A 53,670-nucleotide genomic window follows, 5' to 3' on the forward strand; every position below is an offset into this window, starting at 1 on the left:
GTTGTTGAGCGAGGTGGAATCCTTGATGAAAGGTTTCGGAACTGCATTCACAATAAATTTCGTCTGACTACTTAGCATGACGCCGTTCGCTTCTGTGGTGGTCCAAGCTCTATCGAAAGCTTGTACAGGGGAAGCTCCCTCATCGCGGTGCTTAGCAGCTAATTTGCCTAGCGAAGACAGATAGCTTAGTGATCCAGAACTAAAAATTCTGCTTTTGCCAAGCGTGATCCAGAATTCGCCTTCTTGATCATGCGAATGGCGATATCGAGTTTGGTGCATATCGATGCCTCCCGAAATGGACTCTGCCATGCGAGTTTGAAGTTGCTTTTTAAGTTGTGACCACTGCATACGGTTCTTTCCTTCTGATCTTGAGGCTGCAGCATTTACCGCGAACGTCGGCTTGTGGCCGAACCCGGGCATTCATCACAGAATATCAGATTGCCAACGCAAGAAGTTGAGGGTTTGCTCAACCGGCCGCCCCGAACCAAAGCAGAAGTTCGGTCTAATCTGCAAAGTAACGGGTTAACGGAGTACGAACTCAGAATCCTGAAGCTCGTTCCAAACACAGGTGATCGAAGCGAGATGCGTCCGCGCTAAGCAATTGCTCAGAAACGATTCTTTCGAGATCACTGGAGAAGTTTTCGACATCAAAGCTTGTGAATCTGTATTTCTTGACGATGCGAGGTATTTCGTATATCAAACTCTTGGCAACCACCTCACGCCTCTGAGCGTGAGTCGCTGATACGAAAAATGGAAAATCCAGCATCACATCCATCGAAAGCGATTGCTCCTTCTTTGAGAGACGAATACGCTGCTTGAAGTCAAGAGCCGGGTCGCGACACATTAAGACAACACCAATTCCGCCTGACAAATCTTCGCCATACTTGCGCTCGGCGAAGAAATCTCGCAGTTCCAAGTTTTTTATTGCGTGGTCAAGCTTTGACTCCCAGTTGTAGTCTGTCGTTAGGAAAAAGCGCATGAAAAATATCTATTGGTTAACGATGCTTTATGAAAAACTAATTCTGCCGCTAAGCTGCAAGCAAGTCCCGGATATTAAATTCGACGACCGGCTGCTTCTAGCCGGTAGCAGGCTGCGACGTAATCTAGCTTAATATCAGGCTTCCACAGGCCTTCCATCGATAAGTAGGTGAAACCGTTCACCTGAAAACCCCGCCAGGTGGCTGCCGTAAATGGCCTTCCCGATAGATTCATACCATTTGGAATCTGTAGCGTCGACAGAAACTGTGATATCCGGGTGTTCGGCGGAGATTTTCTCAAGAGCTTCCGCGACTTCAGTTATTGAATGTAGTTTGACGCCATTAAAATCTATGCCGTCATTATCGGAAATTCGCAAAATAATCATCTTGTCCACAACGATACTCCAGAAAGAAGGATGCTTCAGTTTTTTGCATTGGCGAATAGCGGCTCCTGCCCGATACCGGTAACTTATCATATCTTAGTCCAATTTTCCCTACCGTCGAAATTGTAAATTAGACCAGAAGAGATAGGGCTATCACCCGTAATGACTGGCCAGTCCAACCTGAACTGATAAATGTATTCTGGGAGAAGATAATGGCTCTTGGTACTCAAATCGACAACTGCTGTGCGTCGCTCATATTTGGTTGGCATCGCACTAAAAGAAAAATACCGCGAGCATAGCGAAAAACCAAACATGCAGCCCCACGCATATCCTGGGTACGGATTTCCATCAATTGCGAGCAAATGATATGAGTCTCCATGCGGCGGCTCGCCTTCATATAGAAGCTCTATCTCATGCTCTTTGTCCGGGGAAATCAGAAGAAAATCCCCCATGCCAAGGAGCTTGTGGCGGTCCTTGCTCGAAAATTCAACACGTTGCATTCATTTCCTTAGCTTGCGAATGGCTGCTCTTGGCCGTGCGGCGACATTGCGCACGGCTCATGAGACGGGGTCCTGTGATGTTTTAAATTCCGACGAATAAAAAATCCGCCTCCAGGCAACAATACTAATGGCGGCGATTGTCGACGGTATCCATATCCACTGTAGCTCGGACAGAAGAACCCGGACGCCGGTGGCACTGAAAAACCGTCGAATACCAATAGGACTTACTTCTATTATGCGTAGCGGGAAAAATAGTCGTTCATCTGAAAACGGCCAGATCAAGGCGACACCGAGTCCACCGTTTGTCAGCATATCAAGTAACGGGTGCGAAGCGGTGGCAAAAAACATGAACCAAAATGCGTGCTTCCGCGATGAAGCCAGCTGCCTGGCAAAAATCCAGGCAAGCATGGCGAGCAGAAGCGCAAATGCCAGGGAGTGCGTGATTCCCCGGTGTCCCAACTGGTGGGCATAGGGAACGCCGAAGTGAAATGCGAGGACGTCTGCGTCAGGAAGCATCGCGGCAGTCATGCCGATCACAAGCAGGCGCCACGGAATCGCTTTGCTGCCCAAGGCAAGGCCGACTGCGAGTGGGACAACAGCATGCGAAATTATTGATGGCATAAAATTTCCGTAGACTGAACAAGCAAAATGACACCCTAGCTCCTCTTCCGGTCGCTACCAGCCCGGTCATTTTGGCCGAACCCGGCCGTTCTGCCCAGCATAGCAGGCGGCCAGGGTGCAAATCTATCTGCTGCATCGGAAGGCTGGATTCGCCCCAGAGTAGTCGTTGGGAAAGTTGGGCAAAAACTTAATTGTTGAGCTTGTAAATTCGCCGCACCTCTGCAGGAGACATGCTCGATAAGCTCGCCTCAATAACTTCAGGAGTGACACCGAGCGGAAAAAACATGGTGATAACTTCTCCGCCGGGACGCTCCCTGGTGGTTCGGTACTCGTATGACAAATCGCCCTTATCACCAAGGAAGTCCTCGACGAAGTCGAAAAGTTCATAATCCTCGACGACGACAATGCACCGGTTTCCTTCGTCTAGCCCAACGCTGATGTACGGAAGAATTTGCTTCACGAATGTCCTCTAAGAACGAAAACTCTGAATGTCAGGTTCTTGCCAACAATCGACAGAACCTTTCACATCCTGTCAGCCGGCATCAGCGCGGTGGCAGACGGCTTCAATGCGGTTGCCGTCGGGATCGAACAAGAAGGCAGCATAATAGTTTGCGTGATAGTCGCGCAGGCCGGGCGCGCCCAAGTCGAGGCCGCCGTGGGCCAGACCGGCTCGCCAAAATGCCTGCACGGCTGCGCGCGACGGCGCCTTGAAGCAGTAGTGGCGGCGCGGCGCATCGTCCGGAGCGGGGCCGAGACGCACGGAAAAATAGCTGCGTTCGGGATAATCGGCATCGCTGCGCTCGCCATAGCCTATCCATGCATCGGCATGGTCGCTGCCCACTTTGGGCACATCCAGTGCGGCGAAGATGGCGTCATAGAAGCGTTCCGCGCGTTCCAGGTCAACAACGGTCAGAGAAACGTGGTCGAGCATATTAAGTCCATTTGCATTTGTAATCAGACACGCTGGCAGCATGTTGCTGCAATGAGAACTACAAGCTTCGGCGGCGTCTCATTCTTTATTATAACGATCGGCCACATGCAAAGAATGGAATGAGACGAGATCGCCATATCTGGCCGCTGGATGATATGGGTGGTTGTCGATTCTGCCGATGTAACCATTATTTTGCTCGTCGATCGCCGTAACCTCTACCCACAATCGCTCACACTGGTTATCACCTCGATCAGCGTCTTCAGGGGCGAATCGAAAAACGATTTTCACGTGGGATGCGATAGCAAGATTCTCCCGCACTTCGGCAGGTGGCGGCTGTATGTCCGTCAGATACGCGGCAAGCCACACGGCATCCTCCAGATAATAGCCATGGTCTGCAAATGAAGGAAACGGATTGTCCTTGAACCGATCCCAATGTCTCGCGCCTTCGTTCCACTGCGCTCGCCATCCGTATGGCAAGTCGTGCAGGTCCGTGAGCAAGTCGTGATGGTTGATCATCTCCGCCAGACAGACTATCTGCAATGAACTCGCCGTTTCTTCATGGGACGCGCCATGAAATTGCCAGTCTCCATCGTAATCATGGTACACATGCTTGACCGGCGAACCGTTCAATATATCCGTCGTCGCGTAGCAGGCGGTATTGGGAGCGTCAGGAAATTTCCAGGCAGTGGTCATCTTGTGTTCGGATCAAGTCGAGTTGATCATTTTTATGGGTGCTGCATGAATAACGAAGACATAAAAAAAGCGGCGCCGGTGTTGACCGGGGCCGCTTTGTTGTAGCTGATGCCTCAAACTTACGGGGCTGCAGGTGCTGCCGCTGCCGTCACAGGGCGGTTCAGCCAGAAGATCCAGTAGCGGGCCAGGTCGCTCACGCCTTCGCCGCCTTGGACTGTTTCCAGTACCTTGATGGCTTCGTCTTTCTTGCCAGCCATGGCCAGCGAGGAACCGAGGCGCAGCTTGGCGTCTTCGGGGCGCTTCAGGCCGCCCTTGGCGATGCCTTTCTGGATCAGGTCGATACCTTTGTCGAACTGGTCCATCGTCACATAGGCGTAGCCCAGGTTGATCAGGCCGGTGCCGTCCTTGCTCTTGTTGGCGGCCGCTTCACCGGTGGCGATGCTTTTCGCATCGTCGGCTGCGCCTTTGTTGGCCTGGTCGCGCAGACGCTTGTGCTTGGCGGCGTTCGCGCCCGTGCCCAGCAGGCCTTTGGCGTAGCCGGCGTCGAGGACTTTTTTCGCTTCGGTCGGGAAGGCGTTGGCCAGGGCGATTTCCGCCATGTCGCTGTAGTCGCGTTCCGGCATGGTGCCGACGGCCTTGAATTGCAGGCGCAGCACGTCCAGCGCAAAGCGGTCCGAATAGCCGGCCTTGCTTTGCACGCGGCCCAGCAGGTCGGTCCAGTAGTCATCCGACGGGTAGTAGCGCACCAGGTTTTCCATGGCGATCAGGTAGGTCGCCGGTTCCTTGCTTTTCGAACCTGTGTTGGCCAGCAGTTGCAGCTCTTCCAGGGTCGGCGTCTGGCCGGCCTGCTGCTTGGCGGTGAGGTCGGCCATCAGTTCCTGCTTGGCGCGCGCGAAGTCGTTGCCGAAATAATAGGCGCGGATAATGTACGGGCGCACGCTGGCAACGTCGCCGGTTTCCGTCTGGTAGCGCGTAAACCATTTGATCGCGTTCGGATAATCCTTGGCGTTGTAGTGGTAGTTGGCCAGCGCCTGGATGAAGTCGCCTTGCGATTTTTTGTCCAGTTTGCCCGACTCGATCACCGCTTCCAGCGCAGGCATGGCCATCGCGGCATTATTGGTGGTCGAACCCAGCGCCACGCGCAGGCGATTGATGACGAAGGTTTCATATGGTGTCAGGGCCGGCGTGGCGGCGGCCTGGTCGATGCGGCTTTGCACATCGGCGTAGTTCTTGGCATCCATCGACGCCTTGACGGCGGCCGGATCGAGCAGCTTGAAGATTTCAGGGCGTACCGTGTCGGCCGGCGCGGCGGCAGGCGCACCTGCCGCGGCTGGCTTGGCGTCCTGGGCGTGCGACAGGGCAGGCAGGACATTGAGACCGATGGCGGCCAGGAGCAGGCTGATACGGGCAAGACGGAATTGGGACATGGGTTATCCTTCAATCAATAACAAAAAGACGCTCCGGCACGCTCTGCCGCGGATCGCGCGGCGGCCATGCATGGAGCAGGGATTCTTGGAAAACAGGCATTCTGCCACTCCGCAAGCACAAGGCCAAGAGCGGCAGCATGGTCAACATGGGCTATTGTCACATAAACGGGGCGGGCGGGGCGCCTGGCGTGCGCGGCAAGGCCTTGCCCTGGGCATCGAACAGCAGGCAATGGTGGGCCGGAAAATGCAGGCGCAGGGCCTGGCCGGCCTGCGGCAAGCCGCCTTCCACGGCGTGCCTGATGGACAGCGTTTGCGTCACGCCCGGCACGCTGGCGTGCACGATGGCCATGTCGCCCAGGTATTCCACATGGCTGACGGTGGCCTCGACCAGGTTGTCGCCGCTGCTGCCGGTACTGCCGGCGGTGGCGATATGCTCGGCGCGCACGCCCAGGCTCAGGCTGTCTCCGGCCGTCACGCCGCCGCCATCGGCGGCCACCGCCAGCAGGGCGCCGCCAGGCAGGCGTACCGTCACCGTGGCGGCATCGGTGGCATGTGCCACGCAGGCCAGCAAATTCATTTTGGGTGCGCCGAGAAAGCCGGCCACGAACAAGGTGGCGGGGTGGTTGTACAACGCATGCGGCGTGCCGACCTGCTCGATGCGCCCGCCGTTGAAGACGACGATGCGCTGGCCCAGGGTCATCGCTTCGACCTGGTCGTGCGTGACATAGATCATGGTCGTTTGCAGTGCCTGGTGCAGGCGCGACAGTTCCATGCGCATCTGCACGCGCAGCGAGGCGTCCAGGTTCGACAGCGGTTCGTCAAACAAAAACAGCTGCGGTTTGCGCACGATGGCGCGGCCGATCGCCACGCGCTGGCGCTGGCCGCCGGACAGGTCTTTTGGTTTACGCTGCAGCAGCGGCGTGATCTGCAAGATGTCGGCGGCGCGCCCGACGGCCGCGCGCACCTCGGCCTTCTTGTGGCCGGCCAGGCTCAAGGCAAACGCCATGTTCTCGTACACCGTCATGTGCGGATACAGGGCGTAGCTCTGGAATACCATCGCCAGGCCCCGCTCGGCGGGCGCGATATCGTTGGCCAGCTTGCCGGCGATATGCAGCTCGCCGCCGCTGATGTCTTCCAGGCCGGCGATCATGCGCAGCAGGGTCGACTTGCCGCAGCCGGACGGCCCCACGAAGACGATGAATTCGCCGTCGCGTATCTCCAGGTCGATGCCGTGGATGACGGCGTGATCGCCGTAGCGCTTGACGATATGGTTGAGGGTGACCGTTGCCATGCTATGCCTTTGCTCCATCATCTTTTGGCGCGATGCGCATAAAGCGTGACATCACCAGCACGGGAAGCGCCGACACCAGCACCCACAGGAAAAACGTCTTGTAGCCGAGCGCCGTCTGGATGTCGCCGCTGACCATCTTGAACAGCACGAAGCCCAGCTGCATCACGCCGGTGGCGAATGCGTAATGGGCGGTCTGGTATTTGCCGACCGAGACCACCTGCATCATGAACAGGATCAGGCCGACAAAGCCGAAGCCGTAGCCGAACATTTCGGCGCTGAGCGCGGCCGTGATCAGCGCCAGGTCGGTCGGCATGCTGTGGCTCAGGTAATAAAACACCAGGTTGGGCAGATTCATCGCCAGGATCAGCAAGGGCATGGCGCGCTTGAGGCCCAGCGCCGACGTGAAATAGCCGCCGCCTATGCTGCCCAGCAAAAATGCCACCGTGCCGGCCGTGCCGTAGACGGCGCCCACTTCGGTGGTTGACAGGCCCAGGCCGCCCAGTTCGCGCGCTTCGCGCAGGAACAGCGGGCCGATGGTCTGCACCTGCGCTTCGCCGGCGCGAAACAAAATGATAAAGGCGATCATGCCCCAGATACCGGGCTTCTTCAGGAAGTCGATGAACACGTCCCACAGCGTGCCGCCTATGCCGGCCATGCTCCTGTCGGCCACGACAACGTTACGTACCTGCGGCAGCGACCAGCTGTGGTACAGGGCCAGCGCCAGCATCATGGCGCCGATGATCAGGAAGATCGCCGACCATGCCGGCTTGACGCCGATATGTTTTTCCAGGTAGCCGGCCACGATCACCAGGCCGCCCAGCGAAATGAATTTGCCGGCATTGAAAAACGCCCCCTGCCAGCCGGCATAGGCGGCCTGCTGTTTTGGCGACAGGCTGGCGATATACAGGCCGTCGCAGACGATATCGTGGGTCGACGAGGCCAGCGCGGCCACCGCCAGCACGGCCACGCAGGCGGCAAACCAGACCGGTGTCTGCAGCGCCAGCGCAATCATGCCCAGGCTCAGGCCACCGAGGCACTGGAACAGTACCACCATGGTCTTCTTGCTGGCGGCCAGTTCCAGGAACGGACTCCATAGCGGCTTGAAGACCCAGGCCAGGCCGATCGCCCCGGTCCAGCGCGCGATCTGGTCGTTCGGCACGCCCAGGCTCTTGAACATCAGGCCGGCCACCAGCGCCACCGCATAGAACGGCAGTCCCTGGGCAAAGTACAGCGTGGGTACCCAGCTGATCGGACTGCGTGCGGCGTTGTCGTTCATGGAGTCGTGCCTTTCGAGGGAGGTGGTATGCAAGGGGTTCATTTGACGGCGCCGTCCATGCCGCGCATGAAGAAGCGCTGGGTGAACAGGAATGCCAGCAGGGTCGGCACGATGGTGATCAGGGTGCCGGCTGCGATCACGCGCGTGCTGCTGCCGAAGGTGCCGCGCAAATACAGCACGCCCACCGACAGCGGGAATTCGTCGGGCTTGCTCATCACGATCGACGGCCAGATATAGTCGTTCCACGATTCAACCGCCGTCAGGATGCCAACCGTCGCCAGCCACGGCGTGATCAAGGGCAGCATGATGCGGCTGAAGATGATCCACTCGGACGCGCCATCGACCCTGGCCGCGTCGATCAGGTCTTGCGGCACTTCCTCGAAGGCCTGCTTGAGCAGCAGGATGGCCACCGCCGTGACCACATTGGGCAGGATCACGCCGGTGTAGGTATCGACCAGATTCAAACGTGTGATGGTGATGAAGTTGACCAGGAAATTGACCTCGGACGGCAGCACCAGGGTGGCCAGGATCAGGCCGAACACCAGCTTGCGGCCACGAAATTTCAGCCGCGCCAGCGGATAGGCGGCCATCGAACACAGCGCCAGCTTCCAGAACACCGTGAACGCCGCGATCAGCACCGAATTCCTGAAGAAGGACCAGACCGGAATCGCCCGGAACACCTCGACAAAATTATCCAGCGACGGCGATTGCGGCCAGAAGGTCGGTGGAAACGCGAAGATATTGCCCTCGGTGGAAATGGCGGTCACCAGGGTCCACCAGAACGGAAACACGCAGATGACGGCGATCGCGCACAGCACGCCGTAGTGGCCCAACAGTTGCAGACGTTTTTTCAAGATCGCTCCCATTTCAGCGGTGCTTCGGTTTCAGATAGCGCAGGCAGACCAGCGCGATGCCGATGCACAGCAGCGACACGACAAAGCTGGCCGCCAGCGCGCGCGGCAGCTTCAGGTGTTTCAAGCCCTGGTCGTAGGCGTAGTACAGCGCTGTAAACGTCGAATTCATCGGCCCGCCCTGGGTCAGCACATCGACTTCCTGGTAGGCCTTCAATGCCGCCAGCACCGACAATATCGTGCACAGCATGATGGTGGGGCGCAGCATGGGCACGGTGATCTTCCAGAAGCGCTGCCAGCGGTTGGCGCCATCGAGGATGGCCGCTTCCTGCATCTCCGACGGGATAGCCTGCAGGGCCGCCAGGTACATCACCATATACCAGCCCAGGCCGCGCCACAGCGTGACGAACATGACGGCAAACAGCGCCAGGCTGTCGTTGCTGAGCCAGCCCACCGGCGCGTTCACCAGCCTTAACGTCATCATCACGTAGTTGAGCGCGCCCTGTTCGTGGAACATGAAGCCCCACATGATGCCGACCACCGAGACGGTGGTCACCACCGGCACGTAGAAGGCGGCGCGGAACAGGCGGATGCCGGGCAGGCGGTTGTTCACCAGCACGGCGAGCACCATGGCGCCCACCTGCACGAAGGGCACCATCAGCAAAAACACCACCGAGTTCTGCAGGCCGGTGACGAACATCTCGTTGTTGAAGATGTAGCGGAAGTTGTCGAGGCCCACAAAGCGTGTTTCGCGGATCAGGCTGTAGTCGGTAAACGCCAGCACCGAACCGTAGCCGACCGGCCAGAAGGAGAAGGCGGCCAGCAGCAGCAGGGCGGGCGCGAGAAACAGCCAGGCTTGCAGCGTGCGGCGGTGGCTTGGCGTCATCGCGGCTCCCCGTGGCGGGGCATGGTGGCCAGCTTGCGGTTCCAGATGGCGACCGCCTGGTCCAGCGCCTGCCGTACATCCTGCTTGCCGGTGACGCCGGCTTCCACGGCTTTTACCAGCGAGCGGCGCAATTCGTCGTAGTCGTCGATGCCGGCCACGTACAGGGTGCGCGAGTGGCGCATCGACAGGGCGCCGGCGGCCACCGCCTTTTCGGCCGCGCCGGCGTTGGCCGGGGTGGCCAGGAAAAACGGATCGCTTGCCGCTTTCACGGTGGTGGGAAACACGCCGGCCTGGCGCGCGAAGGCCAGCTGCTTGTCGTCATTGGTGAGGAAGCGGGCGAACTTGCCGACCGCCGGCAGCAGGCGCGCGGGCACGCCTTTCGGAATCGCGAAGTGCACCAGCCAGCCGCCGTCGGCGATGCCGGTCGGACCCAGGGGCGCTGGCGCCACGTCGGTGATGGCGTAGATGTCTTTCGCGTCGCTGCGGATGCGCTGCATGGCCGTCGGCGGCGCCAGCAGCATGCCCAGGCGGCCACCTTTATACGCGTCGATCACGGCCGGGAAGTTATCTTCGGCGAACAGGCTTTCTTTCAGCAGGCCGCCCACTTTATAAGTATCGGCCAGTTTTTGGACCAGCGCCACATGCAGCGGCGAGTTGAACACGGCACGGTGATTGTCGATCACGGCCAGGCCCTGCTGCATGAACAGGCCGTCGATTTTCGACAGCGCCGGCGCCAGGCCCGCCTTGCCCGTCTTTTGCGCGATCTGGCGCGCAAAGGCCAGCTGTTCGTCCAGGCTGGCGGGGCCGCGCGTGAGTCCTGCCTGTTTGAAGATGGCGGTATTGAAGGCGATTACCGCCACATTGCTGTACAGCGGAAAACCATAGGTGTGGCCATTGAAACGCAGGTCGGCCAGGGAGGACGGCAAGTAGCCGGCGCGCGCCTCCGCCATCAGGGCGTCGACCGGGAGCAGCAGGCCATCGCGCGCATACTCATCGGCCCAGGGCACGTTCAGGCTGACCAGCGCCGGCGGCGTGCCGGCCACGATGCGCGTGACCAGCTTGGTCTGGATCACGTCCCATGGAAAATCGATCCACTCGATCTTCACGCCAGGGTTCTGCGCCTCGTAGCGCGCCACGGCATCCGTGAAATACGGTGTGAACCTGGGCTTCATGCTGAAGGTCCAGAATTCGATGTTTTCCACGGCGTGGACGCACGGCATCAGGGCCGCGCATGCGAGTGCCGCCAGCAGTCTCTTGATCATTTTTATTATCCCGCGCTGTGCGCTGCCCATGGCCCGGCTCTGCGTCCGGGTCCATGAAAGGTATGGCTTAGTTGGTCTTGGTGACTTTGCTCAAATGCCGTGGCGCATCCGGATCCATGCCGCGCGCGGCCGCCAGCTGGGCCGCCATCACGTAGAAGGACTGGATGGCGACGATGGGATCGAGATCCGGCGTGGCCGATACCGGCAGGGTCAGGTCGCGTTCAAGCACATCGTCGGGCGCCGCCAGCAGCACTTTCGCGCCGCGGCCACGCATCTCTGTCGCCAGCTGCAGCAGGCCTGCCTGGGTCGGGCCGCGCGTGGCGAAGATCAGCAGTGGATAGCCGTCCTCGATCAGCGCCATCGGGCCGTGCTTGATCTCGGCGCCGCTGAACGCTTCGGCCTGCAGGGCCGAGGTTTCTTTGAATTTCAGCGCCGATTCCAGTGCCACCGGGAAGCTGATGCCGCGTCCGACCACCATGATGTTGCGGGCCGGCGCCAGCACGTCCACGGCCGGCGACCAGTCGATGCGGGTGGCGCCCAGCAGGGCTTCGGGCAGTGCTTCGAGGCCCGCCAGCAGTTCCGGGTCGTTCTGCCACTGCGCCACCATGCGCGCGCCGGCCACCAGGCTGGTGATGAAGCTCTTGGTGGCGGCCACGCTTTTCTCCTTGCCGGCGCGCAGCGGCATCGCCCATTCGGCGGCGTGCGCCAGCGGCGAGTCGATATCGTTGACCAGCGCCACGGTGGTGGCGCCGCCGTCGCGGAAGTACTTGATCGGTTCGACCACGTCCGGGCTCTGGCCCGATTGCGAGATCGAGATGGCCAGCGTGTCGCGCGTCTTCAATGGCGATTTATTGAGCGTCACCAGCGACATCGGCAGCGAGGCCACCACGCGGCCCAGGCGCGCCATGATCAGGTAGGCGAGGTAGCTGCAGGCGTGGTCGGAGCTGCCGCGCGCGATCGTCAGCGTGGTGGAAAACTGCGTGCTCCTCAATTTGCGGCCCAGTTCCGCGTAGCGGTCGCCGTCGCTGGCCAGTTGCAGGGCGACGCATTCGGCGGCGGAAACGGCTTCTTCAAGCATCATTGAGGTCACAGAGTTCTCCTTCTATATAAACAGCTTTGAGGTTGAGATCGCGGTCGAGCACGACCAGATCGGCGTAAGTGCCGGGGGCCAGCCGGCCGCGTTCTTGCAGGCCCAGGTAATCGGCGGCATTGGTGGAGACGCGGCGCGAGGCGTCGGCCAGGTCCAGTCCCAGCCCCACCAGGTTGCGCAGCGCCTGGTCGAGCGTCAGGGTGCTGCCCGCCAGGGTGCCGTCGGGCAGGCGCACGCCGCCCATGCACTTTTGCACGGCGTGGCGGCCCAGCATGTATTCGCCGTCCGGCATGCCGGTGGCGGCGGTCGAATCGGTGACGCAGTACAAATGGGGAATCGCGCGCAGCGCCGTCTTGATGGCGCCCGGGTGCACGTGCAGCAGGTCGGGGATCAGTTCCGCGTACTGCGCATGGGCCAGGGCGGCGCCCACCATGCCCGGTTCGCGGTGATGCAGGCCGCTCATGGCGTTGAACAGGTGGGTAAAACCCGACGCGCCGTGCTCGAGCGCGGCCACGCCGTCTTCATACGAGCCCAGGGTGTGGCCGATCTGCACGCGCACGCCACGGTCGGCCAGTTGGCGCACCAGGTCCAGGTGGCCGGCGATTTCCGGCGCCACCGTGATCACGCGCAGCTGCGCCAGCGTTTCCAGCCGTTCGATTTCGGCCAGGGTGGCGGCGCGCGCGTAGTTCGGCTGCGCGCCCAGCTTGCCCGAATTGATATAGGGGCCTTCCAGGTGGGCGCCCAGCACGCGCGCCGCGTTGGGACGGCGCTGTCTGGCCGCCGCGCCGATGGCGGTCAATGCCATGTCGATGTCTTCGGGCGGCGCCGTCATGGTGGTGGCCAACAGGCTGGTGGTGCCGTGGCGCGCATGGATGGCGGCGATCGCATGCACGGCGTCGCCGCCTTCCATGATGTCGTGGCCGCCGCCGCCATGCACGTGCAGGTCGATAAAGCCGGGCAGGATATAGTCGTCGCCGTTCTGCGACGGGTGGCTGGAGGCGCCGTTGACTGCGGTCACGCGTTCGCCGAAGGCGATGGCGCCGTGGACCCAGCCGGCCGGGGTCAGGATATTGCCTTGGATAGTAGTACTGCTCATCTGCGTGACTCCGCTACGAATTCATAATAATCACTGCGGCAATAAGAGTGGGTCAGTTCCACCGCCGCGCCATTGTCGAGATAACTGACACGGGTGATGTGCAGCATGGCCTCACCCTCCTTGATTTGCGCCAGCCTGGCCTGTTCCGCGCTGGCGTTGACGGCGCGGATATGCTGCAGCGCGCGCATCGGGATCGCGCCGCGCGCTTCCAGGTAGCCGTACAGGCTGTCGTTCACCTGCTGCGGATCGGGCATGTACTGCAGCGGGATGGTGGTCGTTTCGATCGCCATCACCACGTCGTCGGCCGTGCGCAAACGGCGCAGGCGCGCCACCGGCATATGCGGCGACAGGCCCAGCGATAGCAGTTCCAGCGGCGCGGCCGCGCCGATGTCGCGCTGCAGCCAGCGCGAACCGGCCGTGAAGCCGCGCTGGCGCAGCTCTTCCGAAAAACTGGTCAGGCGCGACAGCGGCTGTTCCAGCTTGGGCGTGATATAGGTGCCCGAGCCGCGCTTCCTGGTCAGCATGCCGCGCTCGCACAGCATGTCGATCGCCTTGCGCGCCGTGACGCGCGACACGGCCACCATGTCCGACAGCACGCGTTCGGAAGGCAGCGCCTGGTTGGCGCGCCACTCGCCGCCGGCGATGCCGTCCGACAGCATGTTCGCCAGCTGCAGATACAGCGGCGTATCGCTGTCCGGTTCCGGCTTGAAGGCCGCCAGGCTGCTCATCATGATGGTAGGCCTTCCAGGCGCTGGCGCACCAGGCGCAAGGCGCCGGCCGCCGAATCGCCCTGCGCCGGCACCACTTTTTGCAGCAGCGCGTCGGGCAGCCAGGCGCGCAAGGGCGCGGCCAGGCCGCCGCACAGTGCCACCGGCAAGCCGCCGTGCGGGTCGAGCGCGCTGGCGATCAGCGCGACCTGGCGGCCCGCTTCCGTCAGCAGGCCATGCGCCATGGCGTCGCTGGCGGCGTGGTCGAGCACCACGCGCGCCAGTTGCGCATAGGTGGTTTGCGTGGCCGCCGCCAGCCAGGCCTGCATGGCGTCGCGATCACCGCCGCAGGCATTGACGATGGCCGTGGAAAAGCCGCTGGCGGGTACGCGGCCGTCGACCGCTTGCTGCGCATGGTTGACGGCGCGCATGCCGATCCAGGCGCCGCCCGCTTCGTCGCCGGAAGGAAAGCCCCAGCCGCCCACTTCCCGGCGGCTGCCGTCGGCATGCCGCACTTCGCCCACGCTGCCGGTGCCGATCGCCACGATGGCGCCCGCCTGGCCGCCATGGGCGCCCAGCAGGGTGGTCAGGGCGTCCGATTCCAGCGCCACGTGGGCATAGCCGGGATGGTGTTCGATAAAGCTGGCGGCCCACTGTTTGTTGTGCACGCCGGCCAGGCCCAGGCCGATGGCCATGCGTTGCAGGGGCGGCTGCGCCAGGCCCGCCTCGACAAACGCCAGTTCAACGGCCTGCGCCACCGCCGTCCATGCGTGGGCGATGCCGTGCGCCAGGCCGGACGGCCCGCTGTGTCCCTGCGCCAGTTCTTGCCCGTCGGGCCGCGCCAGGCGTACCCGGGTACCGCTGCCGCCGCCGTCGACGCCGATTATGTATTCGATCATGTGTGGTCCAGCCATGGTGGATGGCGCCGGCCCCTGTTGTTTTGCGGGCGGCGAAAAAGCTGAAAGCACTATAGGGTTGGCGCGCGGCGCTGTCAACAGGTATTTAAGTGGTATTGTATGTGGTGGCTGGGACTTTCTGGTTATTCGATATAAGTCATTGTTTATAAAAGGATTGTGGTGTGGCGAAAAATGGTATTGATGTGGACTTGTTCAAGTCCAATTTCCAGCACGGCAAGCCAGCTGCCGCCCGCGCCGTACAAATACCTGCTTGGCAGCGCGGGCTGTCCGGAGTACAGTCCGCCTTTTACACCTGAAGCTGGAATAGCACATGAACGACAAGGCAGCAAAAAGCGATTATTGGGATGACTGGCAGCAAGCGGCGCTGGCCGCCGGCGTCTCGAAGCCCCTGGCGGCGCTGGGCATGGAACTGATGCGCACGCATCGCAAGAACCGCTGGCCCAAGGATTTCCTGGGCCGCGAAAGCGATGGCGAAGTGATGATCGCGATGTGCCTGGAAGACGAGGCGGAAACGGAACTGTTCTTTATCGAAAACCTGTATCCCTACGATACGGCGCTGATCGAAAAGACCAAGCGCCGCCTCTGCCTGCACTGATCGAACCGGCCGCCTTGCGCGGCCGCTTGTTTTTTACACGGCGATTTCCGCGGCGCGGTGTCATAATGCCCGAGGCATCCCCGCCCACGTACGGAGCACACCATGAGCAAGGCACAGGACAGCAAGAAGGAAGCCAAGAAGGAACCGGCTAAATCCATGAAGGAAAAAAAGGAAGCGAAGAAGGTCAAGAAAGAAGAGCGCAAGCGCTGACCATGCGCGCGCACCGCCTGCTCTGTGCCTGGCGGCCGCTGGCCGTGCTGGCGCTGCTGTTGCCGGCCATGCTGGCGCAGGCGCAGCCCAAGCCGCCGCCATCGACCTTCGGGCAGGTGGTGGGCAACGCCGTGCTGTGCCTGGACCAGATCGACAACAAGTCGTTTTATGCATATCTGCTGACGGCCTTCGGCCCGGCCTACAAGCACGAGGGCGGCGCCTACTGGTTCCGCACCGACGCCGTGCTGTGGGGCGCGCCGGTGACCGACGTGATCGTCAGCGACGACACCAGCCCGCTGGTCTTCATGGGCGTGGTGGCCGATACCACGCCGGAAAAGCTCGAACCGGCCATCCGCGCCGCGTCGGGCCTGCGCTTCGACAAACTCGATTATTCCGCTTTTCCTGTCCGTGGCGCCATGCCTGGCAGTAAAATCGTCTACTTTCGCACCAAGGCCAAAGTCTATTGCGCCAAGTACAAGCCATTGCCGCCGGCACAAACCCGCTAGGCATGGCCGTGTGCAATCGTTTTGGCGCGTTTTGATCGTCCCACCGCAGGGTCTCCATGTACACGCAATATTTCCAGCTCAAGCAATCGCCGTTTTCGATCGCCCCCGATCCCCGCTACCTGTTCATGAGCGAGCGCCACCGCGAAGCGCTGGCCCACCTGCTGTATGGCGTGGGCAGCGGCGGCGGCTTTGTGTTGCTGACGGGCGAGATCGGCGCCGGCAAGACCACCGTCTGCCGCTGCTTCATGGAGCAGATTCCCGAGAATTGCCAGCTGGCCTATATCTTCAATCCCAAGCTGTCGGTCGAGGAATTGCTGCTGTCGATCTGCGAGGAATTCCGCATCGCGCCGCCGGCCGGTGCGGGCAGCGTGAAAAGCTATGTCGACGCCATCAATGTGCATCTGCTGGCCAGCCACGCGCAGGGCAAGAACAATGTGCTGATCATCGACGAGGCGCAAAACTTGTCGGCCGCCGTGCTGGAGCAGCTGCGCCTGCTGACCAACCTGGAAACGAGCGAACGCAAGCTGCTGCAGATCATCCTGATCGGCCAGCCCGAACTGCGCGCCATGCTGGCCCGGCCCGAGCTGGAGCAGCTGGCGCAGCGCGTGATCGCGCGTTATCACCTGGGTTCGCTGTCGGAACCGGAAACGGCCAGCTATATCCACCATCGCCTGGCCGTGGCCGGCAGCACGGCGCGCGCGCCGTTCGGGCCGCGCCTGATGGCGCAGATCCACAAGCTCAGCCATGGCGTGCCGCGCCGCATCAACCTGCTGTGCGACCGCGCGCTGCTGGGCGCCTATGTGGAAAACCAGCCGCAGGTGACGCGCCAGATCCTGCGCCGCGCGGCCGCCGAAGTGTTTGCCGAAGCGGGCGGCGCCGCGCCAGCCGCCGGCAGCGGATTGCGCTGGCAGCAGCTGGCCGGCGGCGTGCTGGCCGGCGCTGTGATAACGGGGGCGCTGGCCTGGTATTTCATGCCCTTGAACAAGGTGGTCGCGCCGGTAGCGGCCTTGGCCCCGGTCAAGCCGGTTGTTGCGAGTGCATCGACGCCGGCCCCGGTCCCGGTTCCGGCCGCCGTAACATTGGACCGTGATGCCGTGCTGCGCCAGTTGGCCGCCCTGTGGGGCGAGCATTTGCCCGCCGGTGACGCTTGCCAGGCTGCCGCCCGCGCCGGCCTGCGCTGCCTGCAAAGCCGGGGCGGCGTGGCCGAATTGCGTGTGCTGGACCGTCCCGCCATGCTGGTCTTGCGCGGCAAGGACGGCGCCGGCGAACAGCTGGCGCTGCTGTCCGGCGTGCAGGGCGATACCGCCAGCGTGCAGATCGATGGCAAGCCCGTCACCATGCCCGTGCCGGAGCTGGCGCAGCGCGGCGATGGCGATTTCGTCACCTTCTGGCGCGCGCCACGCAACTGGCGCGATGAAGTGCCGGTGGGCGCGCGCGGCCCGGACGTGGACTGGCTGGCGGCGCGCCTGGCGCAGCTGCATGGCATGCCTCTGCCTTCCGGCAACCTGCCGCTGGACGCGGACATGCAGCGTTTGCTGCGCGAGTTCCAGCGCAGCCAGAACCTGAAGGCCGATGGCCTGGCGGGACCGAAAACATTCATGCGCCTGATGCAGCTGGGCGACAACACGGAGCCGCGCCTGTCGCGCGCCGCTCTAGCCGTGGCCCTGCCTGTTGTTGCGGCCACCGTGGCGGGGAAATAAATGTCGTATATTCTTGAAGCACTGAAAAAATCGCAAGCCGAACGCCAGCTCGGTGAATTGCCGTCCATCCATGCGCCGCAAGTGCAGCTGCAGCCGGCGCCGGATACCAGCGGCAAGCGGCGCTTGCCGTTGTGGCTCGGCGTGGGCGCCGCCTGCGCCGTGGCCGCCGCCTGGTGGTGGTGGCCGGCGCAGACCAGCGTGGCGCCGGCGCCGGTAGCGGCTGCTCCGGTCCCTGTTCAGGCCCCTGCGCCGGTCATCGCGCCAGCGCCAGCACCCATGCCGGTGCCGGTGGCCGTCAAGGCCGCGCCGCCTGCCCCTGCACCAGCACCTGCACCGGTGATCAAGGCCGTCACGCCGGTCCCGGTCCCGGTTCCGGCCCCCGTACCGGTCCCGGCGCCGTCCGAAGAAGTCACGCCCGGCTTGCGCGACCTGCCCGAACCGATACAGCGGCAGATTCCGCCGGTTGCCCTGGGCGGCTATATTTATTCAAAGGATCCGGCCGACCGCCTGCTGCTGATCGACAAGGTGCTGCGCCACGAGGGCGAGGAAGTGGCGCCGGGGCTGGTGCTGGAAAAACTGCAGCCCAAGGCGGCCATCTTCAGTTTCAAGGGCTACCGCTACCGCGTGCCGTACTGAGGACCAGCCGCTGATTGTTGCATGTCAAGCAATGCCGTGAGCGCCTGAACCCGCTGGCATGGTGCCGGTCGAAACTGGGAGGCGCCAGGGTGGCCGCCAGCCGGAGGATGCATGACAATTAACAAGCTCGACCGCATCGACCATATCGTCGTGCTGATGATGGAAAACCGTTCCTTCGACCATATGCTCGGCTATCTGAGTCTGGAAGGCGGGCGCGGCGATATCGACGGCTTGCGCAGCGAGCATGTCAACCTGCATGCGGGCAAGGCCTATTTTGCTCACCATCTGCAGTCCACCGCCTTGCACCCCGGACAGAATCCCGGCCATACGGGCGCTTCGGTGGCGCGCCAGTTGCAGGATAATAACGGCGGTTTTGTCGGCGATTATGCGCTGACGCATCCCGGCGATGCCGATCCCGGCCTGGTGATGGGCTATTACAACGGCGCCGACCTGCCCATGTATGATTTCCTGGCGCGCCAGTTCTGCGTCTGCGACCGTTGTCACAGTTCGGTGCCGGGCGCCACCTGGCCGAACCGGCTGTACGCCGTCAGCGGGCGCGCGGCCGGCAGCAAGGACAGCAAGCGCGTGCCCCTGTATGCCAACAAATCGTTCGTGCGCCACCTTGAGCGCAATATGGTCAGCTGGAAATTCTATTCTTTCTGGAAGCCATGGACCCTGGCCCTGACGGACGAGCATTACCGTTCGTCCGAATTCTACGAACCGTTCGGCGCCCAAGGGCGGCGCTATGGCTTTGTCGGCGATGCGCTGGCCGGCGCCCTGCCGTCGGTCAGCTGGATCGACCCGCACTTCTTTGCCAACGACGATCATCCGCCGGCCGATGTGCGCGCCGGCCAGGCGCTGGTGGCCCAGGTCTACCAGGCGCTGTCGCGCGGGCCGGCCTGGGAGCGCACCTTGCTCGTGATCAGCTATGACGAGCATGGCGGCTTTTTCGACCATGTGCCGCCACCGGCCGCCGTCGACGATGACGCCGCTTTTCGCCAGTATGGGGTGCGCGTGCCGATGCTGCTGGTGTCGCCGCTGGTCGGCCCCGGCAGTGTCTGCCACCAGCTGTTCGACCACACCTCGATCCTGAAGACCATCCTGCAGCGCTTTTGCCGTGGCGCCGACGGCGCCTTGCCCGCCATGGGCGCGCGCGTGGCCGCCGCCAGCGGATTGGGCGTGGCGCTGGACCTGGCCCAGCTGCGGCCGGCGCCCGCGCTGCCGGCCAGCGTGCACGAGCAGCGCAGGCGCTGGGAAGACGAATTGCGCGCCCTCGACAGCGCGGCGGCGGCAGGGCCGGCCATGGCCATGCCGGACGAGGAGGCCGGCGCGGTGGCCGCGCACCGCCACCTGGCCCGCAGCGCCCGCAATGCGCTGGCGACCCATGGCAGCAAGGCGCCGCAATCGATCTCGCGCCGCAGGCGCAAGGATCACCATCCCGATCACCATGCCTGGCCGATGGACGCGGGCGACGGCCTGCGCGACGGTTGAGGGGCTTTGCCTGCATCAAGCAGGTCGTCATCGTTGCCTGGTTGCACGTGGGATGGCCGGTATAATGCGGCTATCTCACGGAAGAAAGCCCACGATGGACCATGCGACATCCGCGTTCGCGCCTGCCCACCCGGTACTGGGCGTAGTCGGCCGTTCCGGCAGCGGCAAGACCACCTTGCTGGAATATGTGGTGCAACAAATGGCGGCGCGCGGCCTGCGCGTCAACCTGATCAAGCACAGCCACCATGACCTGGCGCTGGAGCCGCCACAAAAGGACAGCGCCCGCCTGCGCATGGCCGGCGCGGCCGAAGTGCTGGTGGCGTCGCCGTATCGTTTTGCCATCGTCCATGAGTTGCGCGGCGCGCCCGAACCGACCTTGTCGCAGCAACTGGCGCGCATGGGCCCGGCCGACCTGACCCTGGTGGAAGGCTTCAAGACCGATCCCATCGCCAAGCTGGAAGTGTTTCGCCCGGAAGTGGGGCAAGCGCCGTTGTACCCGCATGACGTGACCGTGATCGCCGTGGCGTCGGACGCGCCGGCGCCGCCCGATTTGCGCGCCGGCGTGGCCTGGCTGGACTTGAATGATCGCGCAGGCGTGCTAAGCTGGTTGCTGCAGCGGCTGGCAAAGCGGCTTGAAAAATAGCGCTAAAGTATTGCGCCGGCCGGCCGTTAATCCTGGTAGACCTTTAATGGATGGAGAGACTTATGGACGTCGGAAGCATCGCACAACTGTCAACCACGATGGCCGAGACCGGCAATCGTCAAGCCGTGGGCATGGCCGTCCTGAAGAAAGCCCAGGACATCCAGAGCTCGACCGCGACCGCCCTGATCGAGGCCTTGCCGCCCGTGCCGGCCGCGCCCAACCTGCCTTCGCACCTGGGCAACCGCATCAATACGACGGCCTGATTCCTGCCAGGCCGGGCCTGCTCACGCCGCCGCCGATCTGGCCGCGGCGTTCGTTTGCATGAAGGGTCTTCCCTTCTTTTTCCGCGACAGCGTAAAATCGGCTACCGCTTATTTTACGAAAGACTTCCATGAACCAACGTCACGCTCTCGTTGCCGCCGCCCTGGCCGGCCTTTGCGCCACTTCGGCCGCCAGCGCCGCAGACCATGCTGCAGCCACTGCCGGCGACAAGGAAAAATGCTATGGCGTCGCCAAGGCAGGCCAGAATGACTGCGCCTCGTCCGATGGCGCGCATTCCTGCGCCGGCCAGGCCGCCAGCGACAATCTGCCGACCGAATGGACGTATGTTGCCAAGGGCACGTGCGAACAGGCGGGCGGCACCTTGAAGCCTGTCAAGGCAGGCAAGCAAGCCGCGCCAGCCAAGCAGTCATAAACCGGCGAGCTATGGCGCAGCCCGCCCATGCGCTGGCCGGCGTGGGCGTCGGCCTGCGCGCCGCGCATTACCGCGATTTCCTTGAAGGCCGGCCCCGCGTCGACTGGCTGGAAGTGCACACCGAAAATTATCTGGCCTGCTCGGGCCGCGACTGGCAGGTGCTGCGGGCCGTGCGCCAGGATTATCCCCTGAGCCTGCACGGCGTGGGCCTGGGCCTGGGGTCGGCGCGCGGTTTTTCCGAATCGCACCTGGAGCGGGTGCGGCTGCTGGCCGGGCGCATCGAACCGGCGCTGATATCCGAGCATCTGTGCTGGAGCGCGGTGGCGGGGCGGCAGCTCAACGATCTGCTGCCGCTGACGCTGGACCAGGCCGCGCTGGACTTGCTGTGCGCCAGGGTGGCAAGGGTGCAGGATGCCTTGCGCCGGCCCATTCTGTTGGAAAATGTGTCGACCACCCTGCGTTTTCACGCGGACGCCATGAGCGAAGCGCAGTTCCTGGCCGAACTGGCGCGCCGCAGCGGCTGCGGCCTGCTGCTCGACGTCAATAATCTGTATGTGAACCAGTGCAACCATGGCGAAGACGCGCTGGCCGCCTTGCTGGACATTCCCGTCGGTATCGTTGGCGAACTGCACCTGGGCGGCCATCTGGTCACGCCGCGCGCGGTGATCGACCACCACGGCGCTTCCGTGGCCGAGCCCGTCTGGGCTTTGTATGAAACGGCCTTGCAACGCTTTGGCCAGGTAGCAACCCTGGTCGAATGGGATACCGACGTGCCGGAACTGGCTGTGTTGCTGGGCGAGGCCGACCGGGCCCGCGCCATGCAGCGGCGTCATCATCAAGCTGCGCCATGGCGCGGTGCCATCCACCCTGTTTTGGCCTCGCCGCCGGGCCGGCAACTGGCGCGTACCCAGCAGGCATTTGCCGACGCGCTGGTCGACATGGAGCAGGCGGCCGGCGTTGTGAATCTGTTTCGGGGCGCGCTGGCCGAGGAGCGGCTGGGTTTGTACCGCGGCAATCTGAGCGCCACCTGGCGCCGCGTGCTGGGCCAGGCGTATCCGGTAGTGCTGGCGCTGGTGGGCGAGGAATTTTTTGCGGGCCTGGCGCGTGAATACGGCCGTCGGCATCCTTCGCAGGATGCCGACCTGAACCAGTTCGGTGACGGCTTTGCCGCCTTCCTCGCCACTTTTCCGCCTGCGGCGCAATTGCCTTACCTGCCGGACATGGCGCGCCTGGAATGGGCGCTGCACCTGGCCCATTACGCGCCGGATGCGGCAGGTTTGGCGGCGGACGCCCTGGCCAGCCTGGCGCCGGAACAGCTGGAAGCATGCCGCTTCACCCTGCATCCGGCGTGCGCGCTGATCCATTCCGACTGGCAGGTGGTGGCGCTATGGCAGGCGCACCAGCAAGAACATGCGGTATTTCCACAGCAGATGGCCGCCGCCAGTCATGCCCTCGTGTGCCGGCCGCAGTGGCAGGCGCAGGTGCTGGCGTTGGATGCGGCCGCCCATGCGGCGCTGCAGCTGCTGGTGCAAGGGGAAAATTTTGGCGCGGCGCTCGATGCCGCCTTCGGGATCGACGCGCAGTTCGATCTCGGCGGGCAGCTGCGCCGGTGGCTGGAGCATGCCGTGCTGACGGCCATGCTCGTCGAATAAAACGCTATTGAAACGCGCGCAGGATGCGCGCTTCGCCGGTCTGGTCGCGGCACACGGCGTTGGCCGCCAGGGTCGCTTCCATCATGCGCGCCAGTTGTTCGTCTTCGAAATGCGCCAGTTCGGCGGTGGCCGCCACCAGGGCCACCTCCAGCTTGGCGCGCGCGCCCTGGTACAAGGTGCTGGTGTATTTATCGGTGGTGCGCAGCAGGTCTTCCGCATTCTCGATGACCTGGCGCAAGTCGGCGATCAATCGCTCCTGGCTGCGCGTGCCGTGTTCGGCATTGTCCATGGCTATCCTTTCCGCTTGTTGATGAATATATGGCAATAATATAAACATAGGCAAACCAGCCGGGCGGGTTTTGATCTGACACAGGAGCGCGTTAAAGCGGCCTCAGGCGGGTGCCACCACGGTAATGCGGATATCGGCCACGCTGACCACCTGGCCGGCACGGATCTTGGCCGTCTTGCGCAATTCCTTCTTGCCGTCGACCTTGACCACGCCGCTGTCGACCATGACCTTGCCCGCGCCGCCGCTGTCGCACAAGCCGACCAGCTTGAGCAGCTGGTTCAGCTCGACGAACTCGGATGTCAAATCAAAGCTTACTTTTTGCATTCTATCCTCAATCGCAATAATGTGTTTTCAACACTGTGCAGCCCGGTTTGCCGAGCCAAACAGCTAGTTTACATGGTTGCAAGCGGGCATGCGGAAGTGGCCTTAACTTTTGTTCGGGCGCGTCATGTCCAGTGGCACGATCCACTCGGCAAATTGCTCTTCCGTTACGAAACCCAGGCCCAGTGCCGCTTCCTTCAGCGTCGTACCTTCGTGCTGCGCCTGCTTGGCGATCTGCGCCGCGCGGTCGTAGCCGATATGCGGCGCCAGCGCCGTGACCAGCATCAGCGAACGTTCCATCAGTTCGGCGATGCGTTCGCGGTTCGGTTCGATGCCGTGCGCACAATGCTCGTCAAAGCTGCGCATGCCGTCGCCGAGCAGGCGCGCGCTTTGCAGGAAATTGTGCGCGATCAGCGGCTTGAACACGTTCAGCTCGAAATTGCCCGAGGCGCCGCCCACCGTGATGGCCACGTCGTTGCCGAACACCTGGCAGCACAGCATGGTCAGCGCTTCGCACTGGGTCGGATTGACCTTGCCCGGCATGATGGAGCTGCCCGGTTCGTTTTCGGGGATCGTGATTTCACCGAGGCCCGAGCGGGGGCCGGACGCCATCCAGCGCACGTCGTTGGCGATCTTCATCAGCGCCGTGGCCAGGGTTTTCAGCGCGCCATGGGCGGCCACCAGCGCGTCGTGGGCGGCCAGGGCGGCAAACTTGTTGCCGGCGCTGGCAAATGGCTGGCCCGTCAGCTGCGCCAGCTCGGCGGCGATGCGGTCGGCAAATTCGGCATGGGCGTTCAGGCCCGTGCCCACCGCCGTGCCGCCGGCCGCCAGTTGCAGCAGCGGCGGCAGCGACGCCTCGATGATGTGTTCGGCAAACTCCAGCTGAGCCGCGTAGCCCGAGAATTCCTGGCCCAGGGTCAATGGCGTGGCGTCCTGCAAGTGCGTACGGCCGATCTTGACGATGTCGGCAAAGGCGGCGGATTTGGCTTCCAATGTCGCGCGCAGCTGGCGCAGCGGCGGCAATACCGTGTTGGCGACTGCCAGCGCGGCGGCCACGTGGATGGCGGTGGGGAAGATATCGTTCGAGGACTGGCCCAGGTTGACGTCGTCGTTCGGGTGCAGCAGGCGCTCGGCGCCACGCAGTCCGCCCATCAGTTCGGAACCCCGGTTGGCCAGCACTTCATTCATGTTCATATTGCTTTGCGTGCCAGAGCCCGTCTGCCAGACGGCCAGCGGAAATTCGGTCGCATGCTGGCCGGCCAGTACTTCGTCGGCCGCCTGGGTGATGGCGACGGCCTTGTCGCCGCCGAGCAAGCCGAGGCCCAGGTTGACGTGGGCGGCCGCGCGCTTGACGGTGGCCAGCGCGGCGATCAGTTCGGGCGGCATCTTTTCCGTGGAAATATGGAAGTGCTCGAGCGAGCGCTGGGTCTGCGCTCCCCATAATTGACCGGCGGGTACGTCGATCGGGCCGAAACTGTCGCGTTCGATTCTGCTGCTCATGGCATCCCTTTCATCTGTGTTGGTGGACCGAGTGTACTCCAGGCGCCGAAAACGCACAGCGCACCTGCTGGCGCCTATATTTTTTCAATTTCCTGCCGTTAACAAGATACGTTATCCCTTGTTCCTGTTGTCAAAGCGATTATTTCATGCCGAGCATAGTCTTTTCCCGCTGGACCGCGACCCTGTGCGCCACCGCCTGCCTGGCCATGCCGGCCGCGTTTGCGGCCGAACTGGGCGACATCAGCGTGCAGTCGCACGTGGGCCAGCCCTTGTCGGCCGATATCGAATTGACGGCGCTGGCGCCCGATGAGCTGCAGGGCCTGCCTGTGCGCCTGGCCTCAAGCAATGTCTACGAAGGCGGCGGCATCAGCATGGACGCCGCCCTGCAAACCCTGGCCATCAGCCAGGTGGAACGCGACGGCCGGCGCTTTGTCCACCTCAGCACGCGGCAAGCCATCAATGCCGGCCATGTGCATGTGTATTTGGTGCTGGGCAATGGCAATCGCGGCGTGGTGCGCCTGGCCACCGTCTGGCTGACGCCGACGCCGCCCGTGCCGACGGTGCCAGTGGTCGTTCCAGCACCCGTGCCCAAGGTCGTGCCGCAAGCCCCCGTGCCGGTTCTTGTCTCGAAGCCGATCGCGGTACCGGACGCCGCCGCCTTGGCGGCGCGCGCCCGCGCCGAAGGCATGCTGCGCCCGCCGGCCGTGTTTGTCGCGCCGCCGGTGGCGTCCAAGCCGGCCTTCGTGCCGGTCTCGCCGCCACCGCTGCGCCGCGCGCCGGCGCCGGTGGCAGCCTGCGCGCCGCAAGCGGCCGGCGTGCCGGCCGCGGCATGCGTGGCGCTGGACCGGCAAAACACGGCCTTGAATGAGAAGATTGGTGTGCTGGAAGGCAAGGTCTCGGCGCTGCAGCAGGCGCTGGCCGCACCTGCCGCCCTTGCTCCCACTGCTCCAGCCGCCGCCGTGGCGCCGCATGTTAAGGCCAAGGCAGCGGTGGCGGAAAAGAAAAGCGGCGGCAATGGCCTGTGGTGGCTGGGCCTGGGCACCGTGCTGTTCCTGCTGGCGACGGCCGTCATCGTGTATATCCTGCGCAAGCGCAAGGGACGCGCGGAGGCGGGGCCCAGGCCGCCATCGAAATACTGGGTCTTGCTGCGCAAGCCGTTTCGCCGCAAGCCGGCGCCGGTGGCACCGCCTGGCGATACCGTGCCTGAGCGCGATGAGCCGGCTTTGGCGCCGGAGCCCGAGCCTTTTTCGCGCTGAGCGGGGCAAGGTCGCCTGCGCCGGACGTAAAAAAAGCGCCCGCAGGCGCCGTCGTCTTCTCTTCTGATCAAACTGCTTATCTGTGCGCGCGCGGCGCCGGCATGGTCTTGGACAGCTGCGCCATCCAGGGTTCGGTGATATTGCGGATTGCGCGGTCATTGGCCAGGATCTGCTTGATCAGGTCGAACTTGCGTGCTCGCGGTGAACCGGACAGGGCCGGCACGGCGCCCACCAGGGTGGCGCTCGCTGCGCTGGCGCATTGATTTTCCAGCGCGCTCAAGTCTTCCCAGTCCTCCGAACGTGTGGCCACGACCATCTGATTGGTCAAACCGGCAATATTTTCATACATCGAAAGCACGTCGTTGGAGTTCATGAGCACACCTGTATTTTTATCAATGGTTTTACGCTTGTCTAGATTAACGGCGGCCTCAGCCAGAACTTGAGGGTTTTTTTGAAAATAATTCAAAATAATTTTCAGGTTCCCTCGAACCGCCCGCAAACCCGCATGCATGCTCGCTTGCGTCTAAAATGGCGGCATCTTTTACGGAAGCGCCACCATGACCGACACCCCGCAAGACCCCCTGCATGCCATTACCCGCCGCACCCTGGATCATTACGACGCCAGCGCCGAACAGTTTTTCGAAGGCACGCGCGAGCACGACGTGCGCCAGAACATGGCCGCGCTGCTGTCCGCCATCGGTGGTGCCGTACCGCTCGAGATCCTCGACCTGGGCTGCGGGCCGGGGCGCGACCTGAAGGCTTTCACGGAGCTGGGCCACCATGCCACCGGTGTCGACGGTTCGGCCCGCTTTGTCGAGATGGCGCGCGCCTGGAGCGGCTGCACCGTCTGGCAGCAGGATTTTCTCGATCTCGATTTGCCCGCCAGCGCGTTTGACGGCGTATTTGCCAATGCCGTGCTGTTCCATGTGCCCAGCAGCGCCTTGGCCGGCGTGCTGCGCGCCCTGCATGGCTGCCTGAAAGAGGGAGGGGTGCTGTTCAGCTCGAATCCGCGCGGCCAGAACCAGGAAGGCTGGAGCGGCGCCCGCTATGGCAGTTATTACGACCTCGACACCTGGACCGCGCACGTACAGGCGGCCGGTTTTACCTTGCTCGACCACTACTACCGCCCGCCCGGTCTGCCGCGCGAGCAGCAGCCGTGGCTGGCCACTGTCTGGCGCAAGGATGGTGAAAGATAGCAATATTTTCCCATGTGTTAGGAACCGTACATAGTTTTTGCCGCTCCAGGCGTAGTATGAACTCATCGACACGCAGCAAGCCAAACAGCAGCGTGTGAGCCGCAGTACCGGCCCCTGGGCTGGCTAATCAACTACATCGAGGAGCTATCATGAACAAAGATCAAGTCGAAGGTAAACTGAAAGAAGTTGGCGGTAAAATCCAGGAAACAGCTGGCAAAGTCGTCGGCAGCGAAGAACAGCAAGCCAAGGGCCTGGCAAACCAGGTCGAAGGCCAAGTGCAGAAGAAAGTTGGCGACGTCAAAGACGCCGTTGAAACTGTTACTCGCAAACCGTAAGGTTTTGCTATTCGCCGCCCAGCGCGGCGATCCAGCATAAAAAAACCGCCGCCTGTCGCAAGACAGGCGGCGGTTTTCATTTGTGCGGCGAAATATTATTTCGCGTCGTCCACTTTCAGGTTCTTCTTGAAGAAGGCGGCGATCTTCGCGTACACATGACGCTGGCCGGCACGCGACGAGATGCCGTGCTTGGCGCCCGGATACGTCATCAGGTCGAACTGCACGCCACGGTTGACCAGCGCGTCGATCAGGCGCGTGCTGTTCGAGAACAGGACGTTATCGTCGGCCATGCCATGCACCAGCAGCAGCGGCGACTTCAGGCCGTCGATGTGCGCAAACACGGTGCTGTCCTGGTAGCCTTCCACGTTTTCCTTCGGCATGCCGAGGAATTGCTCCGTGTAGTGGGTGTCGTACAGCGACCAGTCGGTCACGGGCGCCACCGAGACGCCGGCGGCGATCTTGTCGGACGCGGCCGACAGCAGGCGCAAGCTCATGAAACCGCCATAGCTCCAGCCGAACACGCCGATGCGCTTGGCGTCGACAAAGCTCTGCTGGCCCAGCCAGGCGATGCCGGCCAGCTGGTCGGCCACTTCGGCCTTGCCCAGGTTATGGTAGATGGCGTCGGTAAACGCGCGTTCGCGGCGCGACGAACCACGATTGTCCAGACGGAACACCACGAAGCCCTGCTGCGCCATGTACTGGTCGAAGTTGTTGCCCCAGCGGCGAGCCACGTGCTGCGAGTGCGGGCCGCCATAGGTCGACAGGAAGACCGGATAGCGTTTCGCCGCATCGAAGTTCGACGGCTTGACCAGCGAGTAATAAAGCGTCTGGCCGTCGTCGGACTTGATGGTGCCGTATTCGGTCGGCAAATGATCGGCCTTGAACTTGCCATACGGGTGGCTGGCGTTCAGGGCGTTTTCTTCCAGCCAGCCCACCATCGCGCCATCGGGGCGGCGGATGCTGACCTGCGGCGGCGTGGCCGGGTCGGAATACGTGTCGACAAACACGGCGCCATTGCGGGCGAACGTGGTGTCGTGCCAGCCGTCGGCTTTCGTCACGCGCTGCGGCTTGTCGGCGGTGCTGCCGTCCAGTGCCAGCGCGTAGGTCTGCTTGTCGATCACGGCGTCGCGGTTCGACGACACATATACCTTGCCGGTTTTTTCATTCACGGCCAGCAGGCTGTCGATGCCCCACTCGCCGGACGTGACAGGATGCAGCAGCTTGCCGCTCATGTCGTACAGGTACAGATGGTTGCGGCCGGTGCGCTCGGACGACCATAAAAACGATTTGCCGTCGGCCAGGAAGCGCAGGTCGTCGTGGATGCTGACCCAGGTTTTCGATGTTTCGGTCAGCACCGTGCGCTGCGCCAGGGTGGCGGCATCGACGGCGATCAGTTCCAGGGTTTTCTGGTCGCGCGACTGGCGCTGGTACAGCAAGGCTTTACTGTCCGCGCTCCAGTCGGCGCGCACCAGGTAGATATCCGGGTTGGCGCCCAGGTCGACCTGGCGCTGCACGCCGGTTTCCGGCGAGACGATCTTCAGCTGCACCAGCACGTTGGCGTCGCCGGCGGCCGGGTAGCGCTGCTCGACCACGTCGGTGCGGTCGGCGAAGATCTCGAAGCGGCGCACCACCGGCACCGGCGCTTCATCGTAGCGCTTGTAGGCGATGGCGCTGTCGTCCGGCGCCCAGTAGTAGCCGGTGCGCTGTTTCATTTCTTCCTGCGCCACGAATTCGGCTTCGCCGTTATGGATGGTGTCCTTGCCGTCGCTGGTCAGCTGGCGTTCCTGGCCCGTCTTCAGGTCGATCACATACAGGTTCTGCTCGCGCACGAAGGACAGGTAACGGCCTTTCGGCGAAATTTTCGGATCGAGCACATTGCCCTTGGCGACCAGGCGCGCCTTGTCCGGATGGGCCGCGTCGACCAGGTACAGATTGCCGGCCAGCGGCACCAGCAGCTGTTTGCCGTCCGGCGACCAGCTGTAACTGAGGATGCCGGCCAGGCTGGCCGTGCGTTCGCGTTCGCGGCGCGCCTGTTCGGCCGGCGAAATGGTTTCATTCGGCACCAGCGCCTTGGAATCGACCAGGCGGTGCGTGCTCTTGTCTTTCAGCTTGAATTCCCACAGGTCGAGCTGGAACTGGTTGTCGGCGCGACCGCGCAGGAACGTGACGCGCTCGCCGTCGGGCGATACCTTCAGGTTGCGCACGCCGGGGCCGGCCAGCGCCGGATCGGCGTGGATGCGCTCGAGCGTCAGCTTTTCGGCCGATGCGGGAACGCTGGCCATGGCGGCCAGAAAACAGAGAATAAAACGCATGGATGTCTCGGTGATGTGAAAGAGGTCAAGTGAATTCTTGACGGCAAACAATACCAGAGCGTGACAAGCAATGCGATAGGGTCGGCCACGGAATACGCCACGGATTGCCGGCTTTCCTTCGGCATATCCCGGGAAAACTCCGTGTTTTATATGGCTGCGCGCAGCCTTTCCAGCGACAGCCGGTTCAGATACCAGGTCAGCAGCACGGCGGCCACCGTCAGGCCCGTCACCAGGCCGATCCAGAAACCGGCGGCCGCCATCGGCGCGTCTGGTGACCAGATGAAGCCCTGCGGCGCCAGGCCCAGCACATAACCGATGGGCAGCGAAAAGCCCCAGAACGCCAGCAACTGGATCAGCATCGGCTGGCGCGTCACCTTGTAGCCGCGGATCGCGCACGAGGTGGCGACCTGGGTCGCGTCGGACAGCTGGAACAGGGCGGCAAACAGCAGCAGCTGCGCACACAGCGCCTGCACCTGCGGGTCCGACGTATAGGCTTGCGCGATCTGGTGGCGGAAGATGGTGATGCCGGCGGCCGAGACGATGGCCGCCGTCAGCGACATCGCCACGCCGACCCAGGAAATGAAGCGCGCGCGCCGCAAATTGGCTTCGCCCACCGCATGGCCGACGCGCGTGACCAGCGCGATGCCGAAGGTGAGCGGTACCATGAACACGACGGACGAGAAATTGAGGGCGATCTGGTGCGCCGATACCTGCACCACGCCAAAGCGCGCCACCAGCAGGCTGATCACGCCAAAGGCGCTGACCTCGGCGAAATAGGTCACGCCGATCGGCAGGCCCAGGCGCAGCATGGGGCCGATGGCCGACGCTTGCGGCCACTCCCAGTGCGTGAACGGATAAGTGGCGCGGTAGGCCGGCGCATACTTGATCCAGGCCAGCATCGCCAGCAGCATCATCCACACGCAGCAGGTGGTGGCCACCGCGCAGCCGATGCCGCCCAGCTTGGGCATGCCCCAGTGGCCGTAGATCAGCAGGTAGTTGACGAAGATATTGAGCGCCAGCGCGGCCAGCGCGATCACCATCACCGGCTTGGTCTGGTTGATGCTGGTGCTGTAGCCGTACAGCGCGCGGTAGGCGGCAAACGCCGGCAGCGCGCAGCTGATGATGTGCACGAACAGCTTGGCCCTGGCCGCCACATGGGGTTCGAGCATCAGGTGGTCGAACACCAGCGCCGCCATATTCGTCAGCAAACACGCCACCAGGCCGACGGCCAGCGCCTTCCACAGCGACTGGCGCACGATATGCGGCACCCTGTCGTGACGCGCGGCGCCGATTTCATGCGCCACCAGCGTATTGATCGCCATCATGATGCCGCTGACGGTGACCAGCACGATCGACCAGATGGCCGCGCCCAGCGACACTGCCGCCAGCTCATCGGGCGTGGTATGGCCCGTCATCGCCACGTCAGCCGCGCCCATGCCGACCGTGGCCAGCTGGCCGATCAGGATGGGCCAGGCCAGCTTCCAGAGGGAGGAAACTTCCTGGCGGATGGCGGGGGCGGTAAACGAAGTGGTGTGGGGCATGGGGTAAAAGCGGATGCTGGCTGGGTCGAAGCTGCGATTCTACTGATAATTCGGCGGATTGTCCGGGCGGCTTGTCTCGATGTCTATTTCCTTTGGTAACAATTTATTGTGTTTTTCTCATACTTTGTTACACCGTTTTTTCGCCGGGCGGCTACACTGGTGAATAGTCGCATTGACAACCACTGGAGACACCCCCATGAACCGCCCGCTTACCCACGCCCTGCTGTGTGCAGCCGCCTTGTTGACCCACCTCGGCGCGCATGCCGGCGAACTGACTCTGTTCGAAGACGATAACTTCCGTGGCCGCGCCTTGACCGTGCGCGAGACCACCGACGATCTGTCGCGCATGGGCTTCAATGACAAGGTGTCGAGCATCATGGTGCGTTCGGGTACGTGGGACGTGTGTACCGACTCCGGCTTTCGCGGTAACTGCAAGACCTTGACGCCGGGCGAATACCGCTCGATGCCGGGCATGAACGACGCCATTTCCTCGGTGCGCGAAGTTGGACGCTACGACGGCCGTGGCGACGGCCACCGCCCGGACCGCGACTGGGGTCATGGCAATGACGGCCGGCGCGCGTCGCTGGAAGTGTATTCCGGCGCCGGCCAGAACGGCGGTTCGGCACGCCTGGACCGCGACAATGATAACTTCGCCACCATCGGCTTCAACGACCGTACCACCAGCATCGTGATCGGCAACGGTTACTGGCAGCTGTGCAGCGACGCCAACTACCAGGGCACCTGCCGCATCTTCGGGCCGGGCCGCCATGACGACCTGGGGCGCGGCCTCGATGGAAAAGTGTCGTCGGCGCGCATGGTCGACGAGCGCGAAGCGCGGCGCCAGCAGCAGTATGAACAGCAGCAGTACCAGCAGAACCAGTATCAGCAATATCCGCAGAACCAGTACCCGCAATATCCGCAGCAGCAGTACCAGCAGCGCGGCGCCATCCTGCTGTTCCCCGATGCGGACATGCGCGGCGAACCTTTGGCGCTGGACCGCAATACCGAAGACCTGGTACGCCAGAACTTCAACGACCGCGCCGGCTCCATCGTCGTCAACGAAGGACAGTGGGAAGTGTGCAGCGATTCGAATTTTCGCGGCCGCTGCGAAGTGATCGGGCCGGGACAATACGCGCGCCTGAACGCGCTCGATAACAAGATTTCGTCGCTGCGCCGCGTGCGCTGATCGCAGGCGCGACGCTTGCACGTGAAGCCGCCTGCCAGGCGGCTTTTTCTTGTGCCAGCCGTGCGCTGACATTTGCTTGCCATTTGTTACACTCGCCGCCGCTGTGCCAGACTACACTGGTGCTCATGCAATCAAGGGAGTCAGACATGTCACATACGATAAAAATGAAAACGATCCAGTACGCGCTGCTGTGCGCCACCACCGTATTGGCCCACGCCGCCGTGCAGGCTGGCGAAATGACCCTGTTCCAGGATGATCATTTCCGCGGCCGCTCGGTCAATGTGCGCAACGATGTCAACGACCTGTCGCGCCTGGACTTCAACGACAAGGCCTCGAGCATCGTCGTGCGCTCGGGCAGTTGGGAGGTGTGCAAGGACTCCAATTTCCGCAACAGCTGCCGCGTGCTGCAGCCGGGCCGCTACGCCAGCCTGCCGGGCATGAACGATTCCATCTCGTCGGTGCGCGAAGTGCGCCGCGGCGGCGGTGGCCACGATGGTGGCCATGGCGGCAACCGTCCTGGCCGTCCCGACAACAATGGCGCCGTGCTGCTGTTCCCCGACGCCGGCATGCGCGGCCAGCCGGTGCGCCTCGATAACGAAGTCAATGACCTGAACCGCTACCGCTTCAATGACCGCGCCCAGTCCATCGTCATCAACTACGGCCGCTGGGAATTCTGCGCCGATGCCAACTTCCGCGGCCGCTGCGTGGTGATGGGGCCGGGCAGCTACAACCGCATCGACGGTGGCCTGGACCGTCGTATTTCCTCGATCCGCCGCGCACGTTAACTATTCTTGACTTGCCACTGTTCCGGGCATGCAGGCGTACTGCATGCCCGGAACAATTCGTGTAATCTTCCCAGCAGACGGTCAACCATGGGGAGCAGGCACGGTGGATTACAAGGACTACTACAAGGAACTCGGGGTCGAGAAATCGGCCAGCGAGGCCGACATCAAGAAGGCGTACCGCAAGCTGGTGCGCAAATACCACCCCGACGTCAGCAAGGAAGCCGATGCGGACCAGCGCACCAAGGCCCTGAACGAGGCCTATGGCGTGCTCGGTGACGCGGAAAAACGCGCCGCCTATGACGACCTGGGACGCCAGCACAGCGCCCAAGGCGGCGGCTTCCGTCCACCGCCCGACTGGGGCGCCGGCTTCGAATCCTCAAGCACCGACGACAACGATTTCTTTGCCGACCTGTTCGCCCACGTGGGCGGGCGGCGCCGCGCCAACAGCAACTTCCAGATGCAGGGCGACGACAGCCATGCGGCCATCACCATCGCGCTGCGCGACAGCTACCATGGCGCCACGCGCACCATCGTCATGCGCGTGCCCGAAGCCGATGCGCAGGGCCGCGTCGTCACGCGCGAGCGAACCCTGGAAGTGACGATCCCGAAAGGCGTGACGGAAGGCCAGCAGCTGCGCATGAAAGGCCAGGGCAATCCCGGCAGCGGCGGCGCGCCGGCCGGCGACCTGTACCTCGAAATCCGTTTCGAGCAGGACGCGCGCTACCGCGTGGAAGGGCGCGACGTCTTTGAAACCGTGCCGGTGGCGCCCTGGGAGGCGGCGCTCGGCGGCGCCATCGACGTGGCCACGCCATCGGGCACGGTGTCGGTGACGGTGCCGCCCGGTTCGCAAACGGGGCGCAAGCTGCGCCTGAAAGGACGCGGCATTCCCGCCGCCCAGGCGGGCGATTTGTATCTGCTGCTGGAAGTGGTGCTGCCGCCCGCGCATGACGACAAGGCGCGCGCACTGTATGAAACCATGGCGCGCGAGATGGCCTTCAATCCGCGCCAGAAGCTGGGAGCATAAGCATGGCGAACCTCATGACAAACAATGTGATCGGCGTACTGCTGGAAGACTCGGCCCTGAGCCTGGAAGAACTGGCGCGCGCCTGCGCCGTGGAACCCGAGTGGGTGGTGCAGCGCGTGCAGACGGGGGTGCTGCTGCATGGCGGCCCGCCGCCCGTGCAGGCCACCGGCTGGCGCTTTACCAGCATCGACCTGGCGCGTGCGCGCCATCTGCGCGAAATCGAATCGGTATTCGACGCCAATGCCGACCTGGCGGCGCTGGTGGTCGACCTGTCGGAAGAAGTGGCGCGCCTGCGGCGGCGCCTGCATGTGCTGGGCGTCGAATAGCTATTCGTCGGTTTCGCCGTGCCGCTGCACGGTGACGCGCGCGATATAGAACTGGCCGTCGATCACCACGCGGTGCGGGATGCCGGCGATATCGAAGCCGGGCCCGCCGTCTTCCATCCATTCCTGCGCCACGCTGTCGAACTGCCGCGGCGTCATGCGCAGCATCGGCGCCGTGATGACAAAGCGCGCCCCGGGTTTTTGCTTGTTGACGAAATCGTCGATGCCGGCCATGGTGATTCCTTGTTGAGGTGAGTGCCGCATCATACCGCTGGCTGCGCCGTCTTAAAACCCCCGTTCCAGCAACAGCGGCAACTGCTCCGCAAACCGCTCCATCAGCCACTTGCCCGCCTGTCCCGGCGGCGTGTCGGCGCGCTGTATCAGGTAGATCGGATAATCCTCGCCGCTGTCGACCGACAAATGCAGCGGCACCAGGCGGCCGGCGGCCAGGTCCTCGCGCACCATGGATTCGGGCATATTGCCCCAGCCCAGGCCCGCGCGCAGCAGAGCGTGCTTGGAGCCGAGGTCGCCCAGGCGCCAGTTGCGCAGGCCCAGCACGCCGAAATCCTGGCCCGCGGTCAGGCTGCTATGGTCGCTGAGCACCAGCTGCACGTGTTCGCGCGCCACCGCCGGCAGGATCGGTCCCGCCATCTGCGCCAGCGCATGCGCCGGCGCGGCCACCGGGATCAGGCGCACATAGCCCACCGCCAGACGCTCGAAGGCGTCGGCGCTGGACGACATCCAGCCGCCCACGCCCAGGTGGCAGCTGCCGTCCATCACCAGCTGCGTGACCATGCCCATGCCCTCGATGCGCAGGCGCAGGGCGACGGTGGGAAACTGCGCCTGGAATGCTTCCAGCATGCGCACCAGCACGCAGGTGGGAAACATCACATCGACCACCACCGACACTTCCGCTTCCAGCCCGCCGGCCAGCGCCTTGGCGCGCGCACGCATGGCGTCCACCTTCAGCGCCACCGTGCGCGCATCGGCCAGCAGGGCCTTGCCGGCGTCGGTCAGGGTCGGTTTGCGCTTGCTGCGGTCGAGCAATACCACATTGAGCTGCTCTTCCAGGTTGGCGATGGTGTAGCTGATCACCGATTGCGTGCGGTGCAGCTGGCGCGCCGCATGGGCGAAGCCGCCCGCGTCGATCACGGCGACAAATACCCGCAACTGGTCCAGCGATGGTTGGCCCGGCTCTCTCATGACTGATCCACATCCATAAAATCGATAATAAGAATAGAAATTTACACGGTTTCATCGATAGTAGATGCGGACTAAGATAAGTGCAAGCGCAGCAGCGCATCCCGTCACCGTTTTAAAGGAATTCATCATGGCAAACGTACTCCACATCAATAGCAGTGTGCGCAACAACGGTTCCTTGTCGCGCCAGTTGTCGGGCGAACTGGTCGCCAAGCTGGCCGCGCAAGGCAACACCATCGTCACGCGCGACCTGGCTGCGCAGCCGGTGCCGCACCTGACCGAAGAGATGATGGGCGCCTTCTTCACGCCGGCCGAGCAGCGCAGCGCGCAAGCGGCGGCCACCGTGCAAATCTCCGACACCCTGGTCGACGAGCTGCTGGCCGCCGATATCCTGGTGCTGGCCGCGCCGATGTACAATTTTTCCGTGCCATCGACCGTCAAGGCGTGGATCGACCACGTGGCGCGCGCTGGCCGCACCTTCCAGTACACGGCCACCGGCCCGGTCGGCCTGGCCACCGGCAAGAAAGCCTATATCTTCACTGCCAGCGGCGGCGTGTACAGCGAAGGCGCGGGCGCCGCGTATGACTACCTGAGCACCTATTTGCGCACGGCGCTGGGCTTTATCGGCATTACCGACATCACCTTCGTGCAAGCCGAAGGCGTGGCGCTGGGCGAAGAAGCGGTGGCCGCCACCCTGGCCAAAGGCCGCGGCACGATCGAAGCGCTGGCCGCCTGATTCCGCATTTCCCTTGTCTCCCCCTTGCGGCGCCGTGATCACGGCGCCGTTTTTCTTTTGTGCCGCCTGTTCTGGCGGCTGTTTTGCATTTCACGTCATGAGATCAAGTAAATGCACATTCGTGCCGTGCAACCCCTTTGCTGCGCCGCAAAAGTGATATATTTTATATACCCTTGATTTTCCGTAAATTTCCTGCGTGAGCGCGACCGGAATTAATCCATCTTTCTTTTATGGAGCAAACCTCGTGCCGATCAAATATGTTGGTTGTTATGAAATTGATTACACCGCCGAACGCTTGCGTGGCTGCGGTACCTGGGGCGCATATGTCGCCATCTTCACGCAGTCGCCCAATCCCATGCACCGCTACAATGTGACGAGCAAGCAGCGGGTCAGGGCCGATCACCTGTTTGCCACCGAAGCGGAAGCGCAGGAGCAGGCGGCGGACGCGGCGCAGACGCTGGTCGAGTCGCGCCAGCGCAGGTATGTCACCGGCGCCTGATCACACCCAGCCTTGGCGCCACACGCTGGCGTCCCGCAGCGCGCGCCACGGCAGGATCTGCACGCGCTGCGTATGCACGGCCTGCAGCTGCACGTGCGTCACTGGTGCGTCAGGCGACTCCGGCTCGACCACCTTGATGACGATAAAATGCTTTTCCTTGTCGAGGGGCGCGGCGGCCGTCCATTTGCTGTGCAGCAGCTTGTTGGCGTTCAGGGGATTGCGGGCTGGCAGCTTCATCGGCGGGCGTGCGTTGGCGTGGTGGCGAAGTTGCCATTATCATGGACATTCCCGCCACGCACGAGGATCGCCATGAAACGCCAGCTGCACCTGCTCATTATCGACCCGCAAAACGATTTTTGCGACTTGCCCGCCGAGTCGCTGCCCAGCGGCTTTGCGCCCAGCCTGCCCGTCACGGGCGCGCACCAGGACATGCTGCGCGTGGCGCAGTTGATCCGCGACGGCGGCGCCGGCCTCACGCAGATCAGCGTCACGCTCGACGCCCACCACCACTACGATATCGCCCACCCGACCTTCTGGCGCACGGGTGATGGCGGCGCGGTTGCCCCGTTTACCCAGATCAGCGCGCAGCAGCTGCGCGAGGGGGCCTTTGTGCCCGCCGCGGCCGGCGCCTTGCCGCGCGCCCAGCACTATCTCGACGCGCTGGAAAGCGCCGGGCGCTACCAGCTGATGGTGTGGCCCGTGCATTGCGAGATCGGTTCCTGGGGCCAGAATATCCATGGCGCCGTGCGCGCCGCCTACAACGCGTGGGAAGCGGCGCAGCTGCAAGTGGTGGCCAAGCTGTCCAAGGGCTCCAACCCGTGGACCGAGCATTATTCGGCCGTGATGGCCGAAGTGCCCGACCCGCAGGACCCCGCCACCCAGCTCAACATTCCTTTTCTCGACAGCCTGGTGTCGGCCGACCGGATTTATATTTGCGGCGAGGCCGGCAGCCATTGCGTGAAAGCCAGCACCGAACATATCGCCGATTATCTGCAGGCGCAGCAGGGCAGGGAAGCGCTGGCGAAGCTGGTGCTGCTGACCGACTGCATGAGCCCGGTTACCGGCTTTGAAGCGCAGCAGGAAGCGTTTATTGCTGCGATGCTGGCGCGCGGCGCGCGGCTGGCGACGTCCACGGAAATCCTGCCCGAGCTGTTGGCCAACCAGGCGGCCTGAGCGGCCGCGCAAGCGCACGCAACCGAAATCGCGGCAAAGGCGTACTATTCTGGCTACAGTAAAGTGGAGAAACCCTACATGACCCCGATAGTACGCAGTTTGCTGGAAACCGATCTGTACAAATTCACGATGTGGCAAGCCTTGCTGCATGGTCATCCGAACACCCATACCGAATACGAATTCGTTTGCAGGAATACCCCGGCCTTTCCGCTGGCCGAACTGAAACAGGAAGTCGAAGAGCAGCTCGATCACCTGTGCTCGATGTCGTTTGCCGACGACGAGCTGGCCTACCTGCGCACCCTGCGCTTCATGAAAAGCGACTTTGTCGACTTCCTGACGGTGTTCCGCTTCCAGCGCAAATTCATCGACGTCAGCACCGAAGGCGACCAGCTGGTCGTGCATGCGGCCGGTCCGCAAGTGCATGTGATGGGCTTTGAAATCTTCGTGCTGTACATCGTCAACGAGCTGTATTTCCGCCGCTTCAATCTCGATGACGCACTGACCGAAGGGCGCGCGCGCCTGAGCGCCAAGGTGGCGGCGCTGAAGGAATTCGGCAAAGTGCCGCGCCGCAAGCACCCGTTCGAGTTTTCCGACTTCGGCGTGCGCCGCCGCTTTTCCGGCGCCTGGCACGACGAAGTGGTGCAGCGCCTGGCGCGCGAAGTGCCCGAGTATTTCAAGGGCACCTCGAACGTCTACCTGGCCAAGCAGCTGGGCATCGTGCCGATCGGCACCATGGCGCATGAATACATGCAGTCGTTCCAGTCGTTTGGCGTGCGCCTGCGCGACTTTCAAAAGGCCGCGCTCGAGGACTGGGTCCAGGAATACCGTGGCGACCTGGGCATCGCCCTGACCGACGTGGTCGGCATGGACGCTTTCCTGGCCGACTTCGACCTGTATTTCGCCAAACTGTTCGACGGCCTGCGCCACGATTCGGGCGACCCGGTCGAATGGGGCGAAAAAGCGCTGGCCCATTACGCCGCCCTGCGCATCGACGCCAATACCAAGCGCCTGGTGTTTTCCGACGGCCTGGACCTGGAAAAAGCCATCGCGCTGTACCAGCACTTTGCCGACCGCATCATGACGGGCTTCGGCATCGGCACCAACCTCACCAACGATGTGGGTTTGACACCGCTCAATATCGTCATGAAGCTGGTGCGCTGTAATGGCCAGTCGGTGGCGAAATTGTCGGACTCGCCGGGCAAGACGCTGTGCAAGGACGAAACGTTTTTAGCCTACCTGCGGCAGGTGTTTCACCATCCTGCCGTTTGAGTTTCTTTAAAAGCCCGTCACGACAGTTTCCATATGTTCGACCTGTGGTGGCGCGGCAAAGAATTCGCCGACCAGCGCGCGCCAGGACTGGAACGCCTCGCTGCCGCGGAAATGCACGGTATGGTCTTCCAGGGTGGTCCAGCCCACCACCAGGCGATAGGCATCCGTATTCTCGATCGAGCGTTCCAGGCGCATCGACTCGCAGCCCTGCGCGCCCTGGAACAGCGGCACGGCCTGGGTGACGGCCGCTTCGAAGGCGGCGTGGCTGCCGGTCTTGACCTGGATATGGGCAATTTCAAAAATCATGGCGTTTCCACTGAAAGATTGAGGGAGCTCGATGGTGCCATAACTTGCCGCCCTTTGCGCGGGCAGGGCGGCGACTGCCTGTTGTGCAGTGCAATGTAATTGTTTGATAATGTCGGGAAAAGACAGGCAAGCGGCCTTGATCGCAGTAAGATATGGGCAGGCGCACGTTTGTGGTGCATGGTTTATTGACGATTTTTTCATGGGAGAAGCAAATGGCAGCGAAAAAAATTCTGTTTTTGACCGGCGACTTTGCAGAAGATTATGAAACGATGGTGCCTTTCCAGGCCCTGCTGATGCTGGGCCACACCGTGCACGCCGTCTGTCCCGGCAAGAAAAGCGGCGACACCATCAAGACGGCCATCCACGATTTCGAGGGCGACCAGACCTACACCGAAAAGCCGGGCCACCTGTTTGCGCTCAACGCCAGCTTCGACGAAGTGTCGCCAGCCGACTACGACGCGCTGATGATCGCCGGCGGACGCGCGCCCGAATACCTGCGCCTGAACGACAAGGTCATCGCCTGCGTGCGCCATTTTGCCGAAGCCGGCAAGCCGGTGGCCGCCGTCTGCCACGGCGCGCAGTTGCTGGCCGCCGCCGATGTGATCCGCGGCAAGCGCATTTCCGCCTATCCGGCCTGCGCGCCGGAAGTCAAGCTGGCCGGTGGCGAGTATGCCGACATCGCCGTCACCGATGCGGTGACGGACGGCCAGTTCGTCACGGCGCCGGCCTGGCCCGCGCATCCGGCCTGGCTGGCGCAGTTCGTCAAGCTGCTCGGCACCGAGATCCGCCTGTAATGTTGTGCGTCCCGCCGTGCCGCCACGCCGGGACTTTTTGGAAGAGTCGATTCTGTCATGCATGTGCCGCGTAGCCATCCCACCCGCAAACAATTGCCCGCCTCGCGCTGGCGCCAGCGCCGCCAGGCGCAGCTGCCGGCCGGCCTGAGCGCCGCGCAGGAGCGGCAGCTGGCGACCTTGCAGGATATCTCCACCTTGCTGGCGGGCCAGCACGCCATCGATGAACTGTGCCGCGGCTTCCTGCGCCATGTGATGGATTTTTCCAGCGCCGTGGGCGGCACCGTGCGCATCCTCGATCCGCTCAACGATACGGTGCATATCGTCGTCCATGAAGGCATCTCGGACGCGATGATCGAGGAAGAGCACTGCATGCGCAACAACGACTGCCTGTGCGGCGCGGCGGTGGCGCAGGGCGTGATCCAGATCCGCGACTTTCGCAAGGTGAATTTGCTCAATCTGGACGCGCCGGAGCGCTTCCGCTGCCACGAAGAAGGCTTCAGCGCGATCGCCGTGTTTCCCATCGTGGTGCGCGAGAAGCCGATCGGCAGTTTTTCCCTGCACTTTGTGAAAACCACCGTGCTGGGAGAGCAGCAGCATGGCTGGCTGGCAACCCTGGGTCACAGCCTGGGCATCGCGATCGACAACCAGCGCCTGATCGCGCGCGAAAAAGAATTTGCCATCGCGCGCGAACGCAGCCTGCTGGCCGAAGGCCTGCACGACAGCATCGCGCAAAGCCTCAATTTCATCAGCCTGCAAGTGCAGATGCTCGACGATTCGGTGCGCCGCGGCGAGCTCGGTGAAGCGGCCGAAGTGCTGCCGCTGATGCGCATGGGGGTCGAGCAGAGCTACCAGGATGTGCGTGAATTGCTGGTCAATTTCCGCACGCGCTGGCATGGCAGCGATCTGGAAGGCAAGCTGGCCGAAGTGCTCGACAAGTTCGAACTGCAGACCGGGATTGCCAGCGCCTTGCTCATGACGGGCAATGGCGCGCCGCTGGCGCCGGAACAGCAGTTGCAGGTGCTGTTCATCGTGCAGGAAGCGCTGTCGAATATCCGCAAGCATGCGCAAGCGGGCGCGGTGCAGGTGACGGTCGACAACGGCCGCGATTTTTTGCTGCAGGTGCGCGACGACGGCAACGGCTTTGCGGCCAACCTGCGCGACCAGAAAACCGAGGTGCAGATCGGCCTGCGCATCATGCAGGAACGGGCCGAGCGGCTCGGCGCCCGGTTTGCCATCGACAGCACGCCAGGGGAAGGCACGACGATCTCGCTGGCCTTGCCGGAAGCACGGCGCCAGACCGCCTAACAGATAACCAGGTAACTCATTACAGTGAACGAATCAATCAACGCACCCATCACCATCCTGCTGGTCGACGACCATACCTTGCTGCGCAGCGGGGTCAAGCTGCTGTTGCAGCGCAATCCGCAATTCCAGGTGGTGGGCGAGGCCGCCAACGGACTCGATGGCGTGGCGCTGGCGGGCCAGCTGCAGCCCGACGTGGTGCTGATGGACCTGAACATGCCCGGCCTGTCCGGCGTGGAAGCGCTGCAGCAGATCCTGCTCGAGTGGCCCGAGATGGTGGTGCTGATGCTGACGGTGTCCGAAAACGCGGCCGACCTGGGCGCGGCCCTGCGCGCGGGCGCGCGCGGCTACCTGCTGAAAAACATCGAGGCCGAGCAGCTGGGCCAGGCGATACTGCGCGCCGCCGCCGGCGAATCCGTGATCGCCGACGCCATGACGGCCAAGCTGGTGTCGCAGTTCCGCAGCGGGCAAAGCGCGCCCGAAGCCGACTATGACAAGCTCACGCCGCGCGAACGCGAAGCGATGGCCTGCCTGGCGCAAGGGATGAGCAACAAGGAAATCGCGCGCCAGCTGGACGTGGCCGAAAGCACCGTCAAGATCCACGTGCAAAATATCCTGAAAAAGCTCAAGCTGAGCAGCCGCGTGCAGATCGCCGTATATGCGGTGGAACGCAACCTGGGCAAGTAAAACCGCCGGCCAACCTTGGAAAAATTGATCTGCATGCCGCTTTTGGCTAGTTGGCCCCTACTCCCTTTGACGTATGGTCTTGACGCTGCCCTCCCATTACACTTAGTTATTCGCCAATCAAATGAAGAGAGTGTCATGCATAAGGTCAACGTCGACGGCTTGTTGTCGAGCCAAGCTCTGTTTCGCCATATTTCCCCTTCGCAGCTGGAACAATTGCGCCAGGATGTGGTGCGTGTCGAAGTGGAAAAAGGCAAGGTCCTGTTCCGCAAGGGAGAAGTGGCGGAAGGCGCTTACGTGGTCGTCTTCGGCCTGGTCAAGCTGAGCGTGTTTTCGATGGAAGGCACCGACAAGGTCCTCGAACTGATCCGCCCTGGCCAGAGCTTCGGCGAAGCCATGATCTTCCTCGACGAACCCTATCCTTTCTGCGCCGAAGCGCTGGAACACTGCCTGTTGCTGCGCATTCCGCCACACGCGCTGCTGCGCCTGCTGGACCAGTCGCCGCGCATCGCGCGCCAGATGATGAACAGCCTGTCGCATCACCTGATGGGTTTCATCCGCAATGTCGAACGCTGCTCGGTGCAGAACGCCACCCAGCGCGTGGTCGAGTACCTGCTGCAGGCGTCGGACCAGCAGCGCTCGAACGAAGTCAAGCTGGACCTGAAAAAGAGCCTGCTGGCGTCGTTCCTGAACCTGGCGCCGGCCACCCTGTCGCGCGTGCTGCACCAGCTGACCGACCTGCATCTGATCAAGGTCAGCGGCTCGCTGATCCAGATCCAGCCCGATGCGCTGAAAACCTACCGTCATGGTTCCACCACGGCGCTGCTGAATTAAGTCTTTGTTTCAGGCTTGTTCAGCCGGCAAGGTCCACCGCCAGAACAGCAGGGCAAGCAAGCTGACCGCCGCGCCCAGCGCGCACACTCCATGCCAGCCCGCCAGCGCATACACGCTGGTGGCGGCAATCGCACCCAGTCCACTCCCCACCGCATAAAACAGCATATAGCAGGCCACCAGCCGGCTGTGCGCATCGCTGTCGTCCTTGAAGATCAGGCTCTGATTGGTGACGTGAATCGCCTGGCCCGCCAGGTCCAGCGCGATAATGCCGACGATCAAAGGCCACAACGCGCTGCCGGCAAACGCCAGCGGCAGCCACGACACGAGCAGCAGCAACAGCGCCGCGCCAGTAGTCCATTGCGCGCGGCCACGGTCGGCCAGCGCTCCCGCGCGCGCCGCGCCCAGCGCTCCCGCCACGCCCACCAGCCCGAAGGCGCCGATGGCCGTATGGCTGTAGCCTTGCGCGCTCAAGGGAAATACCAGCGCGCTCCAGAAAATATTGAACACCGCAAACAGCAGCAGCGCCAGCACGCCGCGCACTTGCAGCACACGATTGGTTTTCAGCAGATCCAGCATCGACGCCAGCAGGGCGCCATAGCTCAGCCGTTTCATGACGGGAGCAGGCGGCGGCAGCATGCGCCACAGCAGCAACAGCAAGGCCAGCGACAGCACGGCGGACAGCAGATACACGGCGCGCCAGCCGGCCAGGTCCGTCACCACGCCCGACAAGGTGCGCGCCAGCAGCAGGCCGATCACCACGCCGCCCTGGGCCGTGCCGACCACGCGGCCCCGTTCATGCCTGGGCGCGACGCTGGCCGCATAGGCGATCAGCCCCTGCGTCATGGCCGTGCCCAGCAAGCCCGCCAGCAGCATGCCGGCCAGCAGGGCGGCGGTCGAGGTGGCGCAGGCCAGCGCCGCCAGGCTGGCGCCCAGCAGCACCAGCTGGACCAGGGTCAGCCTGCGCCGGTTCAGCATGTCGCCCAGCGGCACCACCAGCAGCAGCGCCAGCGCGCAGCCGGTCTGCGTGGCCGTGATCACCATGCCGCTGCCCGCATCCGTCATGCCGAACTCGTGCGCCAAGGTCGCCAGCAACGGCTGGGCGTAGTAGACATTGGCCACGCACAGGCCGGCCGCCGCGGCAAACAGCCAGACCAGGGAGGGCGCCAATGCAGGTGCCAAGGTAGCGGCGGGAGGAGATGTATCGCGCATCGTGATTCCTTCAACTAAGTGGTTTTAAATTAAAACCAGTTGGAGTTTATGCTGACAAGTTTTAAAATGCAACTACTCATTCCTGGAGACCCCTGATGGCCAAGCGCAAGAGTTTGCGGTCCGATCCCTGCCCGGTGGCGCGCGCGCTCGATGTGGTCGGCGAGCGCTGGGCGCTGCTGATCGTGCGCGACGCCTTCGACGGCATGCGCCGCTTCGGCGAATTTCAAAAGAGCCTGGGCGTGGCGCGCAATATCCTGGCCGACCGCCTGCAGGGGCTGGTGGAAGAGGGCATCTTTACCATCGCGCCCGCGTCGGACGGCACCGCCTACCAGGAATATGTGCTCACGCCCAGGGGCTTGGCGCTGTTCCCGGTGGTGGTGGGCTTGCGCCAGTGGAGCGAAGCACAGCTGTTCGCTCCCGGCGAAGCCCATTCGAGCCTGCTGGAAAAGCACGGCGGCGCGGCGCTGCCAACCATGCAGGTCGTCAGCAAAGATGGCAGGGTGCTGCAAGCGAGCGACACGCAGGTGCGCAAGGTGCGGCCATGACGAAAGTGGCCGTGATCGGCGGCGGCATCACGGGCGTGACCACCGCCTATGCGCTGGCCAAACGGGGCGTGGACGTGACCCTGATCGAGCGGCACCGCTATGCGGCCATGGAAACCTCGTTCGCCAATGGCGGCCAGTTGTCGGCCTCGCACGCGGAAGTGTGGAACCACAAATACACGATCCTGAACGCCCTGAAATGGATGGCCAGGCGCGACGCGCCGCTGCTGCTGCACCCGCGTCCCGGCTGGCACAAGCTGTCGTGGTTTGCCGAATTTTTGGCCGCCATGCCGCACTACGAGCGCAATACCATCGCCACCGCGCGCATGGCGATCGACGCGCGCGAACATTTGTTTGCATGGGCGGCCGACGAGGCCATCGATTTCGATCACCGCCGCGCCGGCATCCTGCACGTCTATCGCGAGCGCGCCGGTTTCGAGCGCGCGGCCGGCGTGTCGCGGCTGCTGGCAAAAGGCGGCCTGCTGCGCCGTGCCGTCACGTTTGAAGAAATGCGCGCCATCGAACCCGCGCTGGCCGGGGAATTCTTTGGCGGCTACTACACCGACAGCGATTCCACCGGCGACATCCACAAGTTCACCTCGGGCCTCGCCGACGCCTGCGCGCGCCGTGGCGTGGCCTGCCGGTACGGCCAGTCCATCACCTCCCTGAAGCGTGAAAACGGCCGGGTGCGCGTCACCACCGATGCCGACAGCAGCGTGTTCGATGCGACCGTGATCTGCGCCGGCACCGCCAGCCGCGCCATGGCCGCCATGCTGGGCGACCATGTGAATGTGTATCCCGTCAAAGGTTATTCCATCACCGTGCACCTGGACGATGCGGCCAGCCGCGCGGGGGCGCCCAGCGTCAGCCTGCTCGACGACGCCACCAAACTGGTGAGCAGCCGCCTGGGGGCAGACCGGCTGCGCGTGGCCGGCACGGCCGAATTCAATGGCGAAAACCGCGATATCCGCGCCGACCGCGTGGCGCCTTTGCTGCGCTGGGTCGAGCGGCATTTCCCGCAGGTGAGCACGCGCAGGGTGGTGCCCTGGGCCGGCCTGCGCCCGATGCTGCCGGCCATGCTGCCGAAGGTGGGCGTGGGCCGGGCGCCGGGCGTGTTCTACAACACGGGACACGGCCACCTGGGCTGGACCCTGGCGGCGGCGACGGCCGAAATGGTCGGCGACGCCGTACTGGCGTCGGCGAAGCGCTAGCATGCCGACCGTCGCCATCCTGATCTTTCCGGGCGTGCAGGCGCTCGACGTGACCGGGCCGATGGACGTGTTTGCCGAAGCGAACAGTTTTTTGCCACCCGAACGGCAGTACAGCATCGAGGTATTGGGCACGCAGGATGGCCTGATGCGCTGCTCGAACGGCTTGCCGCTGGCCGCGCACCGTCATTATGCGCAGGCCCTGGATGCCCATGAACTGTTGCTGGTGGCCGGCGGACCGGGCCTGCCCGCGCAGCCCCGGGACGCGGCCCTGAGCGACTGGCTGGCGCAGGCGGCGGCCAAGGCACGGCGCCATGGCTCGATCTGCAATGGCGCTTTCCTGCTTGGCCATGCGGGCCTGCTCGACGGTAAAAAAGTGGCCACCCACTGGAACGACGCGGCCGCGCTGGCGTCCTGTTTCCCGCTGGCGCGGGTCGATGCGGACAGCCTGTACCTGCATGATGGAACATTGGTCAGTTCGGCCGGCGTGACGGCCGGCATCGACCTGTCGCTGTCCTTGCTGGCCATCGATGGCGGCGCCGCGCTGGCGCTGCAGGTGGCGCGCCGGCTGGTGGTCTACACCCAGCGCCAGGGCGGCCAGTCGCAATTCAGTCCCTGGCTCACGCCGATGCCGGACGCGGCCTCGCCGGTGGCGCAGGCGCGCCAGTATGTGCTTGATCACCTGGCGGACGATCTCAGCGTGGACACCCTGGCCCGGCAGGTGGCCATGAGCGCGCGCAATTTCGCCCGTGTCTTCGTGCGCGAGCTGGGCGTGACGCCGGCGCACTTTATCGAAAGCGCCAGGCTGGACGCGGCGCGCGCGCTGCTGGAGGCTTCCGATGAACCGTTGAAGACCATCGCCTGGCGCTGCGGCCTGGGCAGCGCCGACCAGCTGCGCACGGTGTTCCGGCGCCGCCTGGGCGTGTCCGCCACGCAGTACCGCCTGAATTTTTCCAGCCGCGGCGCCTGACGCGGCGCGATGGCCGGAATGCGCGGTAGGCTGTCCGGAAAGCGCGCCAGCCGGCACCCCATGGCAGGGGCGTGCAAACCTATACTTTCCTTGCAGGCGCGCCACCGTGGCAGCGCCGCTGACAAGGATCAACAATGGAAGACATCGTCCTGGCCGCCGAACGAGTCGGCCCCGCCTTTACGGAAGACGGCATGCTGCTGGCGCGCCGCAAGACCCGCGAGGCCATCGCCGCCATCGCCGCGCGCGTCGAACCCGGCATGGTCGAGGAAGACGCCGTCGCCATGGCCAAACAAGTACTGGCCGACATGGGCCTGGCGCTGAGCTGGCACCCCACGCGCGTGCGCTTTGGCGCGAACACCACCAAGGCCATGAAGCGCGCGTCCGAGCCTGGCGTGATCCTCAAGGAAAACGACATCTTCTTTATCGATATCGCCCCGCGCGTGCAAGCCTGGGAGGGTGATGGCGGCGCCACGTTTACGGTGGGTCAGGGTGCTGACCACGCCCGCTGCGCGCGCGACGCCGAAGCGCTGTTCCATGCCGTACGCGCAATCTGGCAGCGAGAGCGCCTGACCGGCCAGGCCTTGTATGCCTGGGCGGAAGAAGAAGCACGCAAGCTGGGCTGGGAACTGAACTTCGACCTGGGCGGCCACCGCGTGTCGGATTTTCCCCACGCGACCATTTACGCCGGCGCGCTGGCGGAGCTGAAAACGACACCGTCAGCCATGCGCTGGATACTGGAAATCCATCTGCGCCATCCGACCCTGTCGTATGGGGCCTTCTTTGAAGACATGCTGCTCGATGACTGTTTTTACGCGTAGTTCCGGCACCGTCAGCGAACCAGGCCTGCAATGCAAAAGCAGGAACAGGCAGGTTTCAGGCAGGATCGGGTGGGTGCGCCGCAGGCGCCAGTCCTATCATCGTCCTCACTGAACATACCGGAAGCTATATGAAAAAACTGATGATCTATGGCGCGACGGGCTATACCGGCCGCATGGCGGCGCAGCACGCCGCGGCAGCGGGTACGCCGCTGATACTCGCCGGGCGCAATGAGGCTGGGCTGGCATCGCTGGCCGCCAGCCTGGGTGTGGAATACCGGGTCTTTTCGCTCGACGACCAGGCCGCGATCGAGCGCTCGCTGCATGGCGTCGCCGTTCTCCTCAACTGCGCGGGGCCGTTTGCCAGCACCGCCGGTATCCTGATGCGTGCCAGCATCCGCCATGGCGTGCATTATCTCGACGTCGCCGCGGAACTGGACGGCTATCGCCTGGCCGAATCGCTCGGCGCCGACGCCATGGCCGCAGGGGTGATGCTGTTGCCGGGCAGCGGCGGCAGCGTCGCCATGCTCGGCTGCCTGGCCGGCCACACCGTGGCGCGCACCAGCCATCCGGCCAGCATCCGGGTGGCCATGCATGTCACCGGTGGCCTGTCGCGCGGTTCGGCCGTCAGCGCCATGGCCAGCGTCACCGCTGAAACCCTGGCGCGCGCCTATGGGGCGCTGGTCGCGCAAGCGCCCGGAGCGATCCGGCAGCTGGACTTTGGCAAGGGGCCCGTTGACTGCTTCCAGGTGACGCTGCCCGATCTCGTCACGATCTGGCGCGCCACCGGCGTGCCTGGCATCGAAGCATATGTCCACGTGACCGGCGAGGGCTTTCCACAAGGCGACCTGTCGGCGCTGCCGGACGGCCCCGATGAACAGGAACGGCTGGCCAACCGCTACCAGGCCGTGGCCGAGGTCACCAGTTCTGACGGCGCCGTCGTGCGCTCGGTACTCGATACGGTCAATGGTTACACGTTCACGGCGACCGCCGCCGCCGAGGCGGGCCGGCGCGTGCTGGCCGGCGAACATCGCCCGGGCTTCCAGACACCTGCCATGTTGTTCGGTAACGGCTTTGCCGAGACCATCGCCGACACCACCATTGTCGATATCTGAGGAGGGGAACATGGAACAGCTCGTCGATGCCTTTATCCAGCGCGCGAACGCCTTCGACGTCGACGGCGTGCTGGCCCTGTTTGAAGCCGATGCGGTCATCGACGATGTGTCGGTGGGAGACGCCTTTGCCGGCGCCGACGGCATACGCCGCTATATCGAGCGGTTTTTCGTGGGCTATCACACCAGCACCAGGCTGCTGTCGCTGGAGCGGCTGGACGATGCCGCCGCCATCGCCCGCGTCGATTTCACCGGTGACTTCGGCCACGAGACCGGCATGCTCAGGATACGCACCGGCGCCGCCGGGCTGATCGTGCGCATCGACGCGGACCTGGACTGAAGCCTGGACTGAAGCCCGGACTGAAAACCACGGCACAGCGCTCTATGGCATGGAGTCGCCGAGCGCGGCGCGTCCCTGCGGCGTGAGGAACGGCGCCACCTTCGCATACGGCACCTTGAAATCCTGCTCGCAGCCACTGCCATAGGCTTCTTCCCAGAAGCGCACGCCCGTGTCCGTCAGGCTCAGGTGGTAGTAGCCGTGGCCCTGGTAATCGCCCTTGCACTCCTGGTCGATCGCCGCGCCCTTGAACAGCATGGTTTTCAGCTTGGCCGGCAGGGCGCTCATGTCGTGGCTGCCGGCGTCCGATTTGCCGCCGAACCATTGCCACACATCGACCTCCTTGCCCGTCTGCAGATCCCAGGTGCGGAACTGGTTGCTGATGCCATTGCGGCCCATGCCGGCGGCCCAGCGGTAAAAGCTGACCGTCACATGGCGCGCGGACCAGAAGGTCGGTTCCGCATGCACCTCGTCTTCCATCACGCGGCCATCCATGCCGAGAAAATTGCGGCGCTGCTCGAAGTACTCGGCCAGGTCCGCCTTGTTTTTCGGCAGGAGCGCGCGCAGCTGGCGATTGACGCTGGCGATTGCAGGCGCGGTTGGCGTGAGCAGTTCGACCGTCACCTGGTCGGCAAGGCGCAGGCTGCGGAAGGTGCGGTCCTTGCGGTCCTTGAACAGCATGGCGCGGCTGGTGACCAACCTGGGAAAATCCTCCAGCGCGGCGTTGTAGGCGCTGCTGGCGCAGGGCTGCTCCTCGCCGGCCGGCGGGCGTACCAGCCGCAGCTGGAGCGGCAGGGTCTTGCCGTTTTTGGGATGGCGCCAGGTGCCGGCCAGCTGGCCGTCCTTTGCCGGCGCCAGTTGCCAGCTGCCAGTCTTGTCGTCGCCATCCGTCACCTCCACCCACGGCGTCTCGCCCCTGGTCTGCAGCAGGCCGATCGGCGTCTTGTGGCGCGCGTAGTAGTAATTGCCCCGGTTGTCGAATTTGCTGGGCAGGTTGAAGCAGGCGGTGATTTCGGTGTTCCCCAGCTTGCCCTGCCAGACGCCGGCCAGCTGGCCGTTGTCGGCAGGTGTGCCTGCCTGCGCCAGTGCGGGCAGGCAGGCCAGTAAAAATGTCAGTCGGCGCATCGCTTGTTCCATCGAAGAAGATGGGGGATTCTACAATGGCCGCACCGACTTGTTCCTTACTCTTGCGCCACCCTGGCCATCGCCGGCGCCAGGTAGGCTATCATCTGCGGCGTGACAAAGCTGCCTTGCAGCAGACGCCGTTCCTGCTGGTGCGCCTGGCGAAATTTCAGCTGCGTGGCGGGGTCCTTGCCCGCATACGACTGGAACAGCTCACGCCATTGCCGCGCCAGTGCCAGCACCGCCGGATCGTCGGCCGGCGTATGGCTGTCGATGGCCGCGCGCACGGCGGCGATCAATTCCGGCCATTCGCCGGACCGCTTGCCGTAGTTGGCCTGCAAATACGCGTATTCGGCGTCGTCGAGAAAAGGGCGGTACAGCGCGATGCGCGAGGCGCCAAACGCCCCCGTCACGAACCGCATCAGTTCCGCATCGATGCCGGTTCTGGCCTGCATGCCCGGCTCCTGCCCGTGCATGGTATTCAAGCGCGCAAACAGGCCGGGGTGGGCGCTGGTGTCACGCACCAGCTTGACCATCCATTCGGTGCCCAGCGACTGCGCGTCAAGCGAGGTGGATGCCGCACCCGCATCCATCAGCGCCCGCACGCGCGACACCAGCACCTGCCATTCCTGTTCCACTGCCGTGTCGGACAGCATCGGCATTTGCCGCACCTCTTCCTGCGTAAAGTATTTGTCGATCATGTTCATCTGCTCCATCGTGGTCAGCCATTCGGCCAGTTCCGGTTCCTGTCCCTGTTCCAGCTGCGCTTGCAGCACCAGCAGGCGCGTGCGCAGGCGGCTTGCCTGCGCCAGTTGCTGGTCCAGCATGGCGATCTGCCTGGCCACGATGCCGGAGAGGGGCAGGTCGGACCTGGCCAGTGAGTTTGCGATCTCGGCCAGCGACAGCCCGAACCGGCGCAGCGCCATGATCCGGTGCAGCCGGTCCATGTCGCCATGCTGGTACAGGCGGTAGCCAGCCTGCGTGCGCGCCGAAGGCGAGAGCAGGCCGATGCTGTCGTAGTGGTGCAGGGTGCGCACGGTCAGGCCGGTCAGCCTGGCCAGCTCGCCTATTTTCAACAGCATCGTCTTCTCCTGGTCTTCGTTGCGTATATCCACGATGGCGCCTGACGCTACGTCAGGGTCAAGCAGGAATGTAGCAGAGGACGAAAAAAAACTGCAAAAAAGAATCCGTTGACCTTCATTTTTTTGTACGGTATATTTATAAAACCGAACAACGGCTGCAGTACGACAGGCGCGTTCGGGCCACATGGCATTACGGAACAATCGTTGTGCGGCGCAGCAAGAAGCGCCATCGGCAGGACTGGAAAGACAATCCGCGCAGACGGATTTTTTTCACAGTTGGTTTGTACGTTAAATATAATATGCCACCGGCAACGACCGGATGGCGAGAGAGACGACCATGATGAAAAGTATCGTTTGCGATACGCCGGGCAGCTTGCGCATGGAGCAGCGGCCCGTGCCTGTCCCCGCCGGCGACGAAGTACTGGTACGCATACGCCGCATCGGCATCTGCGGCACCGACATGCATATCTTCCGCGGCACCCAGCCCTTCCTCAGCTATCCGCGCGTGATGGGCCATGAATTGTCCGGCCATATTGAAAGCGCGCCAGCTGGTTCGCGCCTCGCCGCCGGCGACCAGGTCTACGTGATGCCCTACCTGTCCTGCGGCACCTGCGTGGCCTGCCGCCAGGGCAAGACCAACTGCTGCACCCGCATCGAAGTGCTGGGCGTGCACCGCGACGGCGGCATGACCGAATACCTGGCGCTGCCGGAACGCTTTGTCTTCAAGACCGAAGGCATTTCGCTCGACGACGCGGCCATGATCGAGTTCCTCGCCATCGGCGCGCACGCCGTCAAGCGCGGCGCGGTCGACGCCAACAAGCGCGTGCTGGTGGTGGGCGCCGGCCCGATCGGCATGGCCGTGATGCTGTTTTCGTCCTTGAAAGGGGCCGAGGTGACGGTGCTCGATGGCCGCGCCGACCGCCTGCAGTTCTGCCGCGACGCGCTGGGCATCACGCGCACGGTGCAGCTGGGCGACGGCGACAAGGAGCAAATGTCGAACGCCACCGAGGGCGAGTTCTTTGACGTGGTATTCGACGCCACCGGCAATATCGCCGCCATGGAACGGGGGCTGGAATTCGTCGCCCACGGCGGATCGTATGTACTGGTGTCCATCGTGCGCGACCGCCTGTCGTTTTCCGACCCCGAATTCCACAAGCGCGAAACCACCTTGCTGGGCAGCCGCAACGCCACCGTCGATGATTTCGAGGAAGTGGTGGCGGCCATGAAGGCGGGCAAAGTACCGACCGCGCTGCTCAATACGCACCGCACCACGCTCGACGAATTCACGAACGTGCTGGAAGACTGGATGCAGCCGTCGGCGGGCGTCATCAAGGCCATCGTCGAGGTCTGAGATGACAGCTAACCCGACTCTC

63 protein-coding genes (1 of these 63 only partly in view) are annotated in these 53,670 nt (G+C 63.4%); 32 read left to right on the forward strand and 31 right to left on the reverse strand.

All coding sequences use genetic code 11. The features are described from left to right. From ACP7B7_RS24605 to ACP7B7_RS24690, 18 genes are all read right to left on the reverse strand, one after another. A partial coding sequence (locus ACP7B7_RS24605) for an SF0329 family protein (protein WP_426078460.1) occupies window positions 1-348 on the reverse strand: 348 nt, incomplete at its 3' end. A gap of 190 nt (window positions 349-538) precedes the next feature. Then, window positions 539-979 carry a hypothetical protein gene (locus tag ACP7B7_RS24610; protein WP_426078461.1) on the reverse strand — a complete coding sequence of 147 codons (441 nt, stop codon included), beginning with the start codon at window positions 977-979 and terminating at the stop codon, window positions 539-541. Between the two features lie 135 nt (window positions 980-1,114). Further along, complete coding sequence (locus ACP7B7_RS24615) at window positions 1,115-1,372, reverse strand: hypothetical protein (RefSeq protein ID WP_426078462.1); 258 nt, start codon at window positions 1,370-1,372, stop codon at window positions 1,115-1,117. 77 nt (window positions 1,373-1,449) lie between these two features. Then, window positions 1,450-1,860: a hypothetical protein gene (locus ACP7B7_RS24620; RefSeq protein ID WP_426078463.1), complete on the reverse strand. Its 411-nt coding sequence runs from the start codon at window positions 1,858-1,860 to the stop codon at window positions 1,450-1,452. 57 nt (window positions 1,861-1,917) lie between these two features. Then, entirely contained in the window at window positions 1,918-2,481 is a 564-nt protein-coding gene (locus ACP7B7_RS24625) for a metal-dependent hydrolase (protein ID WP_426078464.1), read from the reverse strand. Window positions 2,482-2,668: 187 nt separating this feature from the next. Beyond that, complete coding sequence (locus tag ACP7B7_RS24630; RefSeq protein WP_426078465.1) at window positions 2,669-2,941, reverse strand: hypothetical protein; 273 nt, start codon at window positions 2,939-2,941, stop codon at window positions 2,669-2,671. Between the two features lie 72 nt (window positions 2,942-3,013). Continuing rightward, a complete protein-coding gene (locus ACP7B7_RS24635) occupies window positions 3,014-3,412 on the reverse strand; it encodes a VOC family protein (RefSeq protein WP_426078466.1) in 399 nt (132 codons plus the stop codon). Between the two features lie 78 nt (window positions 3,413-3,490). Further along, window positions 3,491-4,105 carry a hypothetical protein gene (locus ACP7B7_RS24640; protein ID WP_426078467.1) on the reverse strand — a complete coding sequence of 205 codons (615 nt, stop codon included), beginning with the start codon at window positions 4,103-4,105 and terminating at the stop codon, window positions 3,491-3,493. Window positions 4,106-4,224: 119 nt separating this feature from the next. After that, entirely contained in the window at window positions 4,225-5,532 is a 1,308-nt protein-coding gene (locus ACP7B7_RS24645) for a hypothetical protein (RefSeq protein ID WP_426078468.1), read from the reverse strand. A gap of 157 nt (window positions 5,533-5,689) precedes the next feature. Further along, window positions 5,690-6,823 (reverse strand): ABC transporter ATP-binding protein, encoded by a 1,134-nt coding sequence (locus ACP7B7_RS24650; protein WP_426078469.1) that lies wholly within the window; start codon window positions 6,821-6,823, stop codon window positions 5,690-5,692. 1 nt (window position 6,824) lies between these two features. Continuing rightward, the gene (locus ACP7B7_RS24655; RefSeq protein ID WP_426078470.1) at window positions 6,825-8,099 is read right to left on the reverse strand and encodes an MFS transporter; all 1,275 of its coding nucleotides are present in this window, start codon (window positions 8,097-8,099) and stop codon (window positions 6,825-6,827) included. A gap of 38 nt (window positions 8,100-8,137) precedes the next feature. Then, a complete protein-coding gene (locus tag ACP7B7_RS24660; RefSeq protein ID WP_426078471.1) occupies window positions 8,138-8,953 on the reverse strand; it encodes a carbohydrate ABC transporter permease in 816 nt (271 codons plus the stop codon). 13 nt (window positions 8,954-8,966) lie between these two features. Next, complete coding sequence (locus ACP7B7_RS24665; RefSeq protein ID WP_426078472.1) at window positions 8,967-9,836, reverse strand: carbohydrate ABC transporter permease; 870 nt, start codon at window positions 9,834-9,836, stop codon at window positions 8,967-8,969. Further along, on the reverse strand, window positions 9,833-11,098 hold the full coding sequence (locus ACP7B7_RS24670; protein ID WP_426078473.1) for an ABC transporter substrate-binding protein: 1,266 nt from the start codon (window positions 11,096-11,098) through the stop codon (window positions 9,833-9,835). The genes ACP7B7_RS24665 and ACP7B7_RS24670 overlap by 4 nt, the downstream gene beginning before the upstream one ends. A 67-nt stretch (window positions 11,099-11,165) precedes the next feature. Continuing rightward, window positions 11,166-12,179, reverse strand: a complete 1,014-nt coding sequence (locus tag ACP7B7_RS24675) for an SIS domain-containing protein (RefSeq protein ID WP_426078474.1) — start codon at window positions 12,177-12,179, stop codon at window positions 11,166-11,168. Continuing rightward, window positions 12,169-13,284 (reverse strand): N-acetylglucosamine-6-phosphate deacetylase, encoded by a 1,116-nt coding sequence (gene nagA, locus ACP7B7_RS24680; RefSeq protein ID WP_308922661.1) that lies wholly within the window; start codon window positions 13,282-13,284, stop codon window positions 12,169-12,171. The genes ACP7B7_RS24675 and nagA overlap by 11 nt, the downstream gene beginning before the upstream one ends. Beyond that, the gene (locus ACP7B7_RS24685) at window positions 13,281-14,015 is read right to left on the reverse strand and encodes a GntR family transcriptional regulator (protein WP_426078475.1); all 735 of its coding nucleotides are present in this window, start codon (window positions 14,013-14,015) and stop codon (window positions 13,281-13,283) included. Before ACP7B7_RS24685 ends, nagA begins: the two co-directional genes overlap by 4 nt. Then, window positions 14,012-14,890 (reverse strand): BadF/BadG/BcrA/BcrD ATPase family protein, encoded by an 879-nt coding sequence (locus ACP7B7_RS24690; protein WP_426078476.1) that lies wholly within the window; start codon window positions 14,888-14,890, stop codon window positions 14,012-14,014. The genes ACP7B7_RS24685 and ACP7B7_RS24690 overlap by 4 nt, the downstream gene beginning before the upstream one ends. Window positions 14,891-15,218: 328 nt before the next feature. Here ACP7B7_RS24690 and ACP7B7_RS24695 point away from each other — a divergent pair, with 328 nt between their 5' ends. From ACP7B7_RS24695 to ACP7B7_RS24735, 9 genes are all read left to right on the forward strand, one after another. Continuing rightward, a complete protein-coding gene (locus ACP7B7_RS24695; RefSeq protein WP_308922658.1) occupies window positions 15,219-15,503 on the forward strand; it encodes a hypothetical protein in 285 nt (94 codons plus the stop codon). Between the two features lie 212 nt (window positions 15,504-15,715). Continuing rightward, the gene (locus ACP7B7_RS24700; protein ID WP_308922657.1) at window positions 15,716-16,219 is read left to right on the forward strand and encodes a hypothetical protein; all 504 of its coding nucleotides are present in this window, start codon (window positions 15,716-15,718) and stop codon (window positions 16,217-16,219) included. Between the two features lie 56 nt (window positions 16,220-16,275). Continuing rightward, window positions 16,276-17,919: an AAA family ATPase gene (locus ACP7B7_RS24705; protein WP_308922656.1), complete on the forward strand. Its 1,644-nt coding sequence runs from the start codon at window positions 16,276-16,278 to the stop codon at window positions 17,917-17,919. After that, window positions 17,920-18,555 (forward strand): general secretion pathway protein GspB, encoded by a 636-nt coding sequence (locus ACP7B7_RS24710; protein WP_308922655.1) that lies wholly within the window; start codon window positions 17,920-17,922, stop codon window positions 18,553-18,555. 111 nt (window positions 18,556-18,666) lie between these two features. After that, window positions 18,667-20,046, forward strand: a complete 1,380-nt coding sequence (locus ACP7B7_RS24715; RefSeq protein WP_308922654.1) for an alkaline phosphatase family protein — start codon at window positions 18,667-18,669, stop codon at window positions 20,044-20,046. A 94-nt stretch (window positions 20,047-20,140) separates the two neighbouring features. Then, a complete protein-coding gene (gene mobB, locus ACP7B7_RS24720) occupies window positions 20,141-20,689 on the forward strand; it encodes a molybdopterin-guanine dinucleotide biosynthesis protein B (protein WP_308922653.1) in 549 nt (182 codons plus the stop codon). Window positions 20,690-20,751: 62 nt separating this feature from the next. Continuing rightward, complete coding sequence (locus ACP7B7_RS24725) at window positions 20,752-20,952, forward strand: YjfB family protein (protein ID WP_308922652.1); 201 nt, start codon at window positions 20,752-20,754, stop codon at window positions 20,950-20,952. Window positions 20,953-21,080: 128 nt separating this feature from the next. Then, entirely contained in the window at window positions 21,081-21,383 is a 303-nt protein-coding gene (locus ACP7B7_RS24730) for a BufA1 family periplasmic bufferin-type metallophore (protein ID WP_308922651.1), read from the forward strand. Window positions 21,384-21,394: 11 nt separating this feature from the next. Then, window positions 21,395-23,035, forward strand: a complete 1,641-nt coding sequence (locus ACP7B7_RS24735) for a DUF692 family multinuclear iron-containing protein (RefSeq protein ID WP_426078477.1) — start codon at window positions 21,395-21,397, stop codon at window positions 23,033-23,035. A gap of 4 nt (window positions 23,036-23,039) precedes the next feature. Here the strand turns inward: ACP7B7_RS24735 and ACP7B7_RS24740 are convergent, their stop codons facing one another. From ACP7B7_RS24740 to fumC, 3 genes are all read right to left on the reverse strand, one after another. Further along, on the reverse strand, window positions 23,040-23,324 hold the full coding sequence (locus tag ACP7B7_RS24740) for a hypothetical protein (RefSeq protein WP_426078478.1): 285 nt from the start codon (window positions 23,322-23,324) through the stop codon (window positions 23,040-23,042). Window positions 23,325-23,426: 102 nt separating this feature from the next. Further along, window positions 23,427-23,648: an RNA-binding S4 domain-containing protein gene (locus ACP7B7_RS24745; RefSeq protein ID WP_065308061.1), complete on the reverse strand. Its 222-nt coding sequence runs from the start codon at window positions 23,646-23,648 to the stop codon at window positions 23,427-23,429. 102 nt (window positions 23,649-23,750) lie between these two features. Next, window positions 23,751-25,145: a class II fumarate hydratase gene (gene fumC, locus ACP7B7_RS24750; RefSeq protein ID WP_308922647.1), complete on the reverse strand. Its 1,395-nt coding sequence runs from the start codon at window positions 25,143-25,145 to the stop codon at window positions 23,751-23,753. A gap of 146 nt (window positions 25,146-25,291) precedes the next feature. Between fumC and ACP7B7_RS24755 the strand changes: the two genes are divergently transcribed. Continuing rightward, complete coding sequence (locus ACP7B7_RS24755) at window positions 25,292-26,401, forward strand: type IV pilus assembly protein FimV (RefSeq protein ID WP_426078479.1); 1,110 nt, start codon at window positions 25,292-25,294, stop codon at window positions 26,399-26,401. Window positions 26,402-26,477: 76 nt separating this feature from the next. On the opposite strand, the gene ACP7B7_RS24760 is transcribed toward ACP7B7_RS24755, so the two are convergent. After that, a complete protein-coding gene (locus tag ACP7B7_RS24760) occupies window positions 26,478-26,912 on the reverse strand; it encodes a flagellar protein FliT (RefSeq protein WP_426078480.1) in 435 nt (144 codons plus the stop codon). Between the two features lie 46 nt (window positions 26,913-26,958). On the opposite strand from ACP7B7_RS24760, the gene ACP7B7_RS24765 reads away from it, so the two are divergent. Beyond that, window positions 26,959-27,597, forward strand: a complete 639-nt coding sequence (locus ACP7B7_RS24765; RefSeq protein ID WP_426078481.1) for a class I SAM-dependent methyltransferase — start codon at window positions 26,959-26,961, stop codon at window positions 27,595-27,597. A 149-nt stretch (window positions 27,598-27,746) separates the two neighbouring features. Further along, window positions 27,747-27,932, forward strand: a complete 186-nt coding sequence (locus tag ACP7B7_RS24770; RefSeq protein WP_308922643.1) for a CsbD family protein — start codon at window positions 27,747-27,749, stop codon at window positions 27,930-27,932. A gap of 95 nt (window positions 27,933-28,027) precedes the next feature. On the opposite strand, the gene ACP7B7_RS24775 is transcribed toward ACP7B7_RS24770, so the two are convergent. Continuing rightward, the gene (locus ACP7B7_RS24775) at window positions 28,028-30,244 is read right to left on the reverse strand and encodes a S9 family peptidase (RefSeq protein WP_426078482.1); all 2,217 of its coding nucleotides are present in this window, start codon (window positions 30,242-30,244) and stop codon (window positions 28,028-28,030) included. 146 nt (window positions 30,245-30,390) lie between these two features. Then, on the reverse strand, window positions 30,391-31,785 hold the full coding sequence (locus tag ACP7B7_RS24780; protein WP_426078483.1) for an MATE family efflux transporter: 1,395 nt from the start codon (window positions 31,783-31,785) through the stop codon (window positions 30,391-30,393). A 196-nt stretch (window positions 31,786-31,981) separates the two neighbouring features. Between ACP7B7_RS24780 and ACP7B7_RS24785 the strand changes: the two genes are divergently transcribed. The 4 genes from ACP7B7_RS24785 (at window position 31,982) to ACP7B7_RS24800 (ending at window position 35,106) form a co-directional block, all read left to right on the forward strand. Beyond that, complete coding sequence (locus tag ACP7B7_RS24785) at window positions 31,982-32,971, forward strand: beta/gamma crystallin-related protein (RefSeq protein WP_426078484.1); 990 nt, start codon at window positions 31,982-31,984, stop codon at window positions 32,969-32,971. 146 nt (window positions 32,972-33,117) lie between these two features. Then, window positions 33,118-33,756: a beta/gamma crystallin-related protein gene (locus tag ACP7B7_RS24790; RefSeq protein ID WP_426078485.1), complete on the forward strand. Its 639-nt coding sequence runs from the start codon at window positions 33,118-33,120 to the stop codon at window positions 33,754-33,756. A gap of 103 nt (window positions 33,757-33,859) precedes the next feature. Then, window positions 33,860-34,780: a DnaJ C-terminal domain-containing protein gene (locus tag ACP7B7_RS24795; protein WP_426078486.1), complete on the forward strand. Its 921-nt coding sequence runs from the start codon at window positions 33,860-33,862 to the stop codon at window positions 34,778-34,780. A gap of 14 nt (window positions 34,781-34,794) precedes the next feature. Beyond that, complete coding sequence (locus ACP7B7_RS24800) at window positions 34,795-35,106, forward strand: MerR family transcriptional regulator (RefSeq protein ID WP_426078487.1); 312 nt, start codon at window positions 34,795-34,797, stop codon at window positions 35,104-35,106. Here the strand turns inward: ACP7B7_RS24800 and ACP7B7_RS24805 are convergent, their stop codons facing one another. Together ACP7B7_RS24805 and ACP7B7_RS24810 are read right to left on the reverse strand one after the other, a co-directional pair. Beyond that, on the reverse strand, window positions 35,107-35,337 hold the full coding sequence (locus ACP7B7_RS24805) for a hypothetical protein (RefSeq protein ID WP_426078488.1): 231 nt from the start codon (window positions 35,335-35,337) through the stop codon (window positions 35,107-35,109). A gap of 51 nt (window positions 35,338-35,388) precedes the next feature. Continuing rightward, window positions 35,389-36,306 (reverse strand): LysR family transcriptional regulator, encoded by a 918-nt coding sequence (locus ACP7B7_RS24810; protein WP_308922635.1) that lies wholly within the window; start codon window positions 36,304-36,306, stop codon window positions 35,389-35,391. Between the two features lie 127 nt (window positions 36,307-36,433). Here ACP7B7_RS24810 and ACP7B7_RS24815 point away from each other — a divergent pair, with 127 nt between their 5' ends. Both ACP7B7_RS24815 and ACP7B7_RS24820 read left to right on the forward strand, forming a co-directional pair. Then, window positions 36,434-37,039 (forward strand): FMN-dependent NADH-azoreductase, encoded by a 606-nt coding sequence (locus tag ACP7B7_RS24815; RefSeq protein WP_308922634.1) that lies wholly within the window; start codon window positions 36,434-36,436, stop codon window positions 37,037-37,039. A 244-nt stretch (window positions 37,040-37,283) separates the two neighbouring features. Next, window positions 37,284-37,538, forward strand: coding sequence for a hypothetical protein (locus ACP7B7_RS24820; protein WP_308922633.1), 255 nt, complete (start codon window positions 37,284-37,286; stop codon window positions 37,536-37,538). On the opposite strand, the gene ACP7B7_RS24825 is transcribed toward ACP7B7_RS24820, so the two are convergent. Then, window positions 37,539-37,775 (reverse strand): TIGR02450 family Trp-rich protein, encoded by a 237-nt coding sequence (locus ACP7B7_RS24825; protein ID WP_308922632.1) that lies wholly within the window; start codon window positions 37,773-37,775, stop codon window positions 37,539-37,541. A 72-nt stretch (window positions 37,776-37,847) separates the two neighbouring features. On the opposite strand from ACP7B7_RS24825, the gene ACP7B7_RS24830 reads away from it, so the two are divergent. Continuing rightward, window positions 37,848-38,711, forward strand: coding sequence for a cysteine hydrolase (locus tag ACP7B7_RS24830; RefSeq protein WP_308922631.1), 864 nt, complete (start codon window positions 37,848-37,850; stop codon window positions 38,709-38,711). Between the two features lie 78 nt (window positions 38,712-38,789). Further along, window positions 38,790-39,980 (forward strand): nicotinate phosphoribosyltransferase, encoded by a 1,191-nt coding sequence (pncB, locus tag ACP7B7_RS24835; protein ID WP_308922630.1) that lies wholly within the window; start codon window positions 38,790-38,792, stop codon window positions 39,978-39,980. Window positions 39,981-39,986: 6 nt separating this feature from the next. Here pncB and ACP7B7_RS24840 read toward each other — a convergent pair whose 3' ends face one another. Beyond that, window positions 39,987-40,286, reverse strand: a complete 300-nt coding sequence (locus ACP7B7_RS24840) for an antibiotic biosynthesis monooxygenase family protein (RefSeq protein ID WP_308922629.1) — start codon at window positions 40,284-40,286, stop codon at window positions 39,987-39,989. Window positions 40,287-40,498: 212 nt separating this feature from the next. Between ACP7B7_RS24840 and ACP7B7_RS24845 the strand changes: the two genes are divergently transcribed. From ACP7B7_RS24845 to ACP7B7_RS24860, 4 genes are all read left to right on the forward strand, one after another. Beyond that, on the forward strand, window positions 40,499-41,080 hold the full coding sequence (locus ACP7B7_RS24845; RefSeq protein ID WP_308922628.1) for a DJ-1/PfpI family protein: 582 nt from the start codon (window positions 40,499-40,501) through the stop codon (window positions 41,078-41,080). A gap of 57 nt (window positions 41,081-41,137) precedes the next feature. After that, window positions 41,138-42,385 (forward strand): GAF domain-containing sensor histidine kinase, encoded by a 1,248-nt coding sequence (locus tag ACP7B7_RS24850; protein WP_308922627.1) that lies wholly within the window; start codon window positions 41,138-41,140, stop codon window positions 42,383-42,385. 24 nt (window positions 42,386-42,409) lie between these two features. Beyond that, window positions 42,410-43,069 carry a response regulator gene (locus ACP7B7_RS24855; RefSeq protein WP_308922626.1) on the forward strand — a complete coding sequence of 220 codons (660 nt, stop codon included), beginning with the start codon at window positions 42,410-42,412 and terminating at the stop codon, window positions 43,067-43,069. Between the two features lie 135 nt (window positions 43,070-43,204). Further along, a complete protein-coding gene (locus ACP7B7_RS24860; protein ID WP_308922625.1) occupies window positions 43,205-43,900 on the forward strand; it encodes a Crp/Fnr family transcriptional regulator in 696 nt (231 codons plus the stop codon). Between the two features lie 9 nt (window positions 43,901-43,909). On the opposite strand, the gene ACP7B7_RS24865 is transcribed toward ACP7B7_RS24860, so the two are convergent. Next, a complete protein-coding gene (locus ACP7B7_RS24865) occupies window positions 43,910-45,109 on the reverse strand; it encodes an MFS transporter (RefSeq protein ID WP_426078489.1) in 1,200 nt (399 codons plus the stop codon). 95 nt (window positions 45,110-45,204) lie between these two features. On the opposite strand from ACP7B7_RS24865, the gene ACP7B7_RS24870 reads away from it, so the two are divergent. From ACP7B7_RS24870 to ACP7B7_RS24895, 6 genes are all read left to right on the forward strand, one after another. Then, window positions 45,205-45,654 (forward strand): winged helix-turn-helix transcriptional regulator, encoded by a 450-nt coding sequence (locus ACP7B7_RS24870; RefSeq protein WP_308922623.1) that lies wholly within the window; start codon window positions 45,205-45,207, stop codon window positions 45,652-45,654. Next, on the forward strand, window positions 45,651-46,862 hold the full coding sequence (locus ACP7B7_RS24875) for a D-amino acid dehydrogenase (RefSeq protein ID WP_426078490.1): 1,212 nt from the start codon (window positions 45,651-45,653) through the stop codon (window positions 46,860-46,862). Before ACP7B7_RS24870 ends, ACP7B7_RS24875 begins: the two co-directional genes overlap by 4 nt. A 1-nt stretch (window position 46,863) precedes the next feature. After that, window positions 46,864-47,829 carry a GlxA family transcriptional regulator gene (locus ACP7B7_RS24880; RefSeq protein WP_426078491.1) on the forward strand — a complete coding sequence of 322 codons (966 nt, stop codon included), beginning with the start codon at window positions 46,864-46,866 and terminating at the stop codon, window positions 47,827-47,829. A gap of 134 nt (window positions 47,830-47,963) precedes the next feature. Further along, window positions 47,964-48,647 carry a M24 family metallopeptidase gene (locus ACP7B7_RS24885; protein ID WP_426078492.1) on the forward strand — a complete coding sequence of 228 codons (684 nt, stop codon included), beginning with the start codon at window positions 47,964-47,966 and terminating at the stop codon, window positions 48,645-48,647. Window positions 48,648-48,775: 128 nt separating this feature from the next. Beyond that, window positions 48,776-49,759 carry a saccharopine dehydrogenase NADP-binding domain-containing protein gene (locus tag ACP7B7_RS24890; RefSeq protein ID WP_426078493.1) on the forward strand — a complete coding sequence of 328 codons (984 nt, stop codon included), beginning with the start codon at window positions 48,776-48,778 and terminating at the stop codon, window positions 49,757-49,759. A 10-nt stretch (window positions 49,760-49,769) separates the two neighbouring features. Continuing rightward, on the forward strand, window positions 49,770-50,096 hold the full coding sequence (locus ACP7B7_RS24895) for a nuclear transport factor 2 family protein (RefSeq protein WP_426078494.1): 327 nt from the start codon (window positions 49,770-49,772) through the stop codon (window positions 50,094-50,096). 42 nt (window positions 50,097-50,138) lie between these two features. Here ACP7B7_RS24895 and ACP7B7_RS24900 read toward each other — a convergent pair whose 3' ends face one another. Then, complete coding sequence (locus tag ACP7B7_RS24900; protein WP_426078495.1) at window positions 50,139-51,218, reverse strand: hypothetical protein; 1,080 nt, start codon at window positions 51,216-51,218, stop codon at window positions 50,139-50,141. A 56-nt stretch (window positions 51,219-51,274) separates the two neighbouring features. After that, entirely contained in the window at window positions 51,275-52,297 is a 1,023-nt protein-coding gene (locus tag ACP7B7_RS24905; RefSeq protein WP_426078496.1) for a MerR family transcriptional regulator, read from the reverse strand. Between the two features lie 340 nt (window positions 52,298-52,637). Between ACP7B7_RS24905 and ACP7B7_RS24910 the strand changes: the two genes are divergently transcribed. Both ACP7B7_RS24910 and ACP7B7_RS24915 read left to right on the forward strand, forming a co-directional pair. Further along, entirely contained in the window at window positions 52,638-53,648 is a 1,011-nt protein-coding gene (locus tag ACP7B7_RS24910; RefSeq protein WP_308925820.1) for a zinc-binding alcohol dehydrogenase family protein, read from the forward strand. Window position 53,649: 1 nt separating this feature from the next. Further along, window positions 53,650-53,670 carry the 5' end (the start) of a mannitol dehydrogenase family protein gene (locus ACP7B7_RS24915; protein ID WP_426078497.1) on the forward strand. Its footprint extends 1,131 nt past the window's final position, so only the first 21 of its 1,152 coding nucleotides appear in the window; it begins with the start codon at window positions 53,650-53,652; the stop codon falls past the right edge of the window.

It is taken from the genome of Janthinobacterium sp. PSPC3-1, from assembly GCF_049896105.1.
Taxonomy (GTDB): domain Bacteria; phylum Pseudomonadota; class Gammaproteobacteria; order Burkholderiales; family Burkholderiaceae_D; genus Janthinobacterium.

Excerpts from the sequence above, each read along its gene's own strand:
- ACP7B7_RS24610 (WP_426078461.1), bottom strand. The coding sequence starts at position 979 with ATGCGCTTTTTCCTAACGACAGACTACAACTGGGAGTCAAAGCTTGAC.
- ACP7B7_RS24620 (WP_426078463.1), bottom strand. The coding sequence starts at position 1,860 with ATGCAACGTGTTGAATTTTCGAGCAAGGACCGCCACAAGCTCCTTGGC.
- ACP7B7_RS24625 (WP_426078464.1), bottom strand. The coding sequence starts at position 2,481 with ATGCCATCAATAATTTCGCATGCTGTTGTCCCACTCGCAGTCGGCCTT.
- ACP7B7_RS24635 (WP_426078466.1), bottom strand. The coding sequence starts at position 3,412 with ATGCTCGACCACGTTTCTCTGACCGTTGTTGACCTGGAACGCGCGGAA.
- ACP7B7_RS24640 (WP_426078467.1), bottom strand. The coding sequence starts at position 4,105 with ATGACCACTGCCTGGAAATTTCCTGACGCTCCCAATACCGCCTGCTAC.
- ACP7B7_RS24645 (WP_426078468.1), bottom strand. The coding sequence starts at position 5,532 with ATGTCCCAATTCCGTCTTGCCCGTATCAGCCTGCTCCTGGCCGCCATC.
- ACP7B7_RS24650 (WP_426078469.1), bottom strand. The coding sequence starts at position 6,823 with ATGGCAACGGTCACCCTCAACCATATCGTCAAGCGCTACGGCGATCAC.
- ACP7B7_RS24655 (WP_426078470.1), bottom strand. The coding sequence starts at position 8,099 with ATGAACGACAACGCCGCACGCAGTCCGATCAGCTGGGTACCCACGCTG.
- ACP7B7_RS24665 (WP_426078472.1), bottom strand. The coding sequence starts at position 9,836 with ATGACGCCAAGCCACCGCCGCACGCTGCAAGCCTGGCTGTTTCTCGCG.
- ACP7B7_RS24670 (WP_426078473.1), bottom strand. The coding sequence starts at position 11,098 with ATGATCAAGAGACTGCTGGCGGCACTCGCATGCGCGGCCCTGATGCCG.
- ACP7B7_RS24675 (WP_426078474.1), bottom strand. The coding sequence starts at position 12,179 with ATGATGCTTGAAGAAGCCGTTTCCGCCGCCGAATGCGTCGCCCTGCAA.
- nagA (WP_308922661.1), bottom strand. The coding sequence starts at position 13,284 with ATGAGCAGTACTACTATCCAAGGCAATATCCTGACCCCGGCCGGCTGG.
- ACP7B7_RS24685 (WP_426078475.1), bottom strand. The coding sequence starts at position 14,015 with ATGATGAGCAGCCTGGCGGCCTTCAAGCCGGAACCGGACAGCGATACG.
- ACP7B7_RS24690 (WP_426078476.1), bottom strand. The coding sequence starts at position 14,890 with ATGATCGAATACATAATCGGCGTCGACGGCGGCGGCAGCGGTACCCGG.
- ACP7B7_RS24695 (WP_308922658.1), top strand. The coding sequence starts at position 15,219 with ATGAACGACAAGGCAGCAAAAAGCGATTATTGGGATGACTGGCAGCAA.
- ACP7B7_RS24700 (WP_308922657.1), top strand. The coding sequence starts at position 15,716 with ATGCGCGCGCACCGCCTGCTCTGTGCCTGGCGGCCGCTGGCCGTGCTG.
- ACP7B7_RS24705 (WP_308922656.1), top strand. The coding sequence starts at position 16,276 with ATGTACACGCAATATTTCCAGCTCAAGCAATCGCCGTTTTCGATCGCC.
- ACP7B7_RS24710 (WP_308922655.1), top strand. The coding sequence starts at position 17,920 with ATGTCGTATATTCTTGAAGCACTGAAAAAATCGCAAGCCGAACGCCAG.
- ACP7B7_RS24715 (WP_308922654.1), top strand. The coding sequence starts at position 18,667 with ATGACAATTAACAAGCTCGACCGCATCGACCATATCGTCGTGCTGATG.
- mobB (WP_308922653.1), top strand. The coding sequence starts at position 20,141 with ATGGACCATGCGACATCCGCGTTCGCGCCTGCCCACCCGGTACTGGGC.
- ACP7B7_RS24725 (WP_308922652.1), top strand. The coding sequence starts at position 20,752 with ATGGACGTCGGAAGCATCGCACAACTGTCAACCACGATGGCCGAGACC.
- ACP7B7_RS24730 (WP_308922651.1), top strand. The coding sequence starts at position 21,081 with ATGAACCAACGTCACGCTCTCGTTGCCGCCGCCCTGGCCGGCCTTTGC.
- ACP7B7_RS24735 (WP_426078477.1), top strand. The coding sequence starts at position 21,395 with ATGGCGCAGCCCGCCCATGCGCTGGCCGGCGTGGGCGTCGGCCTGCGC.
- ACP7B7_RS24740 (WP_426078478.1), bottom strand. The coding sequence starts at position 23,324 with ATGGACAATGCCGAACACGGCACGCGCAGCCAGGAGCGATTGATCGCC.
- ACP7B7_RS24745 (WP_065308061.1), bottom strand. The coding sequence starts at position 23,648 with ATGCAAAAAGTAAGCTTTGATTTGACATCCGAGTTCGTCGAGCTGAAC.
- fumC (WP_308922647.1), bottom strand. The coding sequence starts at position 25,145 with ATGAGCAGCAGAATCGAACGCGACAGTTTCGGCCCGATCGACGTACCC.
- ACP7B7_RS24755 (WP_426078479.1), top strand. The coding sequence starts at position 25,292 with ATGCCGAGCATAGTCTTTTCCCGCTGGACCGCGACCCTGTGCGCCACC.
- ACP7B7_RS24760 (WP_426078480.1), bottom strand. The coding sequence starts at position 26,912 with ATGCATGCGGGTTTGCGGGCGGTTCGAGGGAACCTGAAAATTATTTTG.
- ACP7B7_RS24765 (WP_426078481.1), top strand. The coding sequence starts at position 26,959 with ATGACCGACACCCCGCAAGACCCCCTGCATGCCATTACCCGCCGCACC.
- ACP7B7_RS24770 (WP_308922643.1), top strand. The coding sequence starts at position 27,747 with ATGAACAAAGATCAAGTCGAAGGTAAACTGAAAGAAGTTGGCGGTAAA.
- ACP7B7_RS24775 (WP_426078482.1), bottom strand. The coding sequence starts at position 30,244 with ATGCGTTTTATTCTCTGTTTTCTGGCCGCCATGGCCAGCGTTCCCGCA.
- ACP7B7_RS24780 (WP_426078483.1), bottom strand. The coding sequence starts at position 31,785 with ATGCCCCACACCACTTCGTTTACCGCCCCCGCCATCCGCCAGGAAGTT.
- ACP7B7_RS24785 (WP_426078484.1), top strand. The coding sequence starts at position 31,982 with ATGAACCGCCCGCTTACCCACGCCCTGCTGTGTGCAGCCGCCTTGTTG.
- ACP7B7_RS24790 (WP_426078485.1), top strand. The coding sequence starts at position 33,118 with ATGTCACATACGATAAAAATGAAAACGATCCAGTACGCGCTGCTGTGC.
- ACP7B7_RS24800 (WP_426078487.1), top strand. The coding sequence starts at position 34,795 with ATGACAAACAATGTGATCGGCGTACTGCTGGAAGACTCGGCCCTGAGC.
- ACP7B7_RS24805 (WP_426078488.1), bottom strand. The coding sequence starts at position 35,337 with ATGGCCGGCATCGACGATTTCGTCAACAAGCAAAAACCCGGGGCGCGC.
- ACP7B7_RS24810 (WP_308922635.1), bottom strand. The coding sequence starts at position 36,306 with ATGAGAGAGCCGGGCCAACCATCGCTGGACCAGTTGCGGGTATTTGTC.
- ACP7B7_RS24815 (WP_308922634.1), top strand. The coding sequence starts at position 36,434 with ATGGCAAACGTACTCCACATCAATAGCAGTGTGCGCAACAACGGTTCC.
- ACP7B7_RS24825 (WP_308922632.1), bottom strand. The coding sequence starts at position 37,775 with ATGAAGCTGCCAGCCCGCAATCCCCTGAACGCCAACAAGCTGCTGCAC.
- ACP7B7_RS24830 (WP_308922631.1), top strand. The coding sequence starts at position 37,848 with ATGAAACGCCAGCTGCACCTGCTCATTATCGACCCGCAAAACGATTTT.
- pncB (WP_308922630.1), top strand. The coding sequence starts at position 38,790 with ATGACCCCGATAGTACGCAGTTTGCTGGAAACCGATCTGTACAAATTC.
- ACP7B7_RS24840 (WP_308922629.1), bottom strand. The coding sequence starts at position 40,286 with ATGATTTTTGAAATTGCCCATATCCAGGTCAAGACCGGCAGCCACGCC.
- ACP7B7_RS24845 (WP_308922628.1), top strand. The coding sequence starts at position 40,499 with ATGGCAGCGAAAAAAATTCTGTTTTTGACCGGCGACTTTGCAGAAGAT.
- ACP7B7_RS24850 (WP_308922627.1), top strand. The coding sequence starts at position 41,138 with ATGCATGTGCCGCGTAGCCATCCCACCCGCAAACAATTGCCCGCCTCG.
- ACP7B7_RS24860 (WP_308922625.1), top strand. The coding sequence starts at position 43,205 with ATGCATAAGGTCAACGTCGACGGCTTGTTGTCGAGCCAAGCTCTGTTT.
- ACP7B7_RS24865 (WP_426078489.1), bottom strand. The coding sequence starts at position 45,109 with ATGCGCGATACATCTCCTCCCGCCGCTACCTTGGCACCTGCATTGGCG.
- ACP7B7_RS24870 (WP_308922623.1), top strand. The coding sequence starts at position 45,205 with ATGGCCAAGCGCAAGAGTTTGCGGTCCGATCCCTGCCCGGTGGCGCGC.
- ACP7B7_RS24875 (WP_426078490.1), top strand. The coding sequence starts at position 45,651 with ATGACGAAAGTGGCCGTGATCGGCGGCGGCATCACGGGCGTGACCACC.
- ACP7B7_RS24880 (WP_426078491.1), top strand. The coding sequence starts at position 46,864 with ATGCCGACCGTCGCCATCCTGATCTTTCCGGGCGTGCAGGCGCTCGAC.
- ACP7B7_RS24885 (WP_426078492.1), top strand. The coding sequence starts at position 47,964 with ATGGAAGACATCGTCCTGGCCGCCGAACGAGTCGGCCCCGCCTTTACG.
- ACP7B7_RS24890 (WP_426078493.1), top strand. The coding sequence starts at position 48,776 with ATGAAAAAACTGATGATCTATGGCGCGACGGGCTATACCGGCCGCATG.
- ACP7B7_RS24895 (WP_426078494.1), top strand. The coding sequence starts at position 49,770 with ATGGAACAGCTCGTCGATGCCTTTATCCAGCGCGCGAACGCCTTCGAC.
- ACP7B7_RS24900 (WP_426078495.1), bottom strand. The coding sequence starts at position 51,218 with ATGCGCCGACTGACATTTTTACTGGCCTGCCTGCCCGCACTGGCGCAG.
- ACP7B7_RS24905 (WP_426078496.1), bottom strand. The coding sequence starts at position 52,297 with ATGCTGTTGAAAATAGGCGAGCTGGCCAGGCTGACCGGCCTGACCGTG.
- ACP7B7_RS24910 (WP_308925820.1), top strand. The coding sequence starts at position 52,638 with ATGAAAAGTATCGTTTGCGATACGCCGGGCAGCTTGCGCATGGAGCAG.